The organism is Novosphingobium sp. fls2-241-R2A-195 (assembly GCF_030209485.1).
Classification (GTDB): domain Bacteria; phylum Pseudomonadota; class Alphaproteobacteria; order Sphingomonadales; family Sphingomonadaceae; genus Novosphingobium; species Novosphingobium resinovorum.
The window spans coordinates 1-56422 of the sequence record NZ_JARVRY010000035.1 but is presented as its reverse complement, the minus strand read 5'-3'; the positions used below and the strand labels follow the sequence as shown (position 1 = coordinate 56422).

The window sequence follows — 56422 nt, the reverse complement described above, 5'->3', positions numbered from 1 at the left end:
TGTCCCGGCGTATTGACGAAACAGACGCGCACCTGCTGGCTTTCGAGCACGAACGGCTCGGTTACGTCAGTCGCGCCCATCACGTCCTTGTAGAACGCGATGGCAGCGTCGAGATCGGGCGTGGCGACGCCGATGTGGTTGAGACGGCCGAGCTTCATGCCAGTTATCCTACGTTCTCGATGACCATGGCGATGCCCTGCCCGCCACCAATGCACATGGTGACGAGGCCGTACTTTCCGCCGATGCGCTTCAACTCGTACATGGCCTTGATGGTCAGCATGGTTCCCGTCGCGCCGACGGGGTGACCGATCGAGACGCCCGAACCGTTGGGGTTCACCTTCGCCGGATCGAAGCCGAGCACCTTGGCGACGGCGGCCGCCTGCGCGGCGAAGGCCTCGTTGCTCTCGATCACGTCCATCTGGTCAAGGTTCAGCCCGGCGCGCTTAAGGGCGATCGGCACGGCCTTGATCGGACCTTCGCCCATGTATTCCGGCTCGACGCCCGCGTGCCCCCAGGCGACGATGCGCGCGAGCGGCTTCAGACCGCGCTTCTCGACTTCAGCACCGGTGGCGAGCACCACGGCGGCGGCTCCGTCATTGATGCCGCTGGCATTGCCCGCAGTGACCGTTCCGTCCTTCTTGAAGGCCGGGCGCATCTTGCCCAGCACTTCGACGGTGGTGTCCGCCTTCACATGTTCATCGGTGTCGAAGACGGTGACGCCCTTGCGGGTCTTCACCTCGACGGGCAGGATCTGGTCCTTGAAGCGGCCTTCGGCGATGGCATGCGCGGCGCGGGCGTGGCTGGTCGCGGCGAGCGCGTCCATATCCTCTCGGCTGACGCAGTGACGCTCCGCCACGTTCTCGGCAGTGATGCCCATGTGGTAGCCGCCGATGGCGTCCGACAGGCCGAGCGTCAGCGCGTCTTCCTGCGTGTTGGCGCCCATCTTCCTGCCCCAGCGCACGCCGTGGTCATGGTAGGGAATGTTGGACATGACTTCGGCGCCGCCCGCCAGCGTCACCGAGGCTTCGCCCAGCTTCATCATCTGTGCGGCCGAGACGATCGCCTGCACGCCCGACCCGCACAGGCGGTTCAGCGTCAGCGCCGGAGTGGCGAGCGGGATGCCGGCATTGATGCCGATCACGCGGGCCAGCATCTGGTCGCGCGCGCTGGTGGGCATGACCTGGCCGATGACCACATGCTCCACCGCGTCCGCCTCGATCCCGGCGCGGGCAAGCGCTTCGGTAGCGACGAGGCCGCCGAGGTCCGAAGGCATGAACGACTTCAGCGAACCGCCGAAATCGCCGACTGCCGTGCGCACGCCGCTGACGATGTAGACTTCTTCCATGACCTGACTTCCAATCCCTTATGCTTCGACCGGGCGCCGTATTCGGCCTTCGCATCCGGTCAGTGTACTCTCAAAAAGGCCACCTTTCAGCCCGACGGCCGCGCATCACAGCGGGATGTTGTCGTGCTTCTTCCAGGGATTCTCGAGTTCCTTGTTCCGCAGCTTGCGCAGGCCCAGCGCGATGCGGCGGCGGGTCGAGTGCGGATAGATGACCTCGTCGATGTAGCCCCGGCTTGCCGCCACGAAGGGATTGGCGAAGCGGTCCTCGTATTCCTTGGTCTTGGCGGCGATGCCGTCGGCGTCCTGGCCGCGGAAGATGATCTCCACCGCGCCCTTGGCGCCCATCACCGCGATTTCCGCAGTGGGCCAGGCGTAGTTGAGATCGCCGCGCAAGTGCTTGGAACTCATGACGTCGTAGGCGCCGCCATAGGCCTTGCGGGTGATGACGGTGATCTTGGGCACGGTCGCCTCGGCATAGGCGAACAGCAGCTTGGCGCCGTGCTTGATGATGCCGTTGTGCTCCTGGTCGGTGCCGGGCAGGAAGCCCGGAACGTCGACGAAGGTGACCAGCGGAATGCTGAAGGCATCGCAGAAGCGCACGAACCGCGCCGCCTTCTTCGACGAGTTGATGTCGAGCACGCCCGCCAGCACCATCGGCTGGTTGGCGACGATACCGACGGTCTTGCCCTCGACCCGGCCGAAACCGATGATGATGTTGCCCGCGTGGAGCGGCTGGAGCTCGAAGAACTCGCCCTCGTCCACCGTCTTGCGGATCACTTCGTGCATGTCGTACGGCTGGTTGGCCGAGGGCGGGATGATCGTGTCGAGGCTGGGTTCCAGACGATCCCATGCGTCGGCCGAGGGACGCTCCGGCACGCCGTCGCGGTTGGACGAAGGCAGGAAGTCGAAGAAATCGCGGGCCGCCAGCAGCGCCTCGATGTCGTTCTCCAGCGCGAGGTCGGACACCGAAGTCTTGCTGGAGTGCGTGATCGCGCCGCCCAGTTCTTCCTGCGTGACGACTTCGTTGGTGACGGTCTTCACCACTTCGGGGCCGGTGACGAACATGTACGAGCTGTCCTTCACCATGAAGATGAAGTCAGTCATCGCCGGCGAATATACCGCGCCGCCCGCGCAGGGGCCCATGATGAGCGAGAGCTGCGGCACCACGCCCGATGCCAGCACGTTGCGCTGGAACACGTCGGCATAGCCGCCGAGCGAGGCCACGCCTTCCTGAATGCGCGCGCCGCCGGAATCGTTGAGGCCGATGACCGGCGCGCCCACTTTCAGCGCGGCGTCCATCACCTTGCAGATCTTCTGCGCGTGGCGGGCCGAGAGCGAGCCGCCGAACACGGTGAAGTCCTGGCTGAACACGTAGACGAGGCGGCCGTTGATGGTGCCCGAGCCGGTAACTACGCCGTCGCCGGGGATCTTCTGGTCCTGCATGCCGAAGTCGACGCAGTCATGTTCGACGTAAAGGTCCATCTCCTCAAAGCTGCCTTCGTCGAGCAGCACGTCGAGGCGTTCGCGCGCGGTCAGCTTGCCCTTGGCGTGCTGTGCGTCGATGCGCTTCTGACCACCACCCAGCTTTGCGGCGGAGCGGCGCTTCTCCATTTCGGCGATATTTGCGGACATCCGGATTCCCTTGCCTCGGCGCATGCAGCGTCAATTGCTGCATCCGCGTAAGACGCCGGGAGCGGTCAGGTCAACTGTTTTTAATCGCCCGGTTAAACTTATCCGGGATGGGTCTGCGATCTATCCGTCAGGCGATATGACCGAACCCGCCCACCCGTCATTGCGAGCGCAGCGAAGCAACCCAGGGCGGCGTAATGCTACCGTGGATTGCTTCGCTGCGCTGGCAATGACGAAAGAGGTTTTCGCCCCCTACTTCATCAGCACCAGTTCTTCCGACATCGTCGGGTGAACGGCCACGGTGGCGTCGAAATCGGCCTTGGTCAGCCCCGCCTTCACTGCGATCGCCGCGACCTGGATCAGTTCCGGCGTGTCCGCGCCGATCATGTGGATGCCCAGAACCTTGTCCGTCTCGGCATGGCAGACCATCTTGTAGAGCGAGCGCTCGTTGCGCTGCGCCAGCACGTTCTTCATCGAGCGGAAGTCGCTGGAGTAGACCTTGCAGGTGCCGAACTGCTCGGTCGCCTGCGCTTCGGTCAGGCCCACCCCCGCGAGCGGCGGATGGCTGAACACCGCCGAGGCAATGCACGAATAGTCCACGCTGGCCTCCTTGCCGCCGAACACGCGGTCGGCGAAGGCTTGTCCCTCGCGGATGGCGACGGGGGTGAGCTGCACGCGGTCGGTCACGTCGCCCACGGCATAGATGCTCGGCACGCTGGTGCGCGCGTTCTCGTCCACCGCGATGGCGCCCTTTGCGTTCAGCTTCACGCCGACGTCTTCGAGGCCGAGGCCTTCGATATTGGGCACGCGGCCGGTCGCGAACAGGACGAGGTCGACTTCGATCGGCTCGTGATTGCTCATGTGGACGACCAGCGAACCGTCCTCCTGCTTCACGATCTTCTCGAAGTTCGCGTTGAAGCGGAACTCCATGCCCTTCGCCAGCGAGATCTGGAGCAGGCGGTCGCGCACGCTCTCGTCATACCCCCGCAGGATCTGGTCCGAGCGGTTGATGAGCGTCACATGGGCGCCGAACTGGTGGAAGATGCCCGCGAACTCGTTGGCGATATAGCCCGCGCCCGCGATCAGCACGCGCTTGGGAATCGCGTCGAGATGGAACGCTTCGTTGGAGGTGATGCCATGCGTATGACCCGGGCATTCCGGCACCTGCGGCCGCGCGCCGGTGGCGATCAGGATATGCTTCGCGGTCTTCTTCTCGCCGTTCGCCAGCGTAATTTCGTGCGGGCCGGTGATCGTCGCGCGCTGGTGGAATATCTCGACCTTGTTGTTGTCGAGCGTCTGCGTGTAGAGGCCGTTGAGGCGATCGACGTCGCCCAGCACGTTATCGCGCAGGGTCTTCCAGTCGAACTTGGGCTCGCCCACGTCCCAGCCGAAGTGGCGCGCGTCTTCGAGGTCTTCGGCGAAGTGCGCGGCGTAGACGAGCATCTTCTTGGGCACGCAGCCCCGGATCACGCACGTGCCGCCGACCCGGTACTCCTCCGCCACCGCCACGCGCGCGCCGTAGGCAGCCGACACGCGGCTTGCGCGCACGCCGCCCGAACCGGCGCCGATGGTGAAGAGGTCGTAGTCGTAATCGGCGTCTTGTGCGGGCATGCGATGAAGCTCCTTTGGTCGCGGGGCATATGGGACATGGGCTGGGTGATTGCCAGCACGCTCGGCGCGGATTTCCATCCGGCGCTCAAGAATTTCTTCCTGCCGCTTTGACCTCGGAACGCATTGTCAACTTTATCAGTTGAGTTTACATTCGAGCCCATAGCACAAGGGAGATCGCCGATGCCCCGTTCTCTTCAAAGTCGTTCGCCCCGGAGCGAATCCGAAAAGCAGGAACCGCTGATCCTTCTCGTCCCCGGCCTCGACGGCAGCGGACCGCGCCACTGGCAGCGGCGCTGGGCGGAAGAGTTCGACAATGCCCAGCTGGTGGAGCTGGGCACCTGGGACAACCCCCACCGCAACACCTGGATCAACCGTTTGAACCTGGCCGTGCACCGTGCGGGACGGCCCGTGGTGATCGTGGCGCACAGCCTCGGCTGCATCCTGACGGCATGGTGGTCGAAGTTCGAGCAGCCGAGCTGGTCGGCCCCGGTGATCGGCGCGATGCTGGTGGCGCCGCCCGAAGTCGATTTTTTCCCGCGCGACGAACGGGTGACCGGCTTCGCGCCGACGCCCGCCGATGCGCTGCCCTTCCCCTCGCTGCTGGTGGCTAGCCACAACGATCCGTGGATGGGGTTCGAGACCTCGAAAAGCCTCGCGCGGCGCTGGGGCAGCACGTTCGTCGACGCCGGGAACAGCGGGCATATCAATGCAGATTCCGGCCTCGGCAGCTGGGAGGACGGCAAGCGCCTGCTCTCGCAATTGATCGAGATCGGCGCATCCTCGCCGGGATCCACCCTGCCTGCTCATGCCGATTGGGCAGAGGGCCTCGAACACCGCGCCTGACGGCGCGTCATCCTACCCTTGCAGGGCGCCGGGGCGACCTAACGGTCGTCCCGGCGTATTATTTTCAGGCGATGCCCGCCAGCGCCAGCAGTGCGGTGGTCGAAGGATCGAACTCCACGCCGCCCTGCTCGATCTGCTTGGCGATCTCCTTGCCGAGTTCCACGCCGAACTGGTCGAACGGGTTGATCCCCAGCAACACTGCGTTGGCGAACGTGCGGTGTTCATGGAACGCCACCAGCGCGCCGAAGGTCGCGGGCGTCAGGTCATCCACCAGCATCGTCGCCGAGGGACGGTCGCCCGGATAGGCGCGCGCCGGATCGTCGCTGTGCTTGCCCGCCATCAGCGCGGCACCCTGCGCGAAGCAGTTCGACAGCAGGATGCGGTGGTGATCGAAGGCAAGGTCGTGCCCGGGCGCGATCGAGGCGATGAAGTCCACCGGCACGAGGTTGGTGCCCTGATGAAGCAGCTGGAATACCGCATGCTGCGCATCGGTGCCCACCCCGCCCCAGGTGATCGGCGCGGTGGGGCCGTCTATCGGCTTGCCGTCGAAGGTCACGCGCTTGCCGTTGGATTCCATCTCCAGCTGCTGGAGATAGTCGGGCAGCAGCGCCATGCGCTCGTCATAGGCGAAGACCGCGCGGGTCTGGCAGCCGCGCAGGCGGGTGTAGTACTGGTCGGCGAAAGCGGCGCGCAAGGGCAGGTTCGCAAGGCCGTCCGTATCGCGGAAGTGCACGTCCATCGCCGCCGCCCCGTCGAGGAACTCGGCAAAGTCCGGCCAGCCCAGCGCCATGGCGACGGGGAAGCCGATCGACGACCACAGCGAGTAACGCCCGCCCACGCTCTCGGAGAAGGGCAGGATGCGGGTTTCGTCCACGCCCCATTCCATCGCCTTTTCCGGCGCCGCGGTCAGCGCGACGACGCGGCCATAGGGATCTTCGACACCGTTTTCGCGCAGCCAGATCAGCACGCTGTCGGCGTTGGTCATCGTCTCGATGGTGGTGAAGGTCTTGGACGCGACCGCCAGCATCGTGGTGGCCGGATCGCACTTGGCAAAGGCCTGCTCCAGCGCGCAACCGTCGATGTTGGAGACGACGTGCACGTCCACCATCGCGCCTTCGCGCGCCAGCGCGTCGATAGCAAGCGCCGGACCGAGCGCCGAACCGCCGATGCCGACATGGATCAGGTGCTTCACCTCGCCCATGGCGCCGCGGTGGATGGCCTCGACGATGGCGGCCATGCGGTGATGGTTCTCGGCCGCGGTCTGGACGCTCTCGTCCTTGCCGACGCCGCGCTGGGCGGTGTGCTCGGCGGCGCGGCCTTCGGTCGGGTTGACGATCTCGCCCGCGAACAGCGCCGCGCGGCGGCCCGCGAAGTCCTGCGCCTGCGCCAGTTCCTCGAAGGCGGCGACGTGCGCGGCGTCGAGGTGGGTCTTCGACCAGTCGAACAGGATTCCGGTGGAGTTCTCCTCCTCACCCAGTTCGAAGCGCGTCGCGAAAGCATCCAGACGGCCGGAATCGGCATCGAAAAGCTGCTTCAAGGTGGGTTTGTCGAGGCCCTGCAGCTTGTTCCATACCGCTTCGCTCATACAACGCATCTCCTGGTAAGCATTCGGTGCGCCTTATGCGTTCCGCAATTGCGAAATCCAAGCCCGAGTTGTGCAATTATCGGCCAGTACCTCACGTTGGTCGGGATCGCTCTTGACGGAAGCACGTGGCCATGGGCAAGGGTTTGCCCATGAGCGACACCCATAGCGCGACAAAGATCGAAGCCGGCCAGGCACCCGCCGGAGCCCCTGATGCCAAGCCCCAGAAGGACGAGAACTTCTTCTCCTTCCTGTTCTGGCTGGTGCTGGGCGTGGTGGTGCTGCGCAGCTTCATCATCTCGCCGTTCAACATCCCCAGCGAGTCGATGCTGCCCCGGCTGCTGACCGGCGACTATCTGTTCGCCACCAAGTGGTCCTACGGCTTCTCGAAGTATTCGCTGCCCTTCAGCGTGCCGCTGATCCCGGGCCGCATTCTCGCCAGCCAGCCCGAGCGCGGCGACGTCGTCATCTTCAAGGCCCCGCCAGACAACGACGTCGATTACATCAAGCGCGTCATCGGCCTGCCCGGCGACGAGATCCAGATGAAGGGCGGCCAGCTCTGGATCAACGGCAAGTCGGTGCCCAAGGTGAAAGTCCCTAACTTCACCGTGCCCGTCAGCCCCAACACCGACTGCGGCCCCGGCTTCGAGACCACGGACAACGGCAAGGACGTCTGCTCCTACCCACAGTTCAGAGAGACCCTGCCGAACGGCAAGAGCTACACCGTGCTCGACATGGGGCCGACCCCGCAGGACGACACCGGCGTCTTCGTGGTGCCCGAAGGCCACCTGTTCCTGATGGGCGACAACCGCGACAACTCGATGGACAGCCGTTTCCCGGCGGTCGAGGGCGGCGGCGTCGGCATGGTCCCGCAGGAGAACCTCGTCGGCAAGGCGGCGGTCATGATGTTCTCGACCGACGGTTCGGCCGAATGGATCAAGCCCTGGACATGGTTCACCGCCGCGCGCTGGAGCCGCATCGGGAGCGTGATCTGAGTGCTTGAAGCAAATACCCGCGCCTTTCTGATCAAGCATTCCGGCCAGGAGCCGCTCGACGAAGCGCTCTGGCAAGCGGCCCTGACGCACGGCTCCACCGGCGAGAAACGCAATTACGAACGGCTGGAGTTCCTGGGTGACCGGGTACTCGGCCTCTCGGTGGCCGAATGGCTCTACCGGGGCAGCGACGAGGCGGAAGGCCGCCTGTCGCAGCGCCTCAACGCGCTCGTCAGCCGCGCCACTTGCGCCACGATCGCCCGCGACATCGGCCTCGGCCCGCACATGCGCCTCGGCAAGCAGGCGCGCGACGACGGCGGGCAGGATTCGGAGAACATCCTGGGCGACGTGATGGAGGCGATCATCGGCGCCTGCTTCACCGAGCGCGGTTTCGAAGCGGCACGCGATATGGTACTCGGCCTTTGGGCGGATACGCTCCAGGGCAAGACCGGCAAGCGCAAGCATCCCAAGTCCGCGCTGCAGGAATGGACCGCAGGCAACCGCCGCAGGATGCCCGAATACAAGTTGATCGAGCGTTCAGGTCCGGATCACGCCGCGCGCTTCACGGTCGAAGTGTCGGTCCACAACGTCGGTTCGGCACAGGCCACGGCCCATTCCAAGCAGGACGCCGAGACCGGCGCCGCAGAAGAGTTCATGAGGAAATTCGGATGACCCAGCACTGCGGTCTCGTCGCCGTCATCGGCGCCCCCAACGCGGGCAAGTCCACGCTCGTCAACGCGCTCGTCGGGCAGAAGGTGGCGATCACCTCGGCCAAAGCGCAGACCACCCGCGCCCGCCTGCTCGGCATCGCGCTCGAGGGCGAGGCGCAGATCATCCTCGCCGACACCCCCGGCATCTTCGCGCCGCGCCGCCGCCTCGATCGCGCGATGGTCGCCGCCGCGTGGGAAGGCGCGCAGGAAGCCGACGCGATCCTGCTGATCGTCGATGCGGTGAAGCTGCGCCGCCACGAACTGATGCCGCTGCTCGAAACGCTGAAGGACCGCACCGAACGCAAGGTGCTGGTGCTCAACAAGGTCGATGCAAGCGCCAAGGAAAAGCTGCTGGTGCTAGCGCAGGAATTCACCGCAGAAGTGCAGTTCGACGAGGTGTTCTTCGTCTCCGCCCTCAGCGGTGACGGCGTGCCGCAGCTCAAGACCTGGCTCGCCGGGCAGATGTCCGAAGGGCCCTGGCACTATCCCGAGGACCAGGTTTCCGACGCCAGCGAGCGCCTGCTCGCCTGCGAGATCACGCGCGAACAGCTCTACCGCCAGCTCCACGAGGAACTGCCCTACGACGCCGCCGTGCGTCCTGAGGCCTATACCCCGCGCAAGGACGGCTCGGTGGAAATCCGCCAGCAGATCGTGGTCACCCGCGACAACCAGCGCGCCATCGTGCTGGGCAAGGGCGGCTCGAAGATCAAGGCGATCGGCGAGGCCGCGCGCAAGGAACTGAGCGAAGTGCTTGGCCAGAAAGTCCACCTCTTCCTCCATGTGAAGGTCGAGGAGAACTGGGCCGAAACCAAGGACATCTACGAGGAAATCGGACTCGACTGGGTGAAATGATGAAGGCCGCATTCTCGACCCTCACTGCCACCGCATTTCTGCTGTGCGGCTGCGCCACGCCTTACATGAAGGCCGTGGCCGCCGAGAAGGCGCAGGTCACCCTGGTGGAAGAGAACCTGGCCGGGCAACGCTACGTCGCCATCGGCTCGTCGTTCGCTGCGGGACCGCAGTTGCCGCCGGTCAAGCCAAGCTGGCCCGCACGCTGCGGTCAGAGCTTCAACAACTACCCGACGCTGCTCGCCGAGCGCTTCGGCATGGTGCTGATCGACCGTTCCTGCTCGGGCGCGGTGACCGACAACGTGCTCGGCCCCTGGGGCGAAGTGCCGCCGCAGATCAACAGCGTCACGCCCGACACCCGGCTGGTTACGATCACCATCGGCGGCAACGACCTGTCGTACATCGGCAACCTGTTCTCGGCGACTTGCGCCTTCAACGCGAAGATCATCGCCGCCTCGGGCGCCAAGACCAAGGCCTGCGGCCCGGTCCGCATCCCCACCGAGACCGACTACGTCCGCGACGAGGCGCAGCTCAACGAGATCGCCCGCCGCATCAAGGCGACCGCCCCGCAGGCGCGCATCGTCTTCGTCCAGTACCTGACCCCCGTGCCGCCGCCGGGCAAGCTCTGCGCCGACACCCCGGTCAGCGAGACCGACGCCGCGATCGTGCGCGAGATCGGCCGCCGCCTTGCCGAGATCACCGGCCGCGTGGCGCAGGCGCACGGCACCATCGTCGTCGAGATGAACCAGTCCTCGGCCACCCACACCCCTTGCGACAAGGAGCCGTGGATGATCGGCTCGCCGCAGGGCTACGACGGGCGGCAGGGCCTGCAGTGGCACCTCAACAAGGCCGGGATGCAGGCGACGGCGGACGGCATTTCGTCATGGCTCATCAAGGCGGGCGTAAGGCCGGTGAAGCCTTCGGTGACGGTCGAGCCCGGCCTCAATCCTCCGGGACCGGCGCCGACGAAGCCTGCCCCCGGGCAGCCGATCCCCGCCGTTCCGGTGCCGGGACCAACCGCCGCCCCAACGGCCAAGCCTGCGCCGGCGCCGACGGCCAAACCGTCGAACGAGACGAAGAAGCGCTCGTAACGCCGCGGAAGTCTGGCGACGGCGCGATCCGCCGTCGCATTCCTGCAATCAAAACGCCTTAAGCGCCCTTTCCCAACAACTGCCGTTCCCCCCGCGGCCGGAACGAGGAAAGGGTCGCCCATGGTCGCGCGGAGTGCCGCCGCGGCGCAACGGAATGTTCCGATTGCCGTTCGCCGTCCTATCGGCGCCCGGCTTCGGTTGGGTTCGCTCGCGCTGTACCTGCCGATCGCCTTCGCATTGCGACTGCTGATGCTGGGCAAGCCCGCATTCCAGTCGGACGAGCAGTTCTACCTCCTCGTCGGGCAGCGCATGGCGCAGGGCGCCCTTCCCTACGTCGACATCTGGGATCGCAAGCCCTGGGGCCTGTTCGCGCTCTATCGCGCCGTTTACGCCCTGCCGTTCGATCCGGTCTTGACTTATCAGTTGCTCGGCCTTGCCTGCTCGGTGCTCACCGCGCTGGTCATCGAGCGCATCGCCCGCCGCATCGCTCCGCCCCGCGCAGCGCAGTGGGCGGGGCTGGTCTATCTGCTTTGGCAGCCGGTGTTCAACGTGGCGCTTGGCCAGTCGCCGGTGTTCTACAACCTGCCTGTCGCCCTTGCCGCGCTGATCGTCGTCGATGTGCGAACGCGGGCGCACGATCCCTTGCTTGCCCGCCGCGGCCTGGAGGCGATGCTGCTGTTCGGGCTTGCGATGCAGATCAAGTACACGGCGGTCTTCGAAGGCGCTGCCTTTGGCCTGATGCTGCTGGGACGCGGCTGGGCGGACGGCTGGCCGCCCCGGAGACTGGTCCTGGCGGGCGCTGGATGGATCGCGGGGGCGCTAGCTCCGACTGCGGCGGTCTGGACAGGCTATGCATGGCTCGGCCACGGCGATGCCTTCGTGCAAGCCAATTTTACCTCGATCCTGGGCCGCACGACGGACATGGCCGATGCCTTCGGTCGGCTCGCCAAGGAATGCCTGGCGCTAATCCCCTTCGCGCTCGCCCTGCTTCTGGCGCCCCATCGCCTGCGCCCCGTTCGCGGAGAGCGTCCGGCCGCCCTGCCGTCCCTGCGCATTTGGGCGCTGGCGAGCATCGGCGGGTTCCTGGTTTTCGGCACTTGGTACGACCACTATCTCGGCCCCGTGCTGGTGCCGCTGAGCGTGCTTGCCGCCCCGGCCCTCGCACGTAGCCGCCCGGGAGAGCGCTGGTACGGCCAACTGCTACTTGGGCTCGGTGCGATCGGTGCCGTCGCGGCGCCCGCCCTGCAGGTCCGCGAAAGAGGCGATGCCACGCAATTCGCTAGCATGACACACGCGATCACGCGCGAACTGCACGGCCGCTGCCTTTACGTCTTCGAGGGCGACAGCGCGCTCTACCGCACCACCAACGCCTGCATTCCAACGCGATTTGCCTACCCAAGCCACCTCAATGCGATGAATGAAGCGGGCGCGCTGAACATCGACCCGGTGAGCGAAGTACGCCGCATCATGGCCAGCCGCCCCGGCGTGGTGGTGATCGGGCTGTCGAAGCGTCCGAACCGCGCCAACGACAAGACGCGCGACATCGTCATGAAAGCGCTGCGCAGCGATTACCAAACTTATGCGCAGGCCAGCCTAGGCACCCGCCGGTTCGCGCTGTGGCGGCTGAAATGACGCCGCCCCGGAACTGATCCGGGGCAGGAGACCGTCACCGCGCCTTGGCGATGTTCATGCCATGCTGGCGCGCCGCATCCTTGGTCGATTCCTCGGTTCGGTTGAGGGCCTTGGCAATTTCCTTGAGGCCCTTGCCCTTGCCCGCGAGGGTCTGCAGCTTCTGCAGTTCCTCGGGCTTCCAGGGCTGCTTGTGCTTGGCAACCTTGTCGCTCATGCTTCGACATCCCACGGTGCGGCGCTGTCCTCGGAATCTGCGGCCGCCTTCTTCTTTGGCGCTGCTTTCTTAGCCGGGGCCTTCTTTGCCGCCGGCTTCTTGGCGCCATCCGTCTTGGCAGCAGCCTTCTTGGGCGCCGCCTTCTTGGCTGGCGCCTTCTTCTTTCCCTTGGCCGGCCCCTTGGCCGCCTTCTCGTCGATCAGCACGACGGCCTGCTCGGCGGTGAGGTCCTCCGGCTTCTGGTCGCGCGGGAGGGTGGCGTTGGTGGTGCCGTCGGTGACGTAAGGACCATAGCGGCCCGCCATAACCTTGATCTCGCCGCCGCTGGTTGGATGCGCGCCCAGCAGCTTGAGCGGTTCCGCCTTGGTGCGCGAGGCCGCGCCGCCGCGATTGGCGGCGTCAGCCAGCATCGAGACCGCGGCGTTCATGCCGGTGTCGAACACTTCCGCCGTCGAACGCAGCCGTGCATACTTGCCGTCATGCGCGAGGTACGGGCCGTAACGCCCGATGCTGGCAGTGATATCCTTGCCCGTCTCCGGGTGCGGACCCACGGTGCGCGGCAGGCTGAGCAGCTTGATGCCCCATTCCAGCGTCAGTTCGTCGATATCCTTGGGGATCGAGGCACGCTTGGCCTCCTTGCCCTCGCCCAACTGGATATAAGGACCGAAGCGCCCGGTACGGCGCATGATCTCCATGCCGGTCTCCGGGTCCTTGCCCAGCCCTTCGTCATCGCCGCCTTCGGCGTTGCCTCCGGGCTGCGCGAACTTGCGGGTGAACTTGCACTCCGGATAGTTCGAGCACGCCACGAACGCGCCGTAACGACCGCCGCGCAGGGACAGGCGCCCCTCGCCGCACTTGGGGCAGACACGCGGATCAGTGCCGTCCGCCTTGGGCGGGAACAGGTAATCGGAGAGGAATTCGTCCAGCGCCTCGGTCACTTCCGAGGGCTTCTTCTCCATCACCTCGTCGGACTTGGGCTTGAAGTCGCGCCAGAACGCTTCGAGCAGCGCCTTCCATTCCTGGCGTCCGCCCGAAACGTCGTCGAGTTCGTCCTCCATGCCCGCCGTGAATTCATAAGCCACGTAGCGGGGGAAGAAGCGTTCGAGGAACGAGGTGAGAAGTCGCCCCGTCTCCTCTGCGAAGAAACGGTTCTTCTCGGTCCGCACGTAAGCGCGGTCCTTGATGACCTGGATCGTCGCGGCATATGTCGAAGGACGCCCGATGCCCAGTTCCTCCAGCCGCTTCACAAGACTGGCTTCCGAGAAGCGTGGCGGCGGCTGGGTGAAGTGCTGCTCGGCGGTCACGTCCTTCTTGGCCGGCATGTCGCCCGCCTTCATGAAGGGCAGCAGGCCTGCCTCGTCGTCATCGTCGGCCTTGTTGTCGCGGCCTTCCTCGTAGACGGCAAGGAAGCCCGGGAATTTCACCACGGTGCCGGTGGCGCGCAGTTCGTTGCGGCCAGTTCCGTCGCGCAGGGTTACGGTGGTACGCTCAAGCTGGGCCGAAGCCATCTGGCTGGCCATCGCGCGCTTGAAGATCAGATCGTACAGGCGCGCCTCGTCCCCTGAACCGAAGCGGTCCTTGGTGAACTCGGTGGGACGGATCGCCTCGTGCGCTTCCTGCGCGTTCTTGGCCTTGGTCTCGTAGTGGCGCGGCTTTTCGGGAACGAAGTGGCCAGAGAAGCGCTCGGCGATGGCGGCGCGGGCGGCCGAGATCGCACTCGGGTCCATCTGCACGCCATCGGTACGCATGTAGGTGATCGCACCCGCTTCATAGAGCGTCTGCGCCACGCGCATCGTCTGGCTGGCCGAGAAGCCCAGCTTGCGTGCGGCCTCCTGCTGCAAGGTCGAGGTGGTGAACGGCGGCTGCGGGTTGCGGCGATGCGGCTTGGTCTCGACGCCCTCGACCTTGAAGGCGCCCTGCTCCACCGCGGTCTTGGCCCGCATGGCGATGCCCTCTTCGCCCAGGCTGAGGCGATCGAGCTTCTGGCCCTCGAACGTCACCAGCTTGGCGGTGAAGTCGGTCCCGTCATGCGCCATCTGCGCGGCAACGGACCAGTACTCCTGCGGCGTGAACGCCTCGATCTCGCGCTCGCGATCGACGATCAGGCGCAGTGCCACCGACTGCACGCGGCCCGCCGACTTGGCGCCGGGCAGCTTGCGCCACAGAACCGGCGAAAGCGTGAAGCCGAACAAGTAGTCCAGCGCACGGCGGGCGAGGTAAGCGTCGATCAGGTCCTGATCCAGCTCGCGCGGCTGGGTCATCGCCTTGGTGACGGTTTCCTTGGTGATCGCGTTGAAAGTGACGCGCTGCACGTCCTTGGGCAGCGCCTTTCGCTTGGCCAGCAGTTCGCGCACGTGCCACGAGATCGCCTCGCCCTCGCGATCAGGGTCGGTCGCGAGGATCAGGCGGTCGGCGGTCTTGGCCGCATCGGTGATCGCCTTCACCTGGCGCTGCTTGTCGCCGTAGAGTTCCCAGTCCATCGCGAACTCCTCGTCCGGGCGGACGGAGCCGTCCTTGGGCGGCAGGTCGCGAACGTGGCCGTAGCTGGCGAGGACCTTGTAGTCCTTGCCCAGGTACTTCTCGATGGTCTTGGCCTTGGCGGGCGATTCTACGATGACTAACTGCATTTCAGACTTTCTTACTGCCCCTCACGTGCACGTACGCACACATGTGTATGCGCATAGGGTGGGAAGGCTTGGGGGCATTCGTCAAGCCTTGTGCGTCTTACGCCCTGCATTCAGGCGAAGACGTTGTCGAGGTCACTGGCCTCGGTTCTTGACAATCGGAAGGCAGCGACTGCCACCAGCGAGGCGACGATGCCATAGAATGCCGCGAAAAGGTTCGGCGTCACAGCCGCCGCAAAAGGCGGCAGTTGGGCAAACTGTTCCTGCCCAAATTCAAGCGCCACCAAAGCAGAGCCGAGAATCGCGGCATTGATCGCGTAGGCGACGGCGATGGGGAGCCAGCATTGCGCGGTGGCGCTCCAACTCGACGACAGCGATTCCTGCGAGCGGTTATCCTCGACGATGATGAAGGCGGGAACGAGCGACCAGCGCGCCATGAGGAACAGCCCCGGCAGCACCAGCAACAGAAAACCGAACATGATGCCGAGGCCAGACAGCAGTTGCGCCACGAACAGCGAGCCAAGCCGCCATCTCTCGCCCCAATGCCCCAGTAGACGTTGCAGCACAGCGTAATCGAAAATCAGCCCGACCACGCCGCCGATGAATATCGAAGCCGTTGGTGAAACCATGTCCGAGGCAGTGTAGGTCGCCACTTGCAGGATGCCGACCAGTCCCAGGAACGGCAGGTGTTGTCTTGCAACGAAACCCATTTCGCCTAGCAGGTCGCCAACGCTGAAACGTGAATTCACTCCATTCCCCCCTTACCCCAGACTGACCCGTCCGCCTGCATGGCGCACCAGTTTCCCCGCCAGTTCCAATTCGACCAGGGCCAGTTGTACGGCGGACGCGGCAGCCCCCGATTGACGGATCAGTTCATCCACCCCGACCGGGGCCGTCGTCAGCAGCCCCGCGACATCGGCGGGCTCGCCCGATTGCGCGATCGACATCTCCTCAGCCCAGTGACGAGGCGGTTCGCGCAGGCTCGTCGGCGCTATGCCCGAAAAGTCGGTCAGTTCCTCAATCACGTCCTGCGCGCCCTGCACCAGCGTCGCGCCGTCCCGGATAAGCTGGTTGCAGCCGTGCGATCGGGCATCGAGCGGCGATCCGGGAATTGCCATGACCTGCCGCCCCATTTCGCCCGCCAAACGGGCAGTAATGAGTGAGCCGGACCTTGGCGCGGCCTCGACCACCACGGTCCCCAGGCACAGCCCGGCGATGATCCGGTTTCGCGCAGGAAAATGGCGGGCGAGCGGCTCTGCCCGGGGCGGCTGCTCCGCCAGCAGCAGGCCGCGTGTGGCGACATTTTCCTGCAAGGCTCCATGTTCCGGCGGGTACGTGATGTCGATGCCACTGGCGATGACGCCGACCGTCGCTCCGTCCGTCGCGAGCGCCCCCTGATGTGCAGCGCCGTCTATGCCTCGGGCAAGGCCCGAAACCACCGTCCAGCCTTGGGCCGCCAGTTCGTGGGCGAACTCCCGTGCCAGCCGGATCGCCGCCGCCGATGCATTGCGGGCACCGACCATAGCGACGCAAGGTCGCGCCAGCACCGAGAGGTCGCCGCGCCATGTCAGGATCGGCGGCGCGCCTTCCGACTCGGCCAGCAGGCGCGGATAATCCGGCGAGTCGTGAAAAAGATACCGCGCGCCTGCCTTACGGGTCGCAGCGATCTCGTCGTGGATGCGATGCTCGGAAGCAGGTTTGTAAGGGCGACCCGAACGACCCGCGACTTCGGGCAAAGCCGCGATCGCGCTCACTGCGTCGCCGAAACGGGCGAGCAGGTGGAGGTAGGTGACCGGGCCGACATTCGGCGAACGCAACAGGCGGATGCGGGCGAAGGCTTCGTCCTGCGAAAGACCGCCCGGTGCGCTCACTTCTTCTTGCCGCCCCCGATGCGCGGTTCGGTCCCGGCGCGCAGGCGGGCGATGTTTTCACGGTGCTGGAACAGCACGAGCGCCGCGATCACCGTCAGCACCAGCCCCGCCTGCGGATACCCCAATACAAAAGCCGCGAGCGGAGCGACGATAGCGGCCGTCATCCCGGAAACCGAGGAGATGCGCACCGTCGCCAGCAGCCCGATCCAGGTCACCGCGTAAGCCAGCCCGACCGGCCAGGCGAGCCCGAAGGCGACGCCCGCCGTGGTTGCGACGCCCTTGCCGCCCTTGAACCGCAGCCAGACCGGGAAGCAATGACCAAGAAATGCGCCGAGAGCCGCCAGCGGCGCCCACTCCGGCCAGACATGCGCGGCGATCAGCACCGCCGCCAGCCCCTTGAGCAGGTCCAGCAGCAGCGTCGCGGCAGCCAGGCCCTTGCGCCCGGTCCGCAGCACATTGGTCGCGCCGATGTTGCCCGATCCGATCGAGCGCAGATCGCCTGCGCCGGTAGCCCGGGTCAAAATGAGGCCGAACGGCACGGAGCCGAGCAGATAGCCGAGTACGAGGGGGAGAATCCAAACCATGCGACGCGCCTTAGCGCCCTATCGCGCTTTGCAGAAGACAGGTTGCAGCATTCGGCGTTGCCCGAACAGGCTCCGCGCGGTTAACAGGTGGCAAGGTCCAGGGATTGATAATGGCTTCCGATACACAGAGCGTGCCGCAAGGGGCCGCCACCAGGCTTGCAGGTATCGATGCCACGGCCCCGATCCTGCTCTTCGATTCGGGCGTGGGCGGGCTGACCGTGCTGGAGGAAGTGCGCAAGGCCCTGCCCGATGCACCGATCATCTATGCGGCCGACACCGCCGGGCTGCCCTACGGCACCAAGACCGAGGCGCAGATCGCCGCGCGGGTCGCGGGCCTGCTCGGCCGCATGACCGAGCGGCTGCGCCCGCGCCTCGTCTGCATCGCCTGCAACACCGCCTCGACCATCGCGCTGGGCATGGTGCGCGAAGTGCTCGAAGTGCCGATCGTCGGCACCGTGCCCGCCATCAAGCCTGCCGCCGCGATGACGAAGACCGGCGTAATCGGCCTGCTTGGCACCGAAGCGACGATCCGGCAGGCCTACGTCGATCGGCTCGAGCACGAATTCGCCGCCGACAAGCGCCTGCTCCGCTATGGTGCGCCGGGCCTCGTCGAGGCGGCGGAAGCCAAGTTGCGCGGCGAGCCGGTCGATCCCGCACTCATTCGCCACGCCGCCGAGGCGCTTCGTGCGCAGCCCTATGGCGCGCGCATCGACACCGTCGTTTTGGCCTGCACCCATTTCCCGTTGGTCGAAGCCGAACTCGCCGAAGCGTTCGGCCCCGACGTACGCTTCGTCCATGGCGCGCAGGGCATCGCGCGGCAAGTCGCGCGTCTCACCGCGGGACAGGAATATTCTCGCCAAGGCCCGGACCTCGCGCTATTCACCGGGCAGGGAGAATTGCCCGGTGCCTATGCCGAGAAGCTGGCGCACTACGGGCTCATGAGGATCGAGAGGTTTTGACGCGACGGCTCAATTTATGGTTGTTGTCGGTACTGCTCATCATTGCCATTCCCTACTACTGGTTCCTGGCCGACGCCGGGGTCGGACCCGGGAAAGGTGAACCGAAAGCGAAGCCACTGACGATCGGTTCCTTGCGGGCACTGGCGGAAGAGGGCGACGGCCAGCGACCGATCGAACTCCGCGTCGAAACGGTCGGCATGCGGATGACTTCGCGCAATATGCTCATGGCGGGCGGCGGACTGCGCCAGATCGCCAACGTAATCCGCGCCTATGAGCTTATCGTGCCGGGCAGCGAGCCGATCGTAATCGATGCCGGGATCACCCGACCAGCCGCGAAAGAGCACGAACTGGAAATTTATGACGGCGCGGCCCAAGCTCGCATCCAGCACGCGCTTTCCAAGGCCGCACATGTCGTCCTGCTGGCCGACAAGCCGACACATAATGGTGGTCACCCAACCGGAACCCGGCGCGCCGAGAATGAACTCCAGGCATCCGGCGATGCGCCCTACACCCTCGCTCCCGGAGTCGTTGTGATTCCGGCCAGCAGCGTCGCTCCCGAAGCGAAAATGGTCTATGTCCGGCTGGCCGACGACCGCGAATACCTTTTCACGGGTGACATCGCCAAGCTCGCGATCAACTGGAAGGAACAGCGCCTTCCTGCCCGGATCGCGACACGGGGAGAAATCGCCTCATTCCGCAGCGAAACGATGTCCTGGTTGATGACGATCAATGCATTGCACCGCGCCGCGCCGCAGATGACGATCGTTGCGGGGCACGAGCCTTCCAAAATCCCGTTTTCCGCAGGCACGTTTTCCGATTAGCCCTTAGGTACAAGCGACTGGCAATGAGAGACGCGATAAGCTATTGGCCGCAGCAAATGCAGTCCGGGCAACGGACGCAACGCTTTGGGCAGGCGCCGGAACAGGCAAGGCAGGACAAAGTCGACACCGTGAACTACGAGCACATTTTCGACCAGGCGATCGAGCGCCTTCACTCCGAAGGGCGCTACCGCGTCTTCATCGACATCCTGCGCAACAAGGGCGCCTATCCGAACGCGCGGTGCTTCGCCGGCCACAACGGGCCGAAGCCGATCACCGTGTGGTGCTCCAACGACTATCTCGCCATGGGCCAGCACCCCAAGGTGATCGAGGCCATGGAAGAGGCTCTGCACGACGTCGGCGCCGGCTCCGGCGGCACCCGCAATATCGGCGGTAACACGCATTACCATATCGACCTCGAGGCCGAACTGGCCGACCTGCACGGCAAGCAGGGCGCGCTGCTGTTCACTTCGGGCTATGTCTCGAACGACGCCACGCTCTCGACGCTGGCCAAGCTGCTGCCCGGCTGCGTGATCTTCTCGGACGAACTGAACCACGCCAGCATGATCGCGGGCATCCGCAATTCGGGCTGCGAAAAGAAGGTCTGGCGCCACAACGACCTCGAACACCTCGAGGAACTGCTGGCCGAGACCGATCCTGCCCTGCCCAAGCTGATCGCCTTCGAATCGGTCTATTCGATGGACGGCGACGTCGCCCCGATCCACGCGATCTGCGACCTCGCCGAAAAGTACAACGCCCTCACCTACATCGACGAAGTCCACGCGGTCGGTATGTACGGCCCACGCGGCGGCGGCATCACCGATCGTGACGAGGCCGCCCACCGCATCGACATCATCGAGGGCACGCTGGGCAAGGCGTTCGGCGTCATGGGCGGCTATATCGCCACCAACAACAAGATCATCGACTGCATCCGCTCCTACGCGCCGGGCTTCATCTTCACGACCTCGCTCTCGCCGGTGCTGGTCGCGGGCGTGCTCGCTTCGGTGCGTCACCTCAAGAGCTCGAGCGTCGAGCGTGAGGGCCAGCAGCGTTCCGCCGCGATGATGAAGCAGATGTTCCGCGATGCGGGCCTGCCGGTTATGGACTCCGTCACGCACATCGTCCCGCTCATGGTGGGCGATCCGGTGCGCGCCAAGCAGATCAGCGACATCCTGCTCGCTGAGTACGGTGCCTACGTGCAGCCGATCAATTTCCCGACCGTCCCGCGCGGCACCGAGCGCCTGCGCTTCACCCCCGGCCCCGCACATACCGAAGAGATGATGCGCGAACTGACTGACGCTCTGGTCGAGATCTGGGACCGGCTGGAGATGCGCCTGGCTGCCTGAGACGCGTAACACGCTTTCGCAGTTGCAAGATATTCTTGTCCGAAAGGCCCTCCGCAGTGCGCGGGGGGCCTTTTTTCTGGCCCGCTCCGTTCCCAAGTGCACGTGCGTTGCGGCGCTTCCAACGCTCCCTCCCCCTCGCAACGACATGACCAGAGGACCATCCATGGCAAAGCTCTTCGAGCCCCTCGCTCTCGGCGACGTCACGCTCGCCAACCGCATCGTCATCGCGCCGATGTGCCAGTATTCCGCCGAGGACGGCCGCATGACCGACTGGCACACCCAGCACCTCGGCCAGTTGGCCCAATCGGGCGCCGCCATCCTGACGATCGAGGCAACCGCCGTCCTGCCCGAGGGGCGCATCTCCTACGCCGACGTGGGCCTGTGGGACGACGCCACCGAGGCAGCCATGGGCAAAGTCCTGGAAAGCGTCCGCCGCTGGTCGGACATGCCCATCGCCATCCAGCTTGCCCATGCCGGTCGCAAGTCCAGCACCGCCAAACCATGGGACGGCGGCGCTCAGATCGCACCGGACGCAGCCAACGGCTGGCAGACGGTCTCTGCCTCCGACCTGCCCTTCCAGAAGCATGAGAATGCGCCGGTGGCGTTAGACAGCGCCGGGCTAGCCCGCGTCCGCACCGCCTTTGCCGAGGCCGCGCATCGCGCCGCACGGCTCGGGATCGACGCCATCCAGATCCATGCCGCGCACGGCTACCTGTTGCACCAGTTCCTGTCGCCGCTCTCCAACATGCGCACGGACGAGTATGGCGGCAGCCTCGAGAACCGCATGCGCTTCCCGCTGGAAGTCTACGATGCGGTGCGCGCAGCCTTTCCTGCCGAGAAGCCGGTGACGGTGCGCCTCTCCGGCACCGACTGGGTAGAGGGTGGCTGGGACATCGAGCAGACCGTCGCCTTCTCCAAGGCTCTGGAAGCGCGCGGTGCGGCTGCGATCCACGTCTCCAGCGGTGGGCTGCACACCGAGCAGCAGATTCCCGTCGGTCCCAACTATCAGGTGCCGCTGGCAAGAGCCGTAAAGCAGGCCGTTTCGATCCCGGTGATCGCCGTGGGCCTCATCACCGAACCGGAGCAGGCCGAAGCGATCATCGCCACCGGCGATGCCGACATGATCGGGCTTGCGCGTACCGTGCTCTACGACCCGCGCTGGCCGTGGCATGCGGCAGCGGCGCTGGGCGCAAAGATCGCCGTCGCGCCGCAGTTCCTGCGCAGCCAGCCGCGTGCCTACAAGGACCTGTTCGTCAGCGCCTGACAAATAGCGTGTCGCCGCCCGCCCGCTTCGCCACGACGAAGCCCGGCGGCGGCGGCAGGTCGGCAGGAATCCCGCCCGAAACCCAGACCGCGTCGAAACCATCCGCACGCATGCCCGCAATCTTTACGTTCATCGCGGCGAGGTCCGGCCGGTTTTGAGGGCAAAGCGGCGCCACGTCCTGCGTCCCGCCGGACCAGCGCTGCGCGAGGAGCGGGTCGCGGACGGTCATCAGCTTGGCATTGTCGACCATGAACAGCGTGTTGACGTAGGCATCCCTGCGCGTGAGCGCATAGCTGCCCAGTTTCTCGTCCGGCACCAGACGCCAGGGAAAACCGCAATCCGGCGCCGCCCAGAGATAGCCCACGCGCCCTCCGCGCGGCACTGCACCGAGCAGCGTCAGGCGTTGTTCGAGGACGTGGCCATGGCGCACCCAATCCCGGGTCACTGTCCCGACGCGCACGCAAAACAAGGCGATTCCCGCCATCACGATCAGGCGCTCCCGTTCGGGACGGGCGCTCGGCGTGATCGCCAGCACGAGGACCAGCAGCGCGATAGGTGCGGTACGCAAGTCCGTGCCCCATGCATTGAGGATCGTCGTGGGGGCCGCGACCGCCGCGAAGGCGAGCAGCACCCCGCTGACGAGCAACCTCCGCTCCAGCCTGCGCCCCGACGCCCATAGCAAGGCAACCCCACTGACGCAGGCCAGCGCCGCCAGCAAACCAATATCCACCAGCTTGTCCGTGCCTCGCAGCACGCTGGCGAAGACCACGATCTTGGTGTTCACGAAGTCGACGTAGGCCGGGCCGCTCCCGTGCCCCGCCGCCTCGGAACGCCAGAGCAGCAGCGGCACGACCGGCACCAGCAGAACGAGATTGCGCCGCATTGCCGGCCACACCTCGCGCCAGCTTCCGAGCTTCCCCAACTCGTTGCCCGCCGCCAGGATAAGCAGGACCACCCAACTCGCCATATGCGCCGTCCACACGACCAGCGCCGCAACTGCCAGAATCACCCGCTCGCGTCCGCTTTCGCGCGGCCGGGTGTACAGCCATGCCGCAACCAACAAGGCCAGACCGATGCCCATGCAGTAATTGAGAAACCCCCACATCCATGCCTGATGCATGGCGAAAGGCAGTGCAACGAAAGCGCTTGCGCTCACTCGCCCATGCGCGGCGCGGGAAAGCTGGAACAGGCCCATGACCGTCAGCGGCGCCAGCAAGGCTCCAACCACCAGCGTCGCACGCTCGCTGCCCAGCAGGGGCGCCAGCAGCACCGAAGGCAGATCGGCACCGAGGTTGGCGATCCACTGCCAATGTACCGCAAATATCCTGCTCAGCGCAGGATCGACCGTGATGTTGGCCAGAACGTGATGCCGTGCCATGTGCGACGGCATGTCGACGAAACCTGGCACCGGCGCCAGCAGCACCGGCAGGAAAGCCAGCGCCACCATCGCAGGCATGAGCATCCGCCAGCGCGGGATCAAAGAGCGGTCGTTTTGTTTCGGCATCGGCATCATCTAGCGCCACGAGGGTTAAGATCGCCCCAATTGCCCACGCAAACGAAAACCCCCGGAACCATCGGTCCCGGGAGCCTCTCGTTATTCGTAACTGATCGGATCAGCGCAGCGAGACGACGTTGTCCGAAACGCGCGGATCCTTGCGGCCGGTGTAGAGGCTGGCCATCGGCTCGTCCTGGGCAAGGACGACCTCACCGCCGCCGAAGCCGTTGAACGCCGTGCGCATGGCAGCACCATAGGCACCCAGCATGCCGACCTCGATCCAGTCGCCCGCCTTGATGTCGGCGGGGAGCAGGAACGGGCCTTCCATGAAGTCGGCATCGTCGCAGGTCGGGCCGTAGAAGGAGAACTCCTTCAGCTCCGACGAACGCTCGCCGTCCCCATTCTTGTCGATGCGGCCGATGGCCTTGACCGGGAAGCGCCATGCGACGTGCGCCGCATCGTAGAGCGCGCCGTAGGCACCGTCGTTGATGTACAGTTCGTCACCGCGACGCTTCTCGACCTTGACGATCAGCGAGTTGTACTCGGCCGACAGCGCGCGGCCAGGCTCGCACCACAGCTCTGCGTTGTAGGCGATCGGCAGCGCCTCGAAGTGGCGGTGGATGATCGCGAAGTAGTCTTCGAGCGGCGGCGGCTCCATACCCGGGTAAGACGAAGGGAAGCCCCCGCCGACATCGACCATGTCGATGACCACGCCGGCGGCCGCAATGGCCGCACGGGCACGCTCAAGCGCCTGCACGTAGGCGAACGGCGTCATCGCCTGCGAACCGACGTGGAAGCACACGCCCAGCCAGTCGGCGACCTGACGAGTGGCCTGCAGCAGTTCGCCTGCATCGGCGACGTCGATGCCGAACTTCGAGGCGAGGCTCAGTTCCGAATACTCGGACGACACCCGCAGACGCACGCAGAGGCGCAGGTCGGTGGCGGTGTTGCCCTCGGCATCGGTGGTGGCTTCGACGATCTTCTCGACTTCCTCGAGGGTGTCGAGGCTGAAGGTACGCACGCCGTGCTGGAAGTAGGCTTCGCGGATCGCGCTGGCGGTCTTGACCGGGTGCATGAAGCACAGGGTCGCGTCCGGCAGGACGCCGCGCACCATGCGTACCTCGGTGATCGAGGCGACGTCGTAGTGCGTGATGCCATTGTCCCAGAGGATCTGGACGAGGTCGGGCGACGGGTTCGCCTTCACCGCATAGAGCGACTTGCCCGGAAACTTCGTGGCGAAGAATCGGGCAGCGCGCGCCGCAGCATGCGGGCGGTTCAGAATGACTGGTTCGTCAGGCGCGAGGGTGCGCGCTACGGCCGGTGCGTCGAGGAATGCGTGCAACTCAAGGGACCCCCAAACGGTGTGTTAACAGACAAGAGCTGCCTTGCGGTTTGGAAGTCCCCATGGGGCAGCGAGGGGCGGGATATAAGGCTCAGGACATGAATCGCAAGTGAAAAACGGGGGCTTTCACAAAAACGTCATCTAGCCGGAAGCGGGCGCCGAACCGGGCGTACGATCTCATGAAATTCCGTTTTTCTGCAGCGGCTTGCATTGATCCACTCCATTGCAGCGTGATGACACCCCAGTGACAGTCAGGCCGTCCGTGTCATCGTTTGCAACGCGGCAAGGCGCAGGATCGGTTCCGGACGATTCGCCTTAACGGGATTGGCTGCATCATGAGCGCGGCGGGCGGATGCAGCTTCGCACACACCCGCCCCTTTTCATGCTTAATGACCGTATCCGAATACCTCCGGGGTTCAGCTCAGACGGCCGCGGAAATCCTCGTAATCGAACCGGCGCACGCATTCGAGCGCGTCGGTTTCCGAATCCCACAGCCAGATCGACGGCAGCGGCACGCCATTGAACGTCGTCGTCTTGACCATAGAGTAATGCGCTTGGTCGAGGAACGCGAAGCGCTGTCCGGCTTCGGGATCGGCCGGCAGCACATAGTCGCCGATCACGTCGCCCGCGAGACACGACGGGCCGCCGAGACGTATGGCCTCGGCTGCATCCTCACCGCGCTCGCCCAGCATGGCGGGGCGATACGGCGCCTCGATCACGTCGGGCATGTGGCACGTGGCGGAAATGTCGACGATCGCCACCGGCATGCCGTTCCAGCCCACGTCGAGCACGGTGCCCACGAGAATTCCGGCGTCCAGGGCCACCGCCTCGCCCGGTTCGATGTAGATTTCGGCACCGGTATCCTCGGCCATGTCGGCGAGGAATTCGATCAATTCCTCGCGCTGGTAATCCCCGCGGGTGACGTGGTGGCCGCCGCCGATGTTGATCCACTTGAGCTGGCCGAAGAACGGTTCGAGGAAGTCGAAAACCTTGTCCCACGTCCGCTTGAGCGGCTCGAAATCCTGCTCGCACAAGTTGTGGAAGTGGATGCCGTCGATCAGTTCGACGTGCTCTTCGGTAAGCTGGTCGATCGGGAAGCCGAGGCGCGAATGCGGGGCGCTCGGGTCGTACTTGGGGACTTCGCCTTCGGGGTGCAGCGGGTTGACGCGCAGGCCGATGCCGAAGCTCTCGCCGCGCGCGCGGGCACCTTCGATGAAGGGCCAGAAGCGCTCGATCTGGGCGGGCGAGTTGAAGATCACGTGGTCGGAGAGGCGCAGGATCTCGTCCATGTCCTCCGCCTTGTAGGCCGCGCAGTACGTGGCGATCTCACCGTCGTAGAATTCCGAGGCGAGGCGCGCTTCCCACAGGCCCGAGGTGCAGACGCCGTCGAGATACTCGCCCACGATCGGCGCCGTGGACCACATCGAGAAGGCCTTAAGCGCCGACAGCACCTTCGCGCCAGACTGTTCGCCAATGTCGCTCAGGATGCGCAGGTTCGATCGCAGCTTGGCGGCATCGACCACGAAGGCGGGACTGTCGACGCGCGACAGGTCGAAGTTCGCGAAAGCCCCCGGATCGCCGGCTCTGGTTTCCATGATGCTTAGTCCCAAGTCAGCCCAGCGGGCCTTTGAAAATGAACCACGCCCCTGCCCCGACAAGACAGAAGCCGACGATCTCGTTCCATCCCGGCTTCTGCCCGAACAGCGCCCAGGCCACGAGCACGAAGCCCAGCAGCGAGAAAGCCTCCTGCATGACCTTGAGCTGGCCGAGCGAATAGACGGAACTGCCGATCCGGTTGGCGGGAACGGCCAGACAGTATTCGAAGAAGGCGATGCCCCAACTCATCGCGATCGCCACCCACAGCGCCTTTCCGGGCACCTTGAGGTGGAGATACCACGCCGTGTTCATGAACAGGTTGGAGCCCGCCAGCAAAGCCACGGGCGCGACGAAGGACCAGTTCATGCCGCTCAGTCGACGCAGATCGCATAGGCGGACTTGCCGCCCTTGATTTCCGCATAGCAGCCGAACAGCCGGTCGTCGGCCTGGCATTGGCCGGTCGCCGCCTTGTCCGGCGCCACCGAACCCGCGCTGCCCACGCACTTGCCCTGGCATTGCGCGGAATCGGTGCACCGCCTGCCCGCATCGGCATAGGCGTGCACGCACATCTCCATGCCGAGCATCCCGCGCCGCTGCACCGTGCCGCCGCCGGAGGTGCAGGCCGCCTTGTCCGCCGCGCTCATATCGCGCGCGTAGGACTGGTTGCCTGCAGGCTCGGCGGGACCGGTCGGCGCCGTGGGCGTGACCGGCCCGGGCGCAACAGGGCCGAGTTTGGGCGCTTCGGCGGGAGTGCAGCCACCCAGCGCCAGCGCACCCAGCGCGGTCAGGAACAGGAGGCGCGAGCGGCGGCCCATCAGAACGGAAGCGGCTCGGACAGTTCCTCGACGGTCCACGGCAGGCCGTGCTTGTTGAGCATGTCCATGAAGGGATCGGGGTCGAACTGCTCCATGTTGAACACGCCCTCGCCCGACCATGCACCCGTCACGACCATGGCCGCGCCGATCATCGCGGGAACGCCGGTGGTGTAGCTGACGGCCTGGTTACCGGTCTCGGCATAGGCGTCTTCGTGATCGCAGATGTTCTTGATGTAGAACGTCTTTTCACCCGAACCGTCGAGCGCTTCGCCGGTCGCGATGTCGCCAATGTTGGTCTTGCCCTTGGTCGTGGGACCAAGCGATGCAGGCTCGGGCAGCACGGCCTTGAGGAACTGCAGCGGCACGATCTCGACGCCGTTGTAGATCACCGGGTCGATGCGGGTCATGCCCACGTTCTGCAGCACGGTGAGGTGCTGGATGTACGCATCGCCGAAGGTCATCCAGAAGCGGCCACGCTCCATTTCCGGCAGGAATTTCGCAAGGCTTTCAAGCTCTTCGTGGTACATCATGTACATGTTCTTGGGGCCGACGCCCTCGAAGTCGAAGCTCACCTTCTTGGCCATCGCCGGGGTCTCGACGAAGTCGCCGTTCTCCCAGTGGCGGGCGGGCGCGGTCACTTCGCGGATGTTGATTTCCGGATTGAAGTTCGTCGCGAAAGCCTGGCCGTGGTCGCCGCCGTTGCAGTCGAGGATGTCGAGCGTGCGGATGGTCTTCAGCTTGTGCTTCTTGAGCCACATCGCGAAGACGCTGGTGACGCCCGGGTCGAAGCCCGAACCGAGCAGCGCCATCAGGCCCGCTTCCTTGAAGCGCTCTTGGTAGGCCCACTGCCAGTGGTACTCGAACTTGGCCACGTCCTTGGGCTCGTAGTTCGCGGTGTCCATGTAGTGCGTGCCGGTCGCAAGGCAGGCATCCATGATCGCAAGGTCTTGATAAGGCAGGGCAAGATTAACCACCAGCTTCGGACCGATCTCGCGGATCAAGGCCGAGGTCGCCGCCACGTCGTCGGCGTCGATGGCGTAAGTGCCGATCGTCACGCCGGTGCGCGCCTTAACCGATTCCGCGATCGCTTTGCACTTCGACACCGTGCGGCTGGCGAGATGAATGTCCGAGAAGATATCGGGATTCATCGCCATCTTGTGGACCGCGACCGATCCGACGCCGCCCGCGCCGATCACCAGAACCTTGCTCATCAACCTGTCTCCATTGCGGCATCAAGGCCCTGAAGGCCAATCGAAAGCGCGCCATATAGGGCCGTTCTGTGACAACTCAACTGTCCGGCACACAAGGTGCGCATAATGGCACTCAACGGCACTCAAGTGGCCTATAGCACGCCCACAGGTGTCATAAACCGCCTTCGACCCGTCATCACCCGGTCACCGCACGGTGTCATCCGCGCCGCATCCCTACGAAGGAGCCGACGCCATGACCAACCTCCGTTCCAATCTCATCGAGAACGCGGTCGTCCGCGACGAAGCATCGCGCAAGAGCAAGCTGCTCGACAAGGCTTTCGCGATGGCCTTCAAGGGCCTCGTCTACGCACAGATCTGGGAGGACCCGGTCGCCGACATGGCGGCGATGGAGATCACGCCGGACAGCCGCATCATCACCATCGCCAGCGGCGGCTGCAACGCGCTGTCGTATCTGACCGCGGACCCGGCGGGCATCACCGTGGTGGACCTCAACACCGCGCACATCGCGCTCAACAACCTGAAGCACGCGGCCGTGCGCCACCTCAGCCATGCCGAAGTGCGCCGCTTCATCGCCGAGGCCGACCGCGCCGAGAACGTCGCGCTCTACCGCGAGAAGCTCGCCCCGCATCTCGACGAAGCCACCCGCCGCTACTGGGAAGGCCGCGACCTCGTCGGCCGCCGCCGCATCGGCGCCTTCACGCGCGGCGTCTATCGCCACGGGCTGCTCGGCGGCTTCATCGGCGCAGCGCACGTCATCGCGAAGCTGCACAAGGTGAACCCCGCCGAGATCCTGGGCGCCGATTCGATGGAAGAGCAGCGCCGCATCTTCGACGAGCGCTTCGCCCCGGTGTTCGAACGCCGCTTCGTACGCTGGCTGACCAAGCACCCCGCCTCGCTGTTCGGCCTCGGCATCCCCCCTGCGCAGTACGACGCGCTGGCGGGCGGCCAGTCGATGGCCGACGTGCTGCGCGGCCGGCTGGAGAAGCTGGCCTGCCACTTCCCGGTCAACGACAACTACTTCGCATGGCAGGCGTTCTCGCGCGGCTACGGCAAGGGCACCGAAGCCCCCCTGCCCCCGTACCTGCAGGAAGCCAACCTGCCGCTGGTCCGCGACCGCCTAGACCGGCTGGACTTGCGCCACGCCAACTTCACCCATGTCCTCGCCGCAGCGGACGACGCCAGCTACGACCGCTACGTCCTGCTCGACGCGCAGGACTGGATGACCGACGCGCAACTCACCGAGTTGTGGGCCGAGATCACCCGCACCGCCAAACCCGGCGCCCGCGTGCTGTTCCGCACCGCCGCCGAACCCTCGCTGCTGCCGGGCCGCGTGCCCGACGCCATTCTCGACCGCTGGGACTACCGCGTCGAGCAGTCGCAGGCGGCGACGCTGGCCGATCGCTCGTCGATCTACGGCGGCGTCCACCTCTACGTGTTCAAGGGCTGAGCCCGCATGGCAACTCTCGCTCCCGACCATGCCGCGCTGATGGACCGCATCTACCGCTGGCAGCGCCCGATCTACGACCTGACGCGCAAGTACTACCTGTTCGGCCGCGACCGCCTGATCGACGAACTCGACGCCAAGCCCGGCATGGCGGTGCTGGAAATCGGCTGCGGCACCGGTCGCAACCTCGCGCATGTCAGCAGGACTTGGCGCGGGGTGAAGCTGTTCGGCCTCGACATCTCCAGCGAGATGCTGCGCGCCGCGCGCAAGACCTTGGGCACCAGCGGCACGTTGGCGCTGGGCGACGCCACCCGCTTCGATGCGGGTGCGCTGCTGGGCCGCGAAGGCTTCGAGCGCGTGATGCTCTCCTACGCCGTCTCGATGATCCCCGACTGGCAGGCTGCGCTTTCTCAGGCCGCCGCGACGCTGGCCCCGCGCGGGCGCCTGCACGTGGTTGACTTCGGCGACTGCTCCGGCCTGCCCGGCCCCTTGCGCAAGCTGCTTCTCGGCTGGCTGGCGCGGTTCCACGTTTCGCCCCGGCTCGATCTTGCCGATGTGGCGGGCCGCGTCGCGCGTGAGCGGGGGCTGACGCTGGAGGTGCGGCGCGGGCCTTTCGGATATTACCAGATGGTGCGGCTTTCCCGACCTTGAAGACAATAAGGGGAATGCGAGGGCCACTGCCCTCGCATTCCCGGAACTGGCGACGTTGTGCGCGCAGCATCCTCTGCGCTCGCTTCGCCGAGTGTAAGCAAAGAGTCATACCGCAGAAGCGCCACAGACATTAAACTGTCACAATTTAGACATAATGGGCGCACTTCACCTTGGGAGGGAAATGCCGAATGCGCTCGATCATCCATGGCCTATGCACGCTCGGCGTGGTCTTCATCGCCACGCCCGCCTGCGCATCGGAGGATGAGCAGCTCTGGGTCGGCAGCTCCGCCACCGTCAAGCTGAGCGACAAGTGGCGCTTTTCACAGGAAGTGATCGGCCGCTTCAGCAACGATCGCGACGGGCTCTACGAAGTCGAGTCCAACTCCATGATCGGCTACAAGGTCGCCGACAAGGTGACCGTGTGGGTCGGCTATACCCACGATCCGAACTACAACGCCGGTCATTTCGCGGTGATGGAACATCGCGGACGGCAACAGGTCACCTTCGACAACATCGTGAAGATCGGCCCCGGACAGCTGAGCGCCCGCCTGCGCGTCGAGGAACGCTGGCGTGAAGGCGTCGGCGGCACGGCGTACCGCCTGCGCCCTTACGTCAAGTATGTCCTGCCCTTCCAGAAAGGCGGCAGGACCGCGCTGGTACTCAGCCACGAAAGCTTCATCGACCTCAACGAGACCAACTTCCAGCGCGTGCAGGGCGAGGAGCGCATGCGCAACATGATCGCCATTACGACCCCACTAGCGAAGACCGTGAACCTCGAGGTCGGCTACCTCCACCAGCACGGCTTCCGCCCCGACGCCGACGACAGCAACGACAACGTCGCCTCGGTTTCGCTGGGGTTCAATTTCTGAAACCGTGGGCGGGACAGGAAGTCTGGTTTGGGTAGAATTGTGAACCGCTAAATTCGTCATTGCGAGCGCAGCGAAGCAATGACGAGATGCGGGAAAGCGTCCGATGCAAGTGGACAGGCGCCATCGCTCGTACCCTGCTCATGCTGGGCTTGTCGAAGAATGGAGAGCCACGGCGCCCGGCCTCGGGGGCTTCGACAAGCTCAGCCTGAGCGGGATGAGAAGGTCAGCTTTGGGTGGAAACAGGACATAGACGGCGGTATCGCTTGCTAATGGCTGAACAAGAACTTCCTTCCGACCTCGATAATCTTTGGAATGTGCTTCGCTCGTTTCGAGTCGAAGTTATCAGTCATTTGACTGATGACATTCCACTTCCAGAACGAATGGCGCAGCCATTGTGGAAGGCATTAGAAATTGTCGAAGGGGTAATCGACGATTTGAGGACGACCTGCGGGTTTAAAGAGGCGGGTTACACAGTCTACATGCCAGAGGATTTAATCGAAACACTCCGAGGCAATGAAGACTTTCCACCGAAAGGAGATTTGCAAGGCGACGTATAGGCTTGTTTCGCTACCTGAGTCACTCTGGCTTTTAAGGGGCGTTTCGGGAACGGCTGGATTTCGTTTCGCGCAGCATATTTTGTGGTTCACAGCTTGGGCCCACGGGCGGGACTCGAACCCGCCAAGACGACTGGATGAAACCTGCCGACCACGCCGACCGTGTCAGGACCAACCGCTCCTTATCCGATGTTCGGAACGACAGCAAAGGGGCGTGTTCGGTCAGGCGGTTTTTCTTCGCGCGCGGCGAGCACCGGACAGACGGCTATAGAGCGCAGCGCTCTCCGCCCGGAATGGCGAAAACGGGTGGCAAGTTGCCGTTTCAAAATCAGATCGTCATCCCAGCGAAGGCTGGGACCGCTATCGTCATATCGCGGCGTTTCGGCGAGGCGGGATGAAGCTCCCAGTGCCCAGCCGACAGCACTCATCATGGTCATAGCGGTCCCAGCCTTCGCTGGGATGACGATGGTATATGGACGACGGCCTTGGGGCGCTTACCGAAGGTCTTCTCACCTTCCATACGGCGCTCTCCGAAGCTCATCGCCCGCCACAACGTTACACCGCAAGGTGATCTCGCTAGATCCCTTGAGGCCACACACAAAAAAGCCCCCGTCCAAGGACGGAGGCTTCTTGATCCCACCCGCAAGGGGTCAGGAAATCAGATCCCGGCGATCGCCTGGTCCACCAGCACCCTGTCGGCGGCGGCGGAGTGGTTCGCGGCGATCAGGCCCTTAGCGGCAGCAGCGGCGGCAGCGGCAGCCTGGTTGCGCAGCTGGGTCACGGCAGCGAATTCGGCTGCGGTGATCTTGTCCTGCGCCATCTTCTCGCGGCGGGCGATGGTCTCGGTGGTGTCCGCCTCGGCCTTGGCGACGATCGCCTCGGCTTCGTGACGGGCATGGTCGAGCATCGCGGCGGCGTCCTTCTCGGCGTTCGCGATCTTGCTCGCATATTCCGAACGAAGGGCTTCCGCCTCGGCGCGCAGCGACTTGGCTTCAGCGAGTTGGGCCTTGATCTCGGCGATCTTGCCGTCGAGACCCTTGCCGATCATCTTCGGCACGCCCTTCCAGGCCAGGATCGCGAGCAGCACGATCATCGAGCTACTGACGACCGCGACCGGCGGCGCGAAGCCGAGGAACAGCGGTTCGGCGTGATGCTCGGTCGAAGCGTGCGTACCTTCGGCACCCGTCACTTCGGCGGCTTCATGGTCGAGGCCGTGCTCGACGGCGGCGTTGGCGTCAGCCATGGACCAGGTTCTCCTTCACGGCGCCGCGCACGACGTCGTCGCCCAGCGACAGGCCGGCGATGCGGCTGACGATGTCGCGGGTCGCCTCGGCAGCCACGGTCTCGATATCGTCGGCAGCGGCACGGCGCGCCTCGGCGATGCGGGTTTCCGCACCGGCTAGGGTGGCGTCGATCGATGCCTGGGCAACGGCGAGGCGCTGCTCGGCAGCGGCTGCGGCCTTGGCGCGGGCGTCGGCGATGGTGCCCTGCGCCGAAGCGCGGTTGGCGTTCTCGCGGGTGCGCCAGGAGGCCTCTTCGGCATCGGCCTGGGCACGAGCGGCTTCGGCTGCCTTGAGGTCGGCGGCGATCTGGTTGTCACGGCTGGCGACGGTGTCCATCACCTTCGGCACCATGCCCCGTCCAACGACGAAGAAGGTGATACCGAAGAAGATCAACAGCCAGAAGATCTGGCTGGAGTAGAACTCGCCTAGCTGAGCGATCTGAGGCATGGGTTCAGCCCTGTCTCGAAGGAAGCCGGAAAAAATCTTGCCGGAAATCCCGGCCGCCTCACCAAAGGGTCAGGGCGGCCGGAAATCCGGTCAAACGCGAGCGATCAGGCGAAGATCAGCAGCGCGGCAATGACGAACGAAAGCAGGCCGAGAAGCTCTGCACCGGCGAAGCCGATGAACAGGCGCCCCTGCTGGGCGTCAGCGGCGCCCGGGTTGCGCAGCGCGCCTTCGAGGAACTTGGCGAAAACGTTGCCCACGCCGATCGAGGCGAGGCCGGCGCCGATTGCAGCGAAACCGGCTCCGAGCAGCTTTGCAGCTTCTGCGTCCATATCAAAAACTCCCTTTGGTGTGCCCGCAAGTGAGGCGAAAAAAGATGATCAGTGAAGGTTCTCGGCGTCGTTGAGATAGACGCAGGTGAGAAGAGCGAAGACGTAAGCCTGGATGCCGGCGACCAGCAGTTCCAGCGCGCAGATGCCGACCATCAGCACGAAGCTGGGAATGCCGGCGATCGCGAACATGATCGGGCCGTTGTTGCCGCCCGAGATCACGAAGCTGGAGAGCACTTCGAGCAGCACGTGGCCGGCCATCATCGCGACGAAGAGTCGCAGACCGAGGCTGAACGGGCGCACCAGGAACGAGATCAGCTCGACCACGAAGATGATCGGGATCATCAGCGCCGGCGTACCGTGCGGCACGAAAAGCGAGAAGAAGTGCAGCTTGTGCTTGGCGAAGCCGACGATCAGCACGATCGAGAACGACAGCACCGCAAGAACGCCCGTGGCCGAGAAGTGGCTGGTGAAGGTGAAGGCGTGAACGCCCAGCACGCCCAGCGGCATCAGGCCGAGGAAGTTCGCGAAAAGGATGAACATGAACAGCGAGAAGATGTACGGAACGTACTTCTTGCCGTTCTTGCCGACGTTGGCGGCGAGCATGCCGTCGATGAAACCGGTGAAGGTCTCCACCGCCATCTGCCAGCGACCGGGCACCAGCTGGCGCTTCATGCCGCCCGCAACGAACACGATCAGCGCGAGGGTGGCGATGGCCATCCACAGCGCACTGTTGGTGAAGGCGATATTGTAACCGGCAATGTTCCAGTCCGCGCCCGCCAGCTTTTCAAGCTGGAACTGGTGCATCGGATCGAGCTTCGCTTCGGCTGCCACGCGCGATTACCCCTGTCGCCTATTGAACCACAGCGCCCCCTTACCCATTTTCGGGTCAGTCAGGACGCTGGTTCGTAATCCGTAATATGTTCCTGAAGGCAATACCAATTCCCACGAACAGCATCACCATCAGACTCAAGGCCATATATCCGCTGAAATGGCCGATGAGCCATCCCAGGAACAGACCGCCCGCGACACCTCCCAGCAATTCCGAAAGCACCCGGTTGCCCATGCGATAGCTCGCATCGGTTTCCGCGCCGGCTTTCGGTCGGTTGCGTTCCTCTTCCCGCTCGCGAAGGGCCTTCAGCCTTTCGTCGAGCGAATCGATGCGCGCATCCTCGCCAACAGGGTCTCGTGCAGGTTGCTCGTCGGTCATGTCACGTCCTCCTCACGATGACAGGAACGTTAGACACAAACGACGGCTGCCCGCCAAGAGCACCGGCCCCTTAGGGTGGGGCTTATCCCGAGTCAACCGGGGCGGCAGCTCTACGGTGCCTGTTGTTGACAGGACACGGGGCCAAGATGCGGCGCAGGTGAAGTAGAACTGCCGCGATCATCCGAATACCGCAATGGCGATGCAGCCGGAATGGACACGAAAAAGGCCGGAAAAGCGTACCCGCTTCCGGCCTTTTCTTGATTCGTCAGTGACGCGGCGAAAGTGTTGAACGGAGCGACCTAGTACTTTTGGCCGCGCGCCGTTTTCACCGCCTTATGGAGATCAATGTCACGGGCAGCGCGGATCGAGTTCCGGCGCACCGGCGCTGCGCGTCTTCCACGAACCGTCGAGGCCCTGGTACTTCTCGCCGGGCTTCGTGTCGCGGATCAGCTTGCAGCCGGTGGTGAAGGCGTATTCCTCGATCGTGCTCTTGCCCTGGGCGGCGGTGGTGTAGACCGAGCGGCGCTTGTTGTTGATATCGCGGACCATGGCGGAGATGTCCCCGCCGCCGCTCACCACGCCGAGGTAGCCGTCGCGCTGCTCGCCGACCTGCCCGGCCGCGCGCGCAGCGACGTATTCCGGCGAGCGCTGCGCATAAGCCGTGGACGCACCGGCGACGGCGAGAACCGTTACGGCTGCGGCGGCAATGAAACGAATGCTCGTCATCAGAAAATGCCCTTGTTCTCGTCCACCGTCTTGGCCGCGTCGGCGGCCAGGCGGTAGACGACTTCCTGCCGGATGTTGATGTTGAGTTCGATCACGATCGGCTTGTCGGGTGCTGCAACCTGAATGCAGCCTCCGAGACCGAAAGCGACCGCCATCACCGTCGCGGCCATCATTGCGGCGCGAACGGCGCGCCTGCCGGACCGTGTGCCCACCTGCTGCTCTGTCCAATACCCGTCGATCATCGCCGGGCTTGTCGCAGCCGGAGGGCTTCCGGTCAATTCCGAGGGCATCATGGCTTTTTCTCGCTGACTGGAGGCTGAATAGCGCCGGATGGAGCCGAAGTCGGTTTGGGGGGCGCCAGATTGAGCGTCGCATCGGGCGCGGTGGTCGAGCGCGTCCCGTCCGTATTGAGCAGGCCGAGCACCCTCGGGTCCGTCACGTACGTCGGATCGTAGAGCGAACGCATCGAGCCGAACAGGCTGAAGAACGGCGCCTTGATGTTGACGATGAAGCGGAGCGGGAGCTTCGCGATCTGCTTGGTGATGAAGTTCTTGCTCGCCCCCTGCCCCTGGCTGAGCCCGTCGAAGCTGATCTTCGTGACGATATCGCCCGAGAGCGAACCGCCCAGCCCGATCTCCATCTTCCTGTAATTCACCGACTTGAGCGCGTCGAAGGCGTAATTGCCCATGGCCGACAGGTCCTTGTACGTCAGCGCGCCGACATACGAGACATTGCCGCCGGGATCGCGCGAGCGCAGGAAGCCGTTCTCGATCCGGCCGCCATGCTCGTCGAAGATCAGCGGCAGCTCGCCGTCGAATATGCCGCTGGCGTTGATGTTCGTGAGTTCAAGATGCTGCACGAAGTCCGCCGCATCGAGGCCCGTGACGCGCAGCGTGTAGTAGCGCGTCTCCGCCGCGCCGATCTGCATCTTCGCCGGGTCGAGGGTCAACGTGCCCTCCATGAAGGGCCACTTTCCGCCGTGCACGATGAGGTTGTAGCCGGGGCGTATCTCGTAGGAGAGAGTGCCGTCGGTCACCTCGATGCCCGGGTTCATGGAGGCGATGCGTACGTTCTGATTCGGCGCGGTAACCATGCCGAGGAGGTCGGTGAACACCACCTCGCCCGACAGCCCCCGTAGCGGACCGAAAGCGGCTGCGAAGTCGACGCCGTCGGTGGAGAAGCGGCCACGGCTGGTCACGCTCTTCGGGTTCCAGTCGATCCGCCCGGAGCCGCGCACGACGCCCTTGAGGTCGGACACCACGCCCAGCACCAGCCGCGAGAGCGCGTCGGGCTGCAACTTGTCGTCGAAGACAATCCCCTCGACGGCAAGATTCGCATGACCGTCGGCCCTCGACAGATCGTGGACGATGTCGGCGCGGACCACCGCCCGGTCGCTGCTCGGCTCGCGGAGCAGGGCCTGCGCGGTGATGCGGTTGTCGGCCAGTTGCAGCGTCGCGTCGCGCGCCACCATCGGCTGGAAGCGCGCCACCTGTTGGCGGTCCACCAGCGTGAACTGCGCGCCCTCGATCGAGGCCACACCGCCGGCATAGCGCCAGCGGCCCGCAGCCTGCCGCATGTCCAGCGGTACGGCGGCAAGGCTGATGTCGGCCTGATCGAAGGTGCCCGCGATGTCCTTGCCGATCTGCCCGTCGAGATGGCTGACGAGGAAGTGCGATGCGGTGTCCGCCGGGCCAAGCGCCACGTTGATGGCGCTGGCCTTGATGACACCGGGCCTGCCCCCGCCCATCGCGAAGCCGAGCGGCCCGCTGGCGATGCGGATCGGCGTCTCGCCAAGGTGCCCGGAGAGGTCGAGCGCGGTCATGCCTGCCGCGAGCAGCAGGTTGTCGGGGCGCCCTTCCACGATCGCGCCGCCGCGCGCCGGGCACAGGGTCAGCTTGCGCTTGTCGATGGTCAGGTTGGAGAAGCTCAGGGCATCGAAGGCGACGTCGGTGCAGCGGCGCCACACGGCGAGCCTGCCGTCCGCGCCCCATCGGCCATCGACCGGAAGCTGCAGGTTGCGCGTGTTGCCGCCCGGAAGATCGCCGCTGAGAGTGACCTGCCCGTTGAACGAGAGCGCGCCGTCAGGCGCCTGCTCGAGCGACAGCCTCGGCACGCCGACCATCGCCGATCCGGCGCGGTAGTCGGTCATTGTCGCGCGCATGGCGAGGTGGCCGTCGTCACCGGTCTCCATCCGCCCCCACGCCTGCGGAAGTCCGCGCCCGCCGGTCGTGAAGTTGCCGTTCACCCGCGGCACGCCGCCCTTGCGGCCGAACATCGCCTGCACGCGCGAAAGCGACAGCACCGACTCGCCGCTGCCGCCCTTCAGCGACCCGCGCGTGACGACGACGCTGAGGCCCTCGCGCGAATTGCGCACGAGGAGTCCCGCGTTGATCGTACTGCCGCGCATCTCGCGGCCGAGCGCCTGCCGCACTTGCGCCGTGATCGGCGCGCCGAGGGTTCCGGCGGCCGCCTGCTGCGCCGACAGCAGCGCGCGATCGACGGTGCTGCCCAGCGCCAGTTCCCTGCCGGTGAGGTCGGCGTCCACATCGAATCGCGCGATGCCGCCGGTGGAGCGCGCGCGCCCTTCGAGGGTGACTTCGCCCATCCGCGCCTGCGGCGTGTCGAGTCCGCGCCCGGTAACCCGGTACGTCGCGCTCAAGGCGTTGCCGCGATAGGTGAACCGCCCCGAGCCGCTCGCTCCAGCCAGCTTTTGAACCCCGAAGCGCGCGGCTCCGGCGGAAAGGCCGAGCTTGCCCGAAGCCCCGTCGAGCGCTTCGTCGAGCGTCACGTCCAGTTGCACACCGGCCTTGGCCAGTCGCAGATCCTGCGATGGGCACGACAGGCTGTCCAGCCGCACCGGCCCTTCAAAGCGCGGCTTGGCGGCAGACGTCGTCAGCTTTCCGTAAATCGTCGCGCGCCCGGTCGAGCAGCCGCCGCCGGTGAGCGCGGGCGACAAGGCCGCCAGTTCGCCGGAGAACCCGCCGCGCAATTCGCCTTCACCCGCCAGCTTGACGCCGATGCGGCCGTGGTCGCTGTCGATCAGGGCGCGCCCGTCGACAACCGCAAGGTCGAGGTCGGGCATCTCGAACGGCCCGCCCTTGCCGCTGAACAGCGCCTTGTCGAGACTGCCGAAGCTGGCCTTGCCGCCGCGCCACGAACCGTAGAGGCGCGGCTTCACCACGGTGATCCGGCCGATACCGGGAAGTCCCCAGGAAAGGCGCGTCGCCACCCGCAGTTCCTGCACCGTCAGGTCCGGCCGCGCCGGATCGCCGATGACGAGGTTCCGAATCACCTGCTCCGAGGGTCCGATCCGCACGATCTCGTAGCGGGCATCGAGGCCCAGCGAATCGAGTTCGCGCTCGATGAGGTTCGCCGCGATCTCCTCGCGCGATAGCCAGGCAGCACCCAGCGCCGCCGCCAGCAGGCCGCCCACCACAAGCACGGGAGCGCCCCAGCGACGGCCGCTCCGAAAGCGCCCACGCGAAGAAAGGCCCCCGGTAGCGGCCTCGTCGGTGTCCGGGGTCTGGTCGATCTCTTGCGACATCCGATCGTTCACTTGCGCCGGGCGGACGGGAAAGGCAATTGTTTGTACGCAGCATGGACGGACAACCTCCCCTCTTCGATGAACGCCCCCTCCCCCTCAGGGAAGCGCGCGGCGATTTTGCCAATGATTCGAGCGGCCACCGCGCACGGTTGCGCAAGCGGTTGCTCGATGGCGGGGCGGAGGCTCTGGCGGATCATGAGGTCATTGAACTCCTGCTGATGCAGGCCGTTCCGCGCCGCGACATGAAGCCGCTCGCGCGCAGCCTGATCCATCGCTTCGGTTCGCTCGCGGGCGTGCTGCAGGCCGAACCGCGCGCCCTCGCCGCCCACCCCGGCATGGGCGAGGCCACCGCTGCTGCGCTGCGCGTGGTCACCGTCGCCGCCACCCGCATGGCCCGCCAGAAGGTGCGCGAGGCACCAGTGCTGTCCTCGTGGCACGCGCTCATCGACTACCTGACGATCGACATGGCGCACCTGACGGTGGAGCGCGTCCGCGTCCTCTACCTCAATGCCCGCAACATGCTGATCCTCGACGACCTCGTCGGCGAAGGCTCGATCGACGAGGCGGCGATCCACCCGCGCGAGGTGATCCGCCGCGCGCTCGACCTCGGCGCCACGGCGCTGATTCTCGTCCACAATCACCCTTCGGGCTCGCCGCAGCCGAGCCGCGCCGACATCGACATCACCAATCGCATCGCCGAGGCCGGACGGCTGCTCGGCGTCTCCGTCCACGACCACGTGGTGATCGGACGCGAGGGCCACGTCTCGCTGCGTGCCAAGGGACTGATCTGAGACCATGTGCGTCGCCGCCGTCGCCTGGGACGCCCATCCCGACTGGCTCCTCGTCGTGGCGGGCAACCGCGACGAGTTCCATGCCCGTCCCGCCGCGCCGCTCGCGCACAGGCCGGACGGCATCATCGCCGGGACCGACCTCACCGGCGGCGGCACCTGGCTTGGCGTTACCGAAGGAGGCCGCTTCGCCCTCGTCACGAACTACCGCGTGCCGGAAGGCTCGCAGCCCGGCCGTCCCTCGCGCGGGAAGCTGGTGACGGATCTGCTGGAGGGCGCGCTCCCGGACACGCTGACCGACGCGATGGCGCAGATGAATCCGTTCAACCTGATCCTGGCCGATACGGGCGAGGCCTCGTTCCTCACCAATCACCCGCAGGTCGAGGCGCGGCCGCTGTCTCCGGGCATCCACGGATTGTCGAACGGCGGTTTCGACGTGCCCTGGCCCAAGACGCTGCAGGTGGGGGAAGCCATCACGGAATGGCTGGATAGAGGCTCTGCCGAGGTGGAACCGCTGCTCGGCGCCCTGCGGAACGAGACGCCGGCACCCTCGCCCCATCGCCCCGAACTTGGCCCCGAACTTGGCCCTGAGCCGCGCTTCGCGCCCGTGTTCATCCGCGATGCGATTTACGGTACGCGGTGCAGCACGGTGATCACGGTCGACCGCGAGGGCCGAGGCTCGATCGTCGAACGCAGCTTCGATGCCGACGGCACCCGCACCGGCGACGTCCGGATCGACTTCGTCTGGGCTATGTAAATCACGTCGTCATTGCGAGCGCAGCGAAGCAATCCAGGGCGGCGCAGAACTGCCCTGGATTGCTTCGCTGCGCTCGCAATGACGAACGGAAAAATGACTAAGCCGCGATCATCTGGTTGCGGCCACCACGCTTCGCTTCGTAAAGCGCCATGTCAGCACGGTTGAGCAGGTCGATGCCGCCCTGCCCCGGCGCACGATGAACGAGGCCGCAGCTGATCCTCGCCTCGGTATGGCCGCCCATCGGCAGTTCGACCGGGGCCGCCGACACCGTGTCCACGATGCGGCGGCAGATGTCCTGCGTCATGCCGGGATCCGCAGCACCGAGCAGCACCACGAACTCATCCCCGCCCAGCCGCGCGACGAGGTCGCCGGCGCGCACCGATTGCAGCAGGCGGCGGGCGATCTCGGCAAGCACCGCGTCACCCGCGACATGGCCATGCTCGTCATTGAGCGACTTGAAGCGATCGACGTCCACGAGGGCGATGCTCAGCGCCTCGTTGCCCGCAAGCGCCGTCTCGAAGCGGCGCAGGAAGCCAGCACGGTTGGCCAGCCCGGTCAGTTCGTCCGTCTCCGCCCGGCGCGCCAGTTCGCCTTCGCGGGTCTTGCGGGCGGTCACGTCCACCAGTGTCGCGACCGTGCCCGAGACCTGTCCCTGATCGTCGCGCTCGGCGCGGAACTTGGCTTCGATCCACAGGCCGCCGGGGCGCTCGACCTCCATGGTCACGGTCGTATCCGCGTCGAGCGCCCTGAGATGGGCTGCGAAGAGCGCCTCGCCCAGCGGCGGATCGAGTTCCCCGATGTGCGAGCCCAGCAGCCGCTCCGCACCCTCGCCGACCAGCGGAACGGCATCGCCCACCGCGCGGGTGCAGGCTCCGTCCGCACTGAAACGCAGCAGCACGATGGAGGAGCGATCGGCAAGGACCTTGAGCGCACGCTCGCTCTCGCTGAGCCGGTCGATCAGGTCGCGGCGTGCGGCCAGCGCGGCGGCGACGGGCATCATCAGCACCAGCACGGTGGCGAGGTAGAACTGCAGGAAGGTCATCTGCACGCCCATGTCGCGGCCCGACAGGTTGACGGGGCCATGGCCGTAGAACGTGGCGACGCCGCCGGTCACCGCCACCAGCATCACGGCCACGCTCGTCCCCTGCCAGCCGAGCCGGAACGATACCAGCATCAGCGGCACCATCGGCAGGAACAGCAGCGGAAAGCGGTCCTGGCTGAACACCCCGACGCTGACGGCAAGGACCGTGGCGTGGAGCAGCAGGTGCTGCCCCCGCTCGCCCCAGGATGCGCCGCGCAGCGCGGGGATCGTGTCGCCGTGGAAAAGGCCGAAGAAGAACGGCGTGAAGATCAGAAGGCCCAGCGCATCGGCGCAGAACTTGGTGGCGAGCGAGGTCCCGATCGGCAGGTCGAACGCGATGTTTGCGATGCCCGCACCAAGCAGGGCGCCGAAGGCCGGGGCGATCATCCCCGCGCAGACGACGAAGCGGCCCACCGAGGCATGCTGGTGCAGCAGGCGGCCATCCGCATCGACCGTGGCGCGCAGCAGCCAGGCCGCCAGCGCGATCTCCAGGGTATTGGAGACACCGAAAGCCAGGGGACCGGACACCACCCCGCGAATCGCGAACCCCGCGGCGGCGACGGCGATCAGGCCGCTCGCCAGGAATACCGGCCACTCGCGTGGGCGGCGCCCCAGCAGCTGCGCCAGAACCACGGCATTGGCCGGCCACACCGAGGCAAGGTTGCCCTGAAAACTGAGGTACTTGATGACCGCCGCCGAAAGCGCGAAGCACACCAGTCCTGTCAACAGGGGTGCGACGATGAGGCGGGCCTTGGGCATCTCTTGCGGGTCTCTGGACGCTTCGAACGCACGGCGCTGTGCGGACTTCTCGTGCAAACGTTTGCGTCCGGAGTGGTTAAGATTCCTCCTCGGATTACGGGTCTACGCGCAGTTTCCTTGCGCCGTTCCTTCCCCAAGCGCCTTGCCTTTCGCGCCCGCGCCGCCTAGCGGCACCGGCACGAATTGGCCGCTACCCGCGTCAGCTGCAAGGAGTCGAACATGGTCCCCCGCTACGCCCGCCCCGCGATGACCGCGATCTGGGAACCCGAAGCCCGCTACCGCATCTGGTTCGAGATCGAGGCCCATGCCGCCGTCAAGATGGGCGAGATGGGCACCGTCCCCGTATCCGCCGGCAAGGCGCTGTGGGACTGGTGGGCGACCAGCCCCAGGATCGACGTCGCCGCGATCGACGCCATCGAGGCCGTGACCAAGCACGACGTCATCGCCTTCCTTGACTGGGTCGCGCAGCAGGTCGGCCCCGAGGCGCGCTTCATGCACCAGGGCATGACCAGCTCCGACGTGCTCGACACCACGCTGAACGTGCAGCTGGTCAAGGCCGCCGACATCCTTCTGGAAGACCTCGACGCCCTGCTCGCCGCGATTAAGCGCCGCGCCGAGGAGCACAAGTACACCCCCACCATCGGCCGCAGCCACGGCATCCACGCCGAGCCCGTCACCTTCGGCCTCAAGCTCGCCGAAGCCTATGCCGAGTTCGCCCGGTGCCGCACGCGCCTCGTCTTCGCGCGTGAGGAAATCGCGACCTGCGCGATCTCGGGCGCGGTCGGCACTTTCGCCAATACCGACCCGGCAGTGGAACAGTACGTCGCCGACCAACTGGGCCTCGGGATCGAGCCGGTCTCCACGCAGGTCATCCCGCGCGACCGTCACGCGATGTTTTTCGCCGTGCTGGGCGTCATCGCCAGCTCGATCGAGCGCCTTGCCGTCGAGGTCCGCCACCTGCAGCGCACCGAAGTCCTGGAGGCCGAGGAATACTTCTCGCCCGGTCAGAAGGGCTCGTCGGCGATGCCACACAAGCGCAACCCGGTCCTCACCGAGAACCTCACCGGCCTCGCACGCGTGGTGCGTTCGGCCGTCGTCCCCGCCATGGAGAACGTGGCGCTGTGGCACGAGCGCGACATCTCGCACTCCTCGGTCGAGCGCTTCATCGGCCCCGACGCGACGATCACCCTCGACTTCGCGCTGGCGCGCCTGACCGGCGTGATCGACAAGCTGCTGATCTACCCCGCGCGCATGCAGAAGAACCTCGACCGCATGGGCGGCCTGGTCCACTCGCAGCGCGTGTTGCTGGCGCTGACGCAGGCGGGCCTGACCCGCGACGAGAGCTACCGCCTCGTCCAGCGCAACGCCATGAAGGTGTGGGAATCGGACGGCCAGCTCTCGCTGCTCGAACTGCTCAAGGCCGACCCCGAAGTCGCCGCCGCGCTGCCCGCAGAGGTGATCGAGGACAAGTTCAACCTCGACTACCACTTCAAGCACGTCGACACGATCTTCGCCCGCGTGTTCGGCTGAGCCGATCGTCGTCCCGGACCTGATCCGGGATCGCTGGCTGTCTTTAGATGCGCGCTGTCGATAAGGCGCCTGGCCGAGAGCAAGGTTGTTCTCGGCCAGCGGTCCCGGATCAAGTCCGGGACGACGGCGGAATCCCTTCCCTTGCGGAAAATTCACGCCTAGCATCGCCGGGAAAGCAGGAGGAACAATGCAGGTCATCCGCACCATCGCATGGGTCGTGCTCACCGCCGTGCTCGTCGCATTCATCGCGATGAACTGGACCAAAGTGCCGGTAAACTTCTGGCCTCTGGCAGACGGCAACTACTTCCACTTCGAATGGCCGGTCGGCGTCGTCGCGCTGCTCTTCTTCGGGCTGGGCATGCTGCCGGTGTGGGCTTACCTGCGCGCCGTACGCTGGCGGCTCAACCGCCGCATCGCCAGCCTCGAGAACTCGCTGCGCGCCACCTCGATGCCCTCGCTCGCCGAAGCGCACGAAGCCGCGCCCGTCACCCCAATCGAAACCCCGTCGGAAATCGAGAAGTCATGAACCGCAATCCCGTCTACCTCGCCCTCGACCTCCCTCGCCTCGACGCCGCAGAAGCGCTGGCGCGCAAGGTCTCGGGCCATATCGGCGGGATCAAGCTGGGCCTCGAATTCTTCTGCGCCCACGGCCACCACGGCGTCCATGAACTGCACAAGGTGGGCCTCCCCATCTTCCTCGATCTCAAGCTGCACGACATTCCCAACACCGTCGCCGGCGCCATGCAGGCGATCCATGTGCTGCAGCCCTCCATCGTCACCATCCACGCCGCCGGCGGCCGCGCCATGATGGAAGACGCCAAGGCCGCCGCCGGTGAAAACTGCAAGGTCGTGGCCGTCACCGTGCTCACCAGCCTCGACGGCGACGACCTCTCCGCCATCGGCGTCAACGCCAACCCCTACGACCAGGCCCTGCGCCTCGCCGACCTCGCCCACTCGGCGGGCCTCGACGGCATCGTCTGCTCGGGCCACGAAGTCGGCGCGGTGCACAAGCAGTGGAAGGACGGCTACTTCGTCGTCCCCGGCCTGCGCCCGGCAGACGGCAAAGTCGGCGACCAGAAGCGCACCGTCACCCCGCGCGAAGCCCGCGATGCAGGCGCCAGCGTGCTCGTCATCGGACGGCCGATCAGCCGCGCGGAAGATCCGCTTGCAGCGGCGAAGGCTATCGAGGCTACTCTTTAAGATCGAAAAAGAGGATTCTGGGGCCATCGCCCCAGACCCCTTTACTGTCATCGTTGTGCGCGCAGCAGCGTCGCGTCCACATTGCGCCGCAGGCTATTGGTCTCCCGACGCAGCCTCATTGCGTGACGATGCTGCACGCCCGACCTCGACGGTTCACGGGGTGCAGGGGTGTTAAACCCCTGCTTCCTCCTCTGCTCACCTTAACGTTTGCACACTTCACCGTTCAGCCCTTCGCAACCTCCCTCCGTCCAGATCGTTGTCCACCGAACAACCCCCGGGAGTGCGACCCCATTATGAAGACCCTGAGCCTGCTCGCCGCCACGGCTATGGCAGCATCCGCCCCTACCGCCTTCGCCCAGCAGGCCCCTGCTCCCGCCATCGAGGCCGGGCACACGATGCTCACCGTTACCGCCGAAGGTTCGTCCACGCGCGAGCCCGACATGGCGAACTACAGCGCCGGTGTGACCACGCAGGGCACGACCGCCAGCGAGGCGCTTTCGGCCAACTCGGCGCAGATGACCAAGGTGATCGCCGCGCTCAAGCGGGCCGGGATCGCCGACAAGGATGTCCAGACCAGCAACCTCAACGTCAATCCGGTCTATGCCCAGCCCAAGCGCTTGCCCGATGGCTCTTACGAGGACGACGGCCAGCAGCGCATTGTCGGCTACCGTGCGAGCAATTCGGTCTCGGTCCGCCAGCGCAAGCTGCAGGACATGGGCAAGGTGATCGACGCGCTCGTCACCGCCGGTGCGAACCAGGTCAACGGCCCGAACTTCATGCTGTCGCAGCCAGAGGCGGCGATGGACGAGGCGCGTGTCGAGGCGATGAAGTCCGCCCGTGCCCGCGCCGAACTCTATGCCAAGGCATCGGGCCTGCGGGTCGCGCGCATCGTCTCGATCAGCGAGAGCGGCGGTTATTCGCCGCAGCCGGTGATGTTCGTGCGCAAGGAGGCCCGTGACATGATCGCCGCCGCCGCGCCGCCGCCGGTCGCTGCGGGCGAGTTGGAGATGAACGTCAATGTGACGGTGCAGTTCGAACTGGCGCCGTGATCGACCATCAATTGACCATCAATTGACCATCATCTCGTTCGATTGAATGTGATAGCCGACGAGCGCGAGCTTGTCGGCTTCACTTTTTCGGAACACGAATTGCTCGGTTCCACTACCGCGTTCGAACACGGTTTCGTTGGTTGTCGTGGTGAAGCTGCCGTTGGTGCTGGCGTTGCGGTTCCAGCCGACCTGCTTGCTCGACTTCACGTTGCCCAGCTTGCGATGGACCGCGTCGAGCAGAGCCACGAACTGCTTCTGCGTGGTGGCCTTGCGCATGTCCGGCCCGGTGGCATCCCAGATCGCCTGCGAGCGGCCTGCGTCCAGCGCCTGGTGGAAACGGACCACTTCTGCGTCGGCTTGCTGGATCGACTCCTTCACGCTGCAGCCGCCGAGCATTGCCGCGGCTGCGATTGCCATTAGATAGCGGCCCAACCGATTCACTTCACGTCCTTCATTTCATGCAGGACCGCAGCTTAGGGCAAGGCGCGCATATGCCAACAGCGGCAATCAAGATTTGCGGTATCAGCACCGCCGCTTCGCTGGAAGCGGCCATCCGCGCCCGCGCCGCACACATCGGCCTGGTGTTCTTCGCCAAGAGCCCGCGCGCGGTGAGCCCGGTGCAGGCGGCGCAGCTTTCGGAGCGCGCGGCGGACCGGATCGGCCGCGTCGGCCTGTTCGTGGACGCCAACGACGCGCTGCTCGGCGAGGCCGTGGGCGCGGCGAAGCTCGACGCGCTGCAACTCCACGGGTCCGAGACGCCCGAACGCGCCGCGCAGCTCCGTGCCCGCTTCGGCATCCCCGTATGGAAGGCATTGTCCGTCGCCACCGCCGACGACGTCACCCGCGCGAACGCCTATGCGGGCGCCGCCGATCTTGTCCTCTTCGACGCCAAGACGCCCAGGGGCGCCCTGCCCGGCGGCATGGGCCTCAGCTTCGACTGGGGCCTTGTCGCGAACTGGAAGGGACCGCTGGCATGGGGCCTCGCGGGGGGCCTCGACCCGGCGAACGTCGCCGAGGCCATCCGGCTGACGGGAGCGCCGCTGGTCGATACGTCCTCGGGCGTGGAGAGCGCGCCGGGCGTGAAGGACAACGCGCGCATCGCCGCCTTCTGCGCGGCGGTGCGCGCAGTCTGACCCAACCTTTCGTCATTGCGAGCGTAGCGAAGCAATCCAGGGCGACTCAAGATTGCTCTGGATTGCTTCGCTACGCTCGCAATGACGAAGGCCAGACGAAGAAAGGGGCGGCCCGTCGGACCGCCCCTTTCCTGGCTTACACTGCTTTCGCAGCGATCAGATCCGTGGGATCAGAACTTGACGCCCACGCCCACGAGGCCGCGGTCGGCGTCGGGGGTGTTGTCGCCGACCAGCAGGTGCTGGTATTCGGCCTTCACGTAGTAGCGCGAACCGACATCCTGCTGCACGCCGCCACCGACGCCCACGGCGCTGTTGCCGTAGCGGGTGTTCTTCGACTGCCAGTCGGCCAGCGCGTAGACCTTGGTGCCCGGGATCGGCTGCACGCCGATGCGGCCGCCGGCGCCCCACGAAACGCGGGTGTTGTCGGTCAGGATCTTGTCCGCCGAACCCTGCACACCCACGAAGAGCTTGTCGGTGAGGTCGTAGTCGTAACCAGCGGCCACACCAGCCGTTGCTTCGCTGTCGCTACCGTCCCAGATCACACCGCCGCGCGCTTCGACGCGAGCCTCGTTGGCCAGGGCGGGAGTGGCAGCGGCCACGGCAGCAACCGCGGCGAGCGAAACAAGTGCAATACGCATATTATATAACTCCAAGTATTCCTGCGATCCCGACCCTCATCGGGGTTATCGTCGGGAGCCCTGCCGCTGGACCCCGTCACCTTTCAGTCAGATGAACGGTAAATTCTTGGAATCGTTCAAAACGTCACAAAACTGCAGTTTATGCCGGTTAGGTGCTTTTGCCGATTTTCAGTTGCATTGTTTGCAATTGAATGTCCGCCAGGCGATCACCAAGCCCCTGTAGGCGCCCATGGTTTTCCGGCGTTCCCGGGGCAAACATGGCCCCTCTCCTCAAGGCGTCTGGACAAGCGCGGGGGGGTCTGCCAAGCGCCGGATTATGACCGTTCAGAGCCCCAATTCGCTTCGTTCGTATCCCGATGAGTCGGGTCACTTCGGCCAGTTCGGCGGACGCTACGTCGCCGAGACGCTGATGCCGCTGATCCTCGACTTGGAAAAGGAATACCGTGCTGCGAAGCTGGACCCGGCGTTCCAGGCCGAGTTCGACGATCTGCTCAAGACTTTCGTAGGTCGCCCCAGCCCGCTCTATCCCGCCCCGCGCATCACCGAGCATTTCCGAAAGCTCGCGCCCGAGGGCAAAGGCCCGAAGATCTACTTCAAGCGCGAGGATCTGAACCACACCGGCGCGCACAAGATCAACAACTGCGTCGGCCAGATCCTGCTGGCCATGCGCATGGGCAAGACCAAGATCATCGCCGAGACCGGCGCGGGCCAGCACGGCGTCGCCACCGCCACCGTCGCGGCGCGCTTCGGCCTGTCCTGCACGATCTTCATGGGCGCCAAGGACGTCGAGCGCCAGGCGCCCAACGTGTTCCGCATGAAGCTGCTCGGCGCCGAAGTGGTGCCGGTCACCAGCGGCGCGGAAACGCTCAAGGACGCGATGAACGAGGCGCTGCGCCACTGGGTCGCCAACGTCCACGACACCTTCTACATCATCGGCACCGCCGCAGGCCCGCACCCGTACCCGGAACTCGTCCGCGACTTCCAGAGCGTGATCGGCACCGAAACGCGCGAGCAGATCCTCGAAGCCGAGGGCCGCCTGCCTGACATGCTGGTGGCGGCGGTTGGCGGCGGATCGAATGCGATCGGCATGTTCCACCCCTTCCTCGACGACGCGGACGTGGCGATGGTCGGCATCGAGGCCGCCGGCCACGGCATCGAGAGCGGCCAGCATGCCGCCTCGCTGATGGGCGGGCGTCCGGGCATCCTCCACGGCAACAAGACCTACCTGCTCCAGGACGAGGACGGCCAGATCACCGAGGCCCATTCGATCAGCGCCGGTCTGGACTATCCCGGCCTCGGCCCCGAGCATTCGTGGCTGCACGAGGCGGGCCGCGTGAAGTACGTGCCGATCACCGACACCGAGGCGCTCGAAGCATTCCAGCTGTGCTGCGCGCTGGAAGGCATCATCCCGGCGCTCGAAAGCGCCCACGCCCTCGCTGCACTGCCGCAGCTGACGGCTCAGCTGGACGCGGACAAGCTGCTCGTCGTCAACGTCTCCGGGCGCGGCGACAAGGACATCTTCACCGTCGCCGAGGCGCTGGGGGTCGAGCTTTGAAAAAGGGCGGGTGGCAACGGTCGCTGATCGACGCCGCCGTGCTCTGGATGGCGGTGTTCCCGGCGATCAAGGTCCTCGCCGACCTCGTCCGGGTGCGCTCCTTCGACCTTTCGGGCGCGGGCTACTACTGGGCCTTCGCCTTCCGGGGAAGCTGGAGCGACATTGCCGTCAGCCTCGCCTACCTCGCCGTTTTCGTCGGCCTGACCGCCGCCATTCTCCGCTATTCCGGAAAGACGCTGTTCTCCTGATGACCCGCTTCGAAACCGCTTTCGCCAAAGGCCCCGCGCTCGTCTGCTTCATCACCGGGGGCGACGGCGACACCGCATCGAACCTCGACGCGCTCGTCGCGGGCGGCGCCGACGTGATCGAGCTGGGCATGCCCTTCACCGATCCGATGGCGGACGGCCCGGCGATCCAGGAAGCCAACTTGCGCAGCCTCGCCAAGGGTACGCGCACGGCCGACATCTTCCGCATCGCCGCCGAGTTCCGGCAGCGTCACCCCAACGTGCCGCTGGTGCTGATGGGCTACGCCAACCCGATGACCATCCGCGGCCCCGAGTGGTTTGCCGAGGAATGCGCCAAGGCCGGCGTCGACGGCGTGATCTGCGTCGACATCCCCAGCGAGGAAGACGCCGCCCTCGGCCCGGCGCTGCGCGAAAAAGGCGTGTCGCTGATCCGCCTCGCCACCCCGACCACCGACGCCGCGCGCCTGCCCAAGGTGCTGGAGGGCTCCTCGGGCTTCCTCTACTACGTCTCGGTCGCGGGCATCACCGGCATGCAGCAGGCGGCGCAGGGCTCGATCGAGGACGCGGTGGCGAAGCTCAAGGCCGCCACCGACATTCCCGTCGCGGTCGGCTTCGGCGTGCGCACGCCCGAACAGGCCGCCGCCATCGCCAAGGTGGCGGACGGCGTGGTCGTCGGCTCGGCCTTCATCGATATCGTCAAGCAGCATGGCGATGCCGCTCCGGGGCCGCTGCAGGACTACACCGCATCGCTCGCCGAGGCGGTGCATTCCGCTCGATAGAGCCAAGCCGATGGGGCTTCGACAAGCTCAGCCTGAGCGGGGTTGGAGGCTTACGCCACTTCCGCTCACCCTGAGCTTGCCGAAGGGTCGGACACAGCCTCTCGAAGCCCCCACGCGCAAGGCGCCGTCGAGGACACCATGAAAGACTTCGCCGTGTCCGAATCCCCCGCCGTGCAGGCCCAGCTCGATCGCCTTGCCGCGCTGTCGCTGCCGCAAGGCCGCATCGGGCTTGAGGCGATCCGCACGCTGCTGGCGCGCCTCGGCGATCCGCACTTGCGCATCGCGCCCGCGTTCCACGTCGCGGGCACCAACGGCAAGGGGTCGACCTGCGCCTTCCTGCGCGCGATCCTGGAGGCGCAGGGGTACAAGGTCCACGCGATCACCAGCCCGCATCTGGTGCGCTACAACGAACGCATCCGCATCGCGGGCGAACTGGTCGGCGACGACGAACTCGCCAGCCTGCTGGCCGAAGTGCTGGACGCGGCGCACGATCTCGAAGTCAGCTTCTTCGAGACGACGATCGCCGCCAGCTTCCTCGCCTTCGCGCGCCATCCGGCGGACGTCTGCGTGATCGAGGTCGGCCTCGGCGGCCGGTTCGACGCGACCAACGTGCTGCCCGCACCGCTGGTCTGCGGCATGGCGACGCTGGGCATCGACCACGAACGCTTCCTCCTCGCCCCCGAGGACGGCACGCCCGCCGAGCCGCTCACCCGCATCGCCTTCGAGAAGGCGGGCATCCGCCGTCCGCACGTGCCGCTGGTGACGCAGAACTACCCGCACGAAGTCGCCGCGTTCCTGCAATCCCTCGCCGCTTCAGAGGACGTACCGCTGCAGTCGCGCGATGCCGAGTGGAAGGCGCAGGTCACCCGCGACGCCATCTGGTTCGAGGACCGCCACGGCTCCTTGACCCTCCCCCTGCCCGAGATGCCCGGTGCGCATCAGGCGGACAATGCCGCCCTCGCCGTCGCCATCCTGCGCGCGCAGGATGTGCTGAAGATCGATCCTCACGCCTTCGCCGAGGGCATCCGCGCCGCGCGCTGGCCCGCGCGGATGCAACTGCTGGGCGACGGGCCGCTGACCGCGCTCGTCCCCGGCACGCCGGTCTGGCTCGACGGCGGGCACAACCGCGACGCCGGGCTGGCGCTGGAAGCATTCCTGCGCGAACGGGGGCAGGCGCCGCATCTGATCCTCGGCATGATCGAAGGCAAGGATCCCGCCGCGCTGCTCGATCCGCTCCACCGCCTCGTCGAAAGCGTCACGCTGGTGCCGGTTCCGGGGCATGACTGCCACCCGCCCGAGGCGTTCGCAGGCTGGTCGCTGCCGACCACGACCGCGCCCGATGTGCCTACCGCCCTGCGCGAACTGGAAGCCCGCAACCCGCGCGCGGTGCTGATCGCGGGGTCGCTCTATCTGGCCGGCGCAGTGCTCGGCGCGAACGGCGAAATGCCAACCTGACCGTCATTGCGAGCGTAGCGAAGCAACACAGGACAGCGCAAATCGCCCTGGATTGCTTCGCTACGCTCGCAATGACGAAACGTTCAGGCAGCGTTCTTCCGCGCCGTGCGCCACCACTCCAGCAGGCTGAGCACGATCGCGACACTGCCGATCCACGTCACCAGCACGAACATGCGGTAGTACCCCTGATCCTCGATCAGCTTGCCCAGTGCGCCGCGCCCCAGCGTCCCCACCAGCAGCGTCAGCGACGAGAGCAGCGCATACTGCACCGCGCTGTAGCGCTTCGACACGATCGAGGAGAGCCACGCAATGTAAGCCGCGCCCGCGATGCCGGTAGCGAGGTTCTCGGTGCCGATCGTCACCATCAGCGCGCCCAGACGTGGCTCGCCGCCGAGGTGCTCGACCAGCCAGGTCACGCCCAGCACGTCGCTCAGCAGCGCCATGCGCGCACCGCCAAGGGCAAGGTCGGCGTAGAGCAGGTTCGTCACCGCCGCCAGCACCGCGCCCAGCGTCAGCGTCGCCATGCGGCCCAGCACGGTCAGCAGCGTGCCGCCGAGCGCCAGCCCCAGCACGATCGCGCCGACCCCGAAGAACTTGGAGGCGATCGCCACCTCGTCCTTCGAATACTTCAGTTCGCCCAGGTAGAACGGATAAGCGAACGTCCCCCATATCGAATCGCAGATCCGGTACGTCAGCACCAGCGCCAGCGCCAGCGCGAGGCCCCAGCCCATCCGGCCCACGAGTTCGGTCAGCGGCAGGATCAGCGCGCGGTAGAGGTGGTCGAGGACCTGCCCACCAACGCCCTGTTGCGGCACCTCGGCGACCAGCAAGTGCCGCCCGCTACGCTGCAGGTACACCAGAACGGCGGCGATGGCGGAGGGCAGCACGATCGTCGCCAGCACGATCAGCGGCCCGGTGCTCGCCACGAAGTCCACCGCATCGGGACGCTGCTCGGGCTCGGCGCCCAGCGAGCGGACCATGAACACCACCACCACCGCCAGCGCCCAGCCCCACAGCAGGCCGACCCCGCCCAGCGCAACGGCCCGCACTCTGGGGGTTAGCTGTCCCGCGAAGCGCAGTTCGGCCAGGGCATCGTCAGCACGTTCCGCCTGCGCGTCGGCATCGGTGTCAGGCGCGAAGAGGCAGATCGCACCCGCTGCCAGCAGGATCACGCCCATCGTCAGGAACACCGTGGGCCAGCCGATGCGATCCGCCAGGATCAGCGAGACCGCGCCGCCCACCAGCGCCGCGATGCGGTAGCCCATCTGGAACACGGTGGAGAGCATGTCGATCGTCGCCACCTCGTCCGCCACGTCGACACGCCAGGCGTCGATGGCGATGTCCTGCGTGGCCGAGGCGAAGGCGCCGATTCCCGCCAGCAGGGAAAACAGCCCCAACGCCGCCACCGGATCAAGCCGCGAGAGCGTGACCAGAATCGCGCCGAGCAGGATCTGCGCGGTGACGATCCACTGCTTGCGCCGCCCCAGGCGCTTCAGCACCGGCAGGTTGATCCGGTCCAGCGCGGGCGACCACAGGAACTTGAAGGCATAGGCGAGGCCGATCAGCGAGAACACGCCCATCGTCTCCAGATCGACCCGCGCATCCGAAAGCCAGGCGTAGAGCGTGCCCAGCAGCAACGAATAGGGAAGCCCCGCCGCGAAGCCGAAGACCGCCATGAAGCCGGTCTTGCGATTGCCCAGCGCGCGGCCCACGGCTCTCCAGCCGGGCTTGGGCGCGGGTGCGACTTGCGACATCGAGGCTCCTTTCGTGGTACTGGGCCGGACCCTAACGCAGTCCTGCGTGAAGGGAAGGCTGGATGAAGCGGCGATCAACAGGTATGGGCCACGCATGTCCAAACCTCCCAGCAAGTCTTCAGGCGGCAGATCACGCGGCTCCGGCCGTGGCCGCGATTCCGGTTCCTCGTTCGGTGGAGGCCCGCGCGGAGGGTCTTCGCGCGGCAATGCGTCGCGTGACGGCGGCCCGCGCTACAATGCCGCAAGCGGCAGCGCGCGTGGGCGCACCGGCCGCGATGACGGTCCTGACGCGCCCCGCGGCGACGCTCCGCGCGGCGGACGCGGGCGCCGCGAAGCCCCGCGCATCGGCAGCCGCGAGGATTTCCGCAGCGAGTTTCCACGCCGTGGTTCCAGAGACGGTGGGCGTGACGGCGCCTCCCGCGATGCTGGTCCGCGCGATGCCGCTGCCCGCGATGGCGCCCGTACCGGCGCCCCGCGTGGCGATCGCCCGCGTGAGGATGGGCCGCGCGGCGGCTCTTATCGCAGTGGCCCCGCCCGTGATGGCGCGTCTCGCGCCGAGCGTCCGCGCAGCGACGGATCGCGCGATGCCACGTACCGTAGTAGCCCGCCCCGTAGCGGTCCCGCACGTGATGGAGCCCGCGACGGCGAGCGGGGCTATCGCTCGCGCCGCGACGATCGCGGCCCGAACGACCGTTTTGGGGGCGACCGCTTCGGTTCGGATCGCAGCCCGCGTGCACCCCGCCCCAACCTCAAGCCCGGCGCCGCCCCGCGCGCTGCCGCGCCGACGCCCAAGAACCCGGCACTCCCGGCCCGCGAAGGCGAGCGCGTCGCCAAGCTGCTCGCCCGCGCCGGCGTCGCCAGCCGCCGCGAGGTCGAGCGGCTGATCATCGAAGGCCGCGTCACGCTGGACGACGTGGTGATCGAAACGCCCTCGACCGTGCTCACATCCTTGCGCGGCGTCGCGGTGGACGGCAATCCGATCGCGGAAGCCGAAGGCACGCGCCTGTTCCTGTTCCACAAGCCGTCGGGCCTCATCACCGCCGAGCGCGATCCGGCGGGTCGCCCGACGATCTACACCGCGCTGCGCAACGCCCTGCCCGAAGGCACCGGCCGCGTGATGCCGATCGGCCGCCTCGATCTCAACACTGAGGGCCTGCTGCTGCTGACCAACGACGGCGAGTTCAAGCGCCAGCTCGAACTGCCCGCCACCGGCGTGCCGCGCACCTACCGCGCGCGTACTTTTGGCGACATCACGCAGGAACAGCTCGAACAACTGATGGAAGGCATCGAGGTCGACGGCGTGATCTACGGCAAGATCGACGCCAACATGGAGCGCCGCACCGGTCGCAACCAGTGGATCGAGATGACGCTGACCGAAGGCAAGAACCGCGAAGTGCGACGCGTGCTCGAAGCGCTTGGCCTCCAGGTCAGCCGCCTCCTGCGCACCGCCTACGGTCCCTTCCGCCTCGGCGACATGCCCAAGGGCACGGCGGGCGAGGTTTCGCAGCGCGACCTCGAGAACTTCCGCAAGAGCCTGCCGAGCCAGAATCCCACGAGAACGCAGGCATGAGCGGAAACCTGCGGATTATCGCGGGCGAATGGCGCGGCCGCAAGCTGGCCGCGCCCGAGGGCGACACCACCCGTCCCACCGCCGACCGCACGCGCGAGACGCTGTTCTCGATGCTGGTCAGCCGCCTCGGCGATTTCGAGGGACTGAAAGTGGCGGATCTCTTCGCCGGCTCGGGCGCGCTGGGGCTGGAGGCCCTGTCGCGCGGGGCGGCGCACTGCCTGTTCGTCGATCAGGATGCAGGCGCGATCCGGGCGATTCGCAAGAACATCGCCAACCTGCAGGCGCAGCCGCGCAGCGACGTGCGCGCCTCCTCGGTGATGTCGCTGGGGACCGCAAAGGAGCCGCTCGACCTCGTGCTGCTCGACCCGCCTTACGATACCGGCGCGGGTCAGGTGGCGGTGGACAAGCTGGCGCGGCTCGGCTGGATCGGCGAAGGCACCTGGGTGAGCCTCGAAACCGGTAAGGGTGAAAGCGTGTCGATCAAGGGCTTCGAGGCCGATGCGACGCGCGACGTCGGCAAGGCGAGACTACACCTGCTGCGCCGCACGGCTTGACATTTATAACCACATAGGTTATATGCCCCAGCATCCGGAGCAATGCAGATCACATTGCTTCGGTGTATCGGGTCGGCGTCGTGGGCCGGGATGCGGTT

Annotated in this window: 55 protein-coding genes (1 of these 55 cut by a window edge); 27 read left to right on the top strand and 28 right to left on the bottom strand. The window is 66.0% G+C overall.

What is annotated here, in order from left to right; genetic code table 11:
• From mce to gor, 4 genes are all read right to left on the bottom strand, one after another.
• On the bottom strand, positions 1-158 hold the start of the coding sequence (gene mce / locus QRN25_RS23915) for a methylmalonyl-CoA epimerase (RefSeq protein WP_285021869.1). It extends 280 nt beyond the left edge of the window; the window shows 158 of its 438 coding nt (coding positions 1-158); it begins with the start codon at positions 156-158; the stop codon falls past the left edge of the window.
• A gap of 5 nt (positions 159-163) precedes the next feature.
• On the bottom strand, positions 164-1345 hold the full coding sequence (bktB, locus tag QRN25_RS23910; protein WP_285021867.1) for a beta-ketothiolase BktB: 1182 nt from the start codon (positions 1343-1345) through the stop codon (positions 164-166).
• 105 nt (positions 1346-1450) lie between these two features.
• Positions 1451-2977, bottom strand: a complete 1527-nt coding sequence (locus QRN25_RS23905; protein ID WP_285021866.1) for an acyl-CoA carboxylase subunit beta — start codon at positions 2975-2977, stop codon at positions 1451-1453.
• 249 nt (positions 2978-3226) lie between these two features.
• On the bottom strand, positions 3227-4585 hold the full coding sequence (gor, locus tag QRN25_RS23900) for a glutathione-disulfide reductase (protein WP_285021865.1): 1359 nt from the start codon (positions 4583-4585) through the stop codon (positions 3227-3229).
• A gap of 180 nt (positions 4586-4765) precedes the next feature.
• Between gor and QRN25_RS23895 the strand changes: the two genes are divergently transcribed.
• Positions 4766-5428 (top strand): RBBP9/YdeN family alpha/beta hydrolase, encoded by a 663-nt coding sequence (locus QRN25_RS23895; protein ID WP_285021864.1) that lies wholly within the window; start codon positions 4766-4768, stop codon positions 5426-5428.
• A 64-nt stretch (positions 5429-5492) separates the two neighbouring features.
• Here the strand turns inward: QRN25_RS23895 and pgi are convergent, their stop codons facing one another.
• Positions 5493-7013, bottom strand: a complete 1521-nt coding sequence (gene pgi, locus QRN25_RS23890) for a glucose-6-phosphate isomerase (RefSeq protein WP_285021862.1) — start codon at positions 7011-7013, stop codon at positions 5493-5495.
• A gap of 149 nt (positions 7014-7162) precedes the next feature.
• Between pgi and lepB the strand changes: the two genes are divergently transcribed.
• From lepB to QRN25_RS23865, 5 genes are all read left to right on the top strand, one after another.
• Positions 7163-8005, top strand: a complete 843-nt coding sequence (gene lepB, locus QRN25_RS23885; RefSeq protein ID WP_285021861.1) for a signal peptidase I — start codon at positions 7163-7165, stop codon at positions 8003-8005.
• Entirely contained in the window at positions 8006-8674 is a 669-nt protein-coding gene (rnc, locus tag QRN25_RS23880) for a ribonuclease III (RefSeq protein WP_008828823.1), read from the top strand.
• Positions 8671-9564, top strand: coding sequence for a GTPase Era (gene era, locus QRN25_RS23875; RefSeq protein ID WP_008828824.1), 894 nt, complete (start codon positions 8671-8673; stop codon positions 9562-9564). Before rnc ends, era begins: the two co-directional genes overlap by 4 nt.
• A complete protein-coding gene (locus QRN25_RS23870; RefSeq protein WP_285021859.1) occupies positions 9564-10652 on the top strand; it encodes an SGNH/GDSL hydrolase family protein in 1089 nt (362 codons plus the stop codon). Before era ends, QRN25_RS23870 begins: the two co-directional genes overlap by 1 nt.
• A 198-nt stretch (positions 10653-10850) precedes the next feature.
• Positions 10851-12284, top strand: a complete 1434-nt coding sequence (locus QRN25_RS23865; RefSeq protein ID WP_285021856.1) for an ArnT family glycosyltransferase — start codon at positions 10851-10853, stop codon at positions 12282-12284.
• A gap of 34 nt (positions 12285-12318) precedes the next feature.
• Here QRN25_RS23865 and QRN25_RS23860 read toward each other — a convergent pair whose 3' ends face one another.
• From QRN25_RS23860 to plsY, 5 genes are all read right to left on the bottom strand, one after another.
• A complete protein-coding gene (locus tag QRN25_RS23860) occupies positions 12319-12498 on the bottom strand; it encodes a hypothetical protein (RefSeq protein WP_008828827.1) in 180 nt (59 codons plus the stop codon).
• The gene (gene topA / locus QRN25_RS23855) at positions 12495-15125 is read right to left on the bottom strand and encodes a type I DNA topoisomerase (protein WP_285021855.1); all 2631 of its coding nucleotides are present in this window, start codon (positions 15123-15125) and stop codon (positions 12495-12497) included. The genes QRN25_RS23860 and topA overlap by 4 nt, the downstream gene beginning before the upstream one ends.
• 110 nt (positions 15126-15235) lie before the next feature.
• Positions 15236-15871, bottom strand: coding sequence for a hypothetical protein (locus QRN25_RS23850; RefSeq protein ID WP_285021854.1), 636 nt, complete (start codon positions 15869-15871; stop codon positions 15236-15238).
• Positions 15872-15883: 12 nt separating this feature from the next.
• A complete protein-coding gene (dprA, locus tag QRN25_RS23845) occupies positions 15884-16993 on the bottom strand; it encodes a DNA-processing protein DprA (RefSeq protein ID WP_285021852.1) in 1110 nt (369 codons plus the stop codon).
• Complete coding sequence (plsY, locus tag QRN25_RS23840) at positions 16990-17577, bottom strand: glycerol-3-phosphate 1-O-acyltransferase PlsY (protein ID WP_271181094.1); 588 nt, start codon at positions 17575-17577, stop codon at positions 16990-16992. The genes dprA and plsY overlap by 4 nt, the downstream gene beginning before the upstream one ends.
• 110 nt (positions 17578-17687) lie before the next feature.
• On the opposite strand from plsY, the gene murI reads away from it, so the two are divergent.
• From murI to QRN25_RS23820, 4 genes are all read left to right on the top strand, one after another.
• Entirely contained in the window at positions 17688-18536 is an 849-nt protein-coding gene (gene murI, locus QRN25_RS23835) for a glutamate racemase (RefSeq protein ID WP_285021850.1), read from the top strand.
• Positions 18533-19357, top strand: a complete 825-nt coding sequence (locus QRN25_RS23830; RefSeq protein ID WP_285021848.1) for a hypothetical protein — start codon at positions 18533-18535, stop codon at positions 19355-19357. The genes murI and QRN25_RS23830 overlap by 4 nt, the downstream gene beginning before the upstream one ends.
• A 128-nt stretch (positions 19358-19485) precedes the next feature.
• The gene (gene hemA / locus QRN25_RS23825; protein ID WP_285021847.1) at positions 19486-20700 is read left to right on the top strand and encodes a 5-aminolevulinate synthase; all 1215 of its coding nucleotides are present in this window, start codon (positions 19486-19488) and stop codon (positions 20698-20700) included.
• Between the two features lie 163 nt (positions 20701-20863).
• Positions 20864-21964 (top strand): NADH:flavin oxidoreductase/NADH oxidase, encoded by a 1101-nt coding sequence (locus QRN25_RS23820; protein ID WP_271181098.1) that lies wholly within the window; start codon positions 20864-20866, stop codon positions 21962-21964.
• Here the strand turns inward: QRN25_RS23820 and QRN25_RS23815 are convergent.
• From QRN25_RS23815 to QRN25_RS23790, 6 genes are all read right to left on the bottom strand, one after another.
• On the bottom strand, positions 21954-23477 hold the full coding sequence (locus QRN25_RS23815) for a hypothetical protein (protein ID WP_285021845.1): 1524 nt from the start codon (positions 23475-23477) through the stop codon (positions 21954-21956). The genes QRN25_RS23820 and QRN25_RS23815 overlap by 11 nt on opposite strands.
• A 100-nt stretch (positions 23478-23577) precedes the next feature.
• A complete protein-coding gene (locus QRN25_RS23810; protein ID WP_285021843.1) occupies positions 23578-24801 on the bottom strand; it encodes a type III PLP-dependent enzyme domain-containing protein in 1224 nt (407 codons plus the stop codon).
• 416 nt (positions 24802-25217) lie between these two features.
• Complete coding sequence (locus QRN25_RS23805) at positions 25218-26396, bottom strand: carboxynorspermidine decarboxylase (RefSeq protein ID WP_285021840.1); 1179 nt, start codon at positions 26394-26396, stop codon at positions 25218-25220.
• A 16-nt stretch (positions 26397-26412) separates the two neighbouring features.
• Positions 26413-26763, bottom strand: a complete 351-nt coding sequence (locus tag QRN25_RS23800; protein WP_285021838.1) for a DMT family protein — start codon at positions 26761-26763, stop codon at positions 26413-26415.
• A 5-nt stretch (positions 26764-26768) separates the two neighbouring features.
• Positions 26769-27212, bottom strand: a complete 444-nt coding sequence (locus QRN25_RS23795; RefSeq protein ID WP_285021836.1) for a hypothetical protein — start codon at positions 27210-27212, stop codon at positions 26769-26771.
• Complete coding sequence (locus QRN25_RS23790; RefSeq protein ID WP_285021835.1) at positions 27212-28423, bottom strand: saccharopine dehydrogenase family protein; 1212 nt, start codon at positions 28421-28423, stop codon at positions 27212-27214. Before QRN25_RS23790 ends, QRN25_RS23795 begins: the two co-directional genes overlap by 1 nt.
• A gap of 232 nt (positions 28424-28655) precedes the next feature.
• Here QRN25_RS23790 and QRN25_RS23785 point away from each other — a divergent pair, with 232 nt between their 5' ends.
• From QRN25_RS23785 to QRN25_RS23770, 4 genes are all read left to right on the top strand, one after another.
• Positions 28656-29870, top strand: a complete 1215-nt coding sequence (locus tag QRN25_RS23785; RefSeq protein WP_285021823.1) for a BtaA family protein — start codon at positions 28656-28658, stop codon at positions 29868-29870.
• A gap of 6 nt (positions 29871-29876) precedes the next feature.
• Positions 29877-30518 carry a class I SAM-dependent methyltransferase gene (locus QRN25_RS23780; RefSeq protein WP_285021820.1) on the top strand — a complete coding sequence of 214 codons (642 nt, stop codon included), beginning with the start codon at positions 29877-29879 and terminating at the stop codon, positions 30516-30518.
• Positions 30519-30706: 188 nt separating this feature from the next.
• On the top strand, positions 30707-31387 hold the full coding sequence (locus QRN25_RS23775; protein WP_285021819.1) for a DUF2490 domain-containing protein: 681 nt from the start codon (positions 30707-30709) through the stop codon (positions 31385-31387).
• 269 nt (positions 31388-31656) lie between these two features.
• Positions 31657-31944, top strand: coding sequence for a hypothetical protein (locus QRN25_RS23770; RefSeq protein WP_285021818.1), 288 nt, complete (start codon positions 31657-31659; stop codon positions 31942-31944).
• Positions 31945-32599: 655 nt separating this feature from the next.
• Here the strand turns inward: QRN25_RS23770 and QRN25_RS23765 are convergent.
• From QRN25_RS23765 to QRN25_RS23730, 8 genes are all read right to left on the bottom strand, one after another.
• Positions 32600-33184, bottom strand: coding sequence for a F0F1 ATP synthase subunit B family protein (locus tag QRN25_RS23765; RefSeq protein WP_285021817.1), 585 nt, complete (start codon positions 33182-33184; stop codon positions 32600-32602).
• Complete coding sequence (locus QRN25_RS23760; RefSeq protein ID WP_008833282.1) at positions 33177-33671, bottom strand: F0F1 ATP synthase subunit B family protein; 495 nt, start codon at positions 33669-33671, stop codon at positions 33177-33179. The genes QRN25_RS23765 and QRN25_RS23760 overlap by 8 nt, the downstream gene beginning before the upstream one ends.
• Positions 33672-33775: 104 nt before the next feature.
• Complete coding sequence (locus QRN25_RS23755; RefSeq protein ID WP_008833283.1) at positions 33776-34000, bottom strand: F0F1 ATP synthase subunit C; 225 nt, start codon at positions 33998-34000, stop codon at positions 33776-33778.
• 48 nt (positions 34001-34048) lie between these two features.
• Positions 34049-34831, bottom strand: a complete 783-nt coding sequence (locus tag QRN25_RS23750) for a F0F1 ATP synthase subunit A (protein ID WP_008833284.1) — start codon at positions 34829-34831, stop codon at positions 34049-34051.
• Between the two features lie 55 nt (positions 34832-34886).
• On the bottom strand, positions 34887-35207 hold the full coding sequence (locus QRN25_RS23745) for an AtpZ/AtpI family protein (protein ID WP_008833285.1): 321 nt from the start codon (positions 35205-35207) through the stop codon (positions 34887-34889).
• Between the two features lie 348 nt (positions 35208-35555).
• A complete protein-coding gene (locus tag QRN25_RS23740; protein WP_285021813.1) occupies positions 35556-35933 on the bottom strand; it encodes a YdbL family probable chaperone protein in 378 nt (125 codons plus the stop codon).
• Complete coding sequence (locus QRN25_RS23735) at positions 35933-36175, bottom strand: YnbE family lipoprotein (protein WP_285021811.1); 243 nt, start codon at positions 36173-36175, stop codon at positions 35933-35935. Before QRN25_RS23735 ends, QRN25_RS23740 begins: the two co-directional genes overlap by 1 nt.
• 47 nt (positions 36176-36222) lie before the next feature.
• Complete coding sequence (locus QRN25_RS23730) at positions 36223-39477, bottom strand: intermembrane phospholipid transport protein YdbH family protein (protein ID WP_285021809.1); 3255 nt, start codon at positions 39475-39477, stop codon at positions 36223-36225.
• A 53-nt stretch (positions 39478-39530) separates the two neighbouring features.
• On the opposite strand from QRN25_RS23730, the gene radC reads away from it, so the two are divergent.
• On the top strand, positions 39531-40268 hold the full coding sequence (gene radC / locus QRN25_RS23725) for a RadC family protein (protein ID WP_211150236.1): 738 nt from the start codon (positions 39531-39533) through the stop codon (positions 40266-40268).
• A 4-nt stretch (positions 40269-40272) separates the two neighbouring features.
• Positions 40273-41022: an NRDE family protein gene (locus QRN25_RS23720; protein WP_285021807.1), complete on the top strand. Its 750-nt coding sequence runs from the start codon at positions 40273-40275 to the stop codon at positions 41020-41022.
• A gap of 97 nt (positions 41023-41119) precedes the next feature.
• On the opposite strand, the gene QRN25_RS23715 is transcribed toward QRN25_RS23720, so the two are convergent.
• Complete coding sequence (locus tag QRN25_RS23715) at positions 41120-42862, bottom strand: sensor domain-containing diguanylate cyclase (protein WP_285021806.1); 1743 nt, start codon at positions 42860-42862, stop codon at positions 41120-41122.
• A gap of 219 nt (positions 42863-43081) precedes the next feature.
• On the opposite strand from QRN25_RS23715, the gene purB reads away from it, so the two are divergent.
• The 4 genes from purB to QRN25_RS23695 all read left to right on the top strand — a co-directional run bounded on the left by purB (position 43082) and on the right by QRN25_RS23695 (position 46641).
• Positions 43082-44392, top strand: a complete 1311-nt coding sequence (gene purB, locus QRN25_RS23710; protein ID WP_285021804.1) for an adenylosuccinate lyase — start codon at positions 43082-43084, stop codon at positions 44390-44392.
• Between the two features lie 187 nt (positions 44393-44579).
• Positions 44580-44918, top strand: a complete 339-nt coding sequence (locus QRN25_RS23705) for a LapA family protein (RefSeq protein WP_285021802.1) — start codon at positions 44580-44582, stop codon at positions 44916-44918.
• On the top strand, positions 44915-45592 hold the full coding sequence (gene pyrF / locus QRN25_RS23700) for an orotidine-5'-phosphate decarboxylase (RefSeq protein WP_008833293.1): 678 nt from the start codon (positions 44915-44917) through the stop codon (positions 45590-45592). Before QRN25_RS23705 ends, pyrF begins: the two co-directional genes overlap by 4 nt.
• A gap of 293 nt (positions 45593-45885) precedes the next feature.
• Positions 45886-46641, top strand: coding sequence for an SIMPL domain-containing protein (locus QRN25_RS23695; RefSeq protein ID WP_285021799.1), 756 nt, complete (start codon positions 45886-45888; stop codon positions 46639-46641).
• A gap of 18 nt (positions 46642-46659) precedes the next feature.
• Here the strand turns inward: QRN25_RS23695 and QRN25_RS23690 are convergent, their stop codons facing one another.
• Entirely contained in the window at positions 46660-47058 is a 399-nt protein-coding gene (locus QRN25_RS23690) for a DUF4019 domain-containing protein (RefSeq protein WP_285021798.1), read from the bottom strand.
• Positions 47059-47132: 74 nt separating this feature from the next.
• On the opposite strand from QRN25_RS23690, the gene QRN25_RS23685 reads away from it, so the two are divergent.
• Entirely contained in the window at positions 47133-47774 is a 642-nt protein-coding gene (locus tag QRN25_RS23685; RefSeq protein WP_285021797.1) for a phosphoribosylanthranilate isomerase, read from the top strand.
• A 170-nt stretch (positions 47775-47944) separates the two neighbouring features.
• Here QRN25_RS23685 and QRN25_RS23680 read toward each other — a convergent pair whose 3' ends face one another.
• Positions 47945-48412 carry an outer membrane protein gene (locus QRN25_RS23680; protein WP_271181121.1) on the bottom strand — a complete coding sequence of 156 codons (468 nt, stop codon included), beginning with the start codon at positions 48410-48412 and terminating at the stop codon, positions 47945-47947.
• A 316-nt stretch (positions 48413-48728) separates the two neighbouring features.
• On the opposite strand from QRN25_RS23680, the gene trpB reads away from it, so the two are divergent.
• The 4 genes from trpB to QRN25_RS23660 all read left to right on the top strand — a co-directional run bounded on the left by trpB (position 48729) and on the right by QRN25_RS23660 (position 52446).
• Complete coding sequence (trpB, locus tag QRN25_RS23675; RefSeq protein ID WP_285021795.1) at positions 48729-49967, top strand: tryptophan synthase subunit beta; 1239 nt, start codon at positions 48729-48731, stop codon at positions 49965-49967.
• Positions 49964-50215 carry a hypothetical protein gene (locus QRN25_RS23670; RefSeq protein ID WP_008833299.1) on the top strand — a complete coding sequence of 84 codons (252 nt, stop codon included), beginning with the start codon at positions 49964-49966 and terminating at the stop codon, positions 50213-50215. The genes trpB and QRN25_RS23670 overlap by 4 nt, the downstream gene beginning before the upstream one ends.
• Positions 50215-50991, top strand: a complete 777-nt coding sequence (gene trpA / locus QRN25_RS23665; protein WP_008833300.1) for a tryptophan synthase subunit alpha — start codon at positions 50215-50217, stop codon at positions 50989-50991. Before QRN25_RS23670 ends, trpA begins: the two co-directional genes overlap by 1 nt.
• Positions 50992-51129: 138 nt before the next feature.
• Entirely contained in the window at positions 51130-52446 is a 1317-nt protein-coding gene (locus QRN25_RS23660; protein WP_285021793.1) for a bifunctional folylpolyglutamate synthase/dihydrofolate synthase, read from the top strand.
• Between the two features lie 83 nt (positions 52447-52529).
• On the opposite strand, the gene QRN25_RS23655 is transcribed toward QRN25_RS23660, so the two are convergent.
• Complete coding sequence (locus QRN25_RS23655; protein ID WP_285021792.1) at positions 52530-54200, bottom strand: AmpG family muropeptide MFS transporter; 1671 nt, start codon at positions 54198-54200, stop codon at positions 52530-52532.
• A 94-nt stretch (positions 54201-54294) separates the two neighbouring features.
• Here QRN25_RS23655 and QRN25_RS23650 point away from each other — a divergent pair, with 94 nt between their 5' ends.
• Both QRN25_RS23650 and rsmD read left to right on the top strand, forming a co-directional pair.
• Positions 54295-55770, top strand: coding sequence for a pseudouridine synthase (locus QRN25_RS23650; RefSeq protein WP_285021790.1), 1476 nt, complete (start codon positions 54295-54297; stop codon positions 55768-55770).
• Complete coding sequence (gene rsmD, locus QRN25_RS23645; protein WP_285021789.1) at positions 55767-56324, top strand: 16S rRNA (guanine(966)-N(2))-methyltransferase RsmD; 558 nt, start codon at positions 55767-55769, stop codon at positions 56322-56324. Before QRN25_RS23650 ends, rsmD begins: the two co-directional genes overlap by 4 nt.
• Positions 56325-56422 lie beyond the last annotated feature (98 nt).

Excerpts from the sequence above, each read along its gene's own strand:
- QRN25_RS23755 (WP_008833283.1), bottom strand. The coding sequence starts at position 34,000 with ATGGACGCAGAAGCTGCAAAGCTGCTCGGAGCCGGTTTCGCTGCAATC.
- plsY (WP_271181094.1), bottom strand. The coding sequence starts at position 17,577 with ATGGTTTGGATTCTCCCCCTCGTACTCGGCTATCTGCTCGGCTCCGTG.
- QRN25_RS23820 (WP_271181098.1), top strand. The coding sequence starts at position 20,864 with ATGGCAAAGCTCTTCGAGCCCCTCGCTCTCGGCGACGTCACGCTCGCC.
- QRN25_RS23905 (WP_285021866.1), bottom strand. The coding sequence starts at position 2,977 with ATGTCCGCAAATATCGCCGAAATGGAGAAGCGCCGCTCCGCCGCAAAG.
- QRN25_RS23740 (WP_285021813.1), bottom strand. The coding sequence starts at position 35,933 with ATGACGAGCATTCGTTTCATTGCCGCCGCAGCCGTAACGGTTCTCGCC.
- pyrF (WP_008833293.1), top strand. The coding sequence starts at position 44,915 with ATGAACCGCAATCCCGTCTACCTCGCCCTCGACCTCCCTCGCCTCGAC.
- QRN25_RS23745 (WP_008833285.1), bottom strand. The coding sequence starts at position 35,207 with ATGACCGACGAGCAACCTGCACGAGACCCTGTTGGCGAGGATGCGCGC.
- topA (WP_285021855.1), bottom strand. The coding sequence starts at position 15,125 with ATGCAGTTAGTCATCGTAGAATCGCCCGCCAAGGCCAAGACCATCGAG.
- QRN25_RS23650 (WP_285021790.1), top strand. The coding sequence starts at position 54,295 with ATGTCCAAACCTCCCAGCAAGTCTTCAGGCGGCAGATCACGCGGCTCC.
- QRN25_RS23705 (WP_285021802.1), top strand. The coding sequence starts at position 44,580 with ATGCAGGTCATCCGCACCATCGCATGGGTCGTGCTCACCGCCGTGCTC.
- QRN25_RS23870 (WP_285021859.1), top strand. The coding sequence starts at position 9,564 with ATGAAGGCCGCATTCTCGACCCTCACTGCCACCGCATTTCTGCTGTGC.
- trpA (WP_008833300.1), top strand. The coding sequence starts at position 50,215 with ATGACCCGCTTCGAAACCGCTTTCGCCAAAGGCCCCGCGCTCGTCTGC.
- QRN25_RS23815 (WP_285021845.1), bottom strand. The coding sequence starts at position 23,477 with ATGATGCCGATGCCGAAACAAAACGACCGCTCTTTGATCCCGCGCTGG.
- QRN25_RS23695 (WP_285021799.1), top strand. The coding sequence starts at position 45,886 with ATGAAGACCCTGAGCCTGCTCGCCGCCACGGCTATGGCAGCATCCGCC.
- QRN25_RS23680 (WP_271181121.1), bottom strand. The coding sequence starts at position 48,412 with ATGCGTATTGCACTTGTTTCGCTCGCCGCGGTTGCTGCCGTGGCCGCT.
- QRN25_RS23790 (WP_285021835.1), bottom strand. The coding sequence starts at position 28,423 with ATGAGCAAGGTTCTGGTGATCGGCGCGGGCGGCGTCGGATCGGTCGCG.
- trpB (WP_285021795.1), top strand. The coding sequence starts at position 48,729 with ATGACCGTTCAGAGCCCCAATTCGCTTCGTTCGTATCCCGATGAGTCG.
- QRN25_RS23655 (WP_285021792.1), bottom strand. The coding sequence starts at position 54,200 with ATGTCGCAAGTCGCACCCGCGCCCAAGCCCGGCTGGAGAGCCGTGGGC.
- QRN25_RS23685 (WP_285021797.1), top strand. The coding sequence starts at position 47,133 with ATGCCAACAGCGGCAATCAAGATTTGCGGTATCAGCACCGCCGCTTCG.
- murI (WP_285021850.1), top strand. The coding sequence starts at position 17,688 with ATGGCTTCCGATACACAGAGCGTGCCGCAAGGGGCCGCCACCAGGCTT.
- QRN25_RS23720 (WP_285021807.1), top strand. The coding sequence starts at position 40,273 with ATGTGCGTCGCCGCCGTCGCCTGGGACGCCCATCCCGACTGGCTCCTC.
- QRN25_RS23800 (WP_285021838.1), bottom strand. The coding sequence starts at position 26,763 with ATGAACTGGTCCTTCGTCGCGCCCGTGGCTTTGCTGGCGGGCTCCAAC.
- QRN25_RS23765 (WP_285021817.1), bottom strand. The coding sequence starts at position 33,184 with ATGGCTGACGCCAACGCCGCCGTCGAGCACGGCCTCGACCATGAAGCC.
- QRN25_RS23730 (WP_285021809.1), bottom strand. The coding sequence starts at position 39,477 with ATGTCGCAAGAGATCGACCAGACCCCGGACACCGACGAGGCCGCTACC.
- QRN25_RS23805 (WP_285021840.1), bottom strand. The coding sequence starts at position 26,396 with ATGGAAACCAGAGCCGGCGATCCGGGGGCTTTCGCGAACTTCGACCTG.
- QRN25_RS23860 (WP_008828827.1), bottom strand. The coding sequence starts at position 12,498 with ATGAGCGACAAGGTTGCCAAGCACAAGCAGCCCTGGAAGCCCGAGGAA.
- QRN25_RS23775 (WP_285021819.1), top strand. The coding sequence starts at position 30,707 with ATGCGCTCGATCATCCATGGCCTATGCACGCTCGGCGTGGTCTTCATC.
- gor (WP_285021865.1), bottom strand. The coding sequence starts at position 4,585 with ATGCCCGCACAAGACGCCGATTACGACTACGACCTCTTCACCATCGGC.
- QRN25_RS23660 (WP_285021793.1), top strand. The coding sequence starts at position 51,130 with ATGAAAGACTTCGCCGTGTCCGAATCCCCCGCCGTGCAGGCCCAGCTC.
- QRN25_RS23785 (WP_285021823.1), top strand. The coding sequence starts at position 28,656 with ATGACCAACCTCCGTTCCAATCTCATCGAGAACGCGGTCGTCCGCGAC.
- pgi (WP_285021862.1), bottom strand. The coding sequence starts at position 7,013 with ATGAGCGAAGCGGTATGGAACAAGCTGCAGGGCCTCGACAAACCCACC.
- QRN25_RS23895 (WP_285021864.1), top strand. The coding sequence starts at position 4,766 with ATGCCCCGTTCTCTTCAAAGTCGTTCGCCCCGGAGCGAATCCGAAAAG.
- QRN25_RS23690 (WP_285021798.1), bottom strand. The coding sequence starts at position 47,058 with ATGGCAATCGCAGCCGCGGCAATGCTCGGCGGCTGCAGCGTGAAGGAG.
- era (WP_008828824.1), top strand. The coding sequence starts at position 8,671 with ATGACCCAGCACTGCGGTCTCGTCGCCGTCATCGGCGCCCCCAACGCG.
- radC (WP_211150236.1), top strand. The coding sequence starts at position 39,531 with ATGGACGGACAACCTCCCCTCTTCGATGAACGCCCCCTCCCCCTCAGG.
- QRN25_RS23715 (WP_285021806.1), bottom strand. The coding sequence starts at position 42,862 with ATGCCCAAGGCCCGCCTCATCGTCGCACCCCTGTTGACAGGACTGGTG.
- QRN25_RS23795 (WP_285021836.1), bottom strand. The coding sequence starts at position 27,212 with ATGGGCCGCCGCTCGCGCCTCCTGTTCCTGACCGCGCTGGGTGCGCTG.
- rsmD (WP_285021789.1), top strand. The coding sequence starts at position 55,767 with ATGAGCGGAAACCTGCGGATTATCGCGGGCGAATGGCGCGGCCGCAAG.
- QRN25_RS23770 (WP_285021818.1), top strand. The coding sequence starts at position 31,657 with ATGGCTGAACAAGAACTTCCTTCCGACCTCGATAATCTTTGGAATGTG.
- QRN25_RS23760 (WP_008833282.1), bottom strand. The coding sequence starts at position 33,671 with ATGCCTCAGATCGCTCAGCTAGGCGAGTTCTACTCCAGCCAGATCTTC.
- bktB (WP_285021867.1), bottom strand. The coding sequence starts at position 1,345 with ATGGAAGAAGTCTACATCGTCAGCGGCGTGCGCACGGCAGTCGGCGAT.
- QRN25_RS23780 (WP_285021820.1), top strand. The coding sequence starts at position 29,877 with ATGGCAACTCTCGCTCCCGACCATGCCGCGCTGATGGACCGCATCTAC.
- purB (WP_285021804.1), top strand. The coding sequence starts at position 43,082 with ATGGTCCCCCGCTACGCCCGCCCCGCGATGACCGCGATCTGGGAACCC.
- lepB (WP_285021861.1), top strand. The coding sequence starts at position 7,163 with ATGAGCGACACCCATAGCGCGACAAAGATCGAAGCCGGCCAGGCACCC.
- QRN25_RS23735 (WP_285021811.1), bottom strand. The coding sequence starts at position 36,175 with ATGATCGACGGGTATTGGACAGAGCAGCAGGTGGGCACACGGTCCGGC.